The organism is Streptomyces sp. 7N604, from assembly GCF_052245475.1.
Classification (GTDB): domain Bacteria; phylum Actinomycetota; class Actinomycetes; order Streptomycetales; family Streptomycetaceae; genus Streptomyces.
On record NZ_JBQQBX010000020.1, the window covers coordinates 111,725 to 167,832 of the forward strand.

The following is a 56,108-nucleotide window of genomic DNA, read 5'->3' on the forward strand; positions in this document are numbered from 1 at the left end:
TCGCACCAGGAACAGCAGCGGGACGAGAGCGCCCACGCCACGGCGGCCGCCGAGCCGCTGGACGGCCTTCTGCCGGTCACCAAGGAGACATCGGGTCGGCTCGCCACCGCGACCGGTCGCTACGACGACGAGCAACTTCTCGTCCCGGACCGCGAGTTGGACGACACGCGCGGCTTCTACGTCCTCACTCTGCTCCACACGGAGGGCGGCAAGGCGCTGCCCGTCGTACGCGGCTGGCTGCCCGGGGACGCCGATGTCGCGGCGGACCGCGCCCGCGTGCCCGCTCCGCCTCGCGGCGAGGTCACCGTGACCGGTGCCCTCCAGGCATCGGAGAACCAGGGCACCGATGGGGCCCACGCGGGTGGCGGCCTCCCCCAGGGCCAGGTCGGTCTGATCAGCGCCGCCTCCCTCGTCAACCTCGTGCCGTACCCCGTGCACGACGCCTGGGTCACCCTCCCCGAAGGCGAGACACCGGGTGCGCTGCGCGCGGTGCCCCCGGTCGCCGCCCAGGGCAGCGGCCTTGACCTCAAGGCCTTCCAGAACCTCGGCTACACCGGCGAGTGGTTCGTCTTCGCGGGCTTCGTCGTCTTCATGTGGTTCCGCCTCGTCCGCCGCGAGGCGGAGGCCCAGCGCGATATCGCCCTCGGCCTGCCGGCCGATGGCGAGGCCACGCCCCCGGACGATCCGGCGTCGACCCACTCCCCGGCGAAGCGCCCATCGGAGAGCAACCAACTCGCCTGAAGACAGGCGCTGCCCGCAAACGCCCCAGGCCCGCAGGGCCACACAGCGACCCGGCGGCAGGCCGCCCCGCGGCGGCAGACCTGGGCCGGTTCACGACGCAGGCCCGAAGCACACACGACGCGGGCCCGGCGGTTCACGACGCCTGCGTTGTTCACGTCGGCCCGGCCGGTTCGGGCGCAGGCATGGGCCGGTTCGCGATGCAGGTCGGGGGTGGCTCACGACGCGGGCCCGGCGGCTCACGACGCCTGGGCCGGTTCGCGACGCGGGCCCGGGCCGGTTCGCGTCCTGGGCCAGGCCGGTTCGCGACGCAGCCCGGGCGGTTCACGTCGCAAGCCCGAGCCGGGTTCGCGGTGCAGGCCGATGGCTCACGACGCCCCGGCGGTTCACGTTGCGTGCCGGGGCCGCTCACGTCGCAGGCACGTGGCGGTTCGCGACGCGGGCCCCGAGCGGCGCGCGACGCGGGCGCGGCCGCCGCGCGGGGACGCGGCATCGGCCGCGCCCGGCGCGGGGCCGACGCCGCTTCCCCTACCGCGCCGGAGGCGAGAGGTGGCGCTCGGCGAAGTCGATCTCCAGTCGCAGCTGCTTGATGCGCTCCTCCACCACCAGCGACCCGTGCCCCGCGTCGTACCGGTACACCTCGTGCGGCACTCCCCTCTCCTCCAGCCTCCGGACGTAGTTCTCCACCTGGCGTATCGGGCAGCGCGGGTCGTTCACGCCCGCGGATATGTAGACCGGGGCCCGCACCTTGTCCACGTACGTCAGCGGCGACGACGCTTCGAACCGCTCCGGCACCTCCTCCGGCGTGCCGCCCAGAAGCGTGCGGTCCATCGCCTTCAGCGCTTCCATCTCGTCCTGGTACGCGGTGACGTAGTCCGCGACCGGTACGGCTGCCAGGCCCAGCGCCCAGGCGTCCGGCTGCATGCCGAGCCCGAGCAGCGTCAGATAACCGCCCCACGAACCGCCCGCCAGCACCAGCCGCGCCGGGTCCGCGAGCCCCGACCCGACCGCCCACGCGCGCACCGCCGCGATGTCCTCGAGCTCGATGAGCCCGACCCGGTGCTTCAGCGCGTCCGTCCACTCCCGGCCGTACCCGGTCGAGCCGCGGTAGTTGACCCGTATGACCGCGAAGCCGTGGTCCACCCAGGCCGCGGGACCGGCGGCGAAGGCGTCGCTGTCGTGCCAGGTCGGTCCGCCGTGGATGTCGAACACCGTGGGGAAGGGCCCCTCGCCCTCCGGCTTCTGCACGAGCGCGTGCACCCGGCCGCCCGGTCCCTCCACCCACGCGTCCGTGACCGGCACGGACCCAGGGGCCTTCAAGCCGGGAGGGTCCAGGACCGTCCGGCCCGTCGTCGACCGGACGGCCGGAGGAAGTGCCGCCGAGGACCACAGGTACTCCACCGACCCGTCGGGGCGCGCCGCGGCGCCAGACACCGTCCCCGCCGGGGTCTCCAGCCGTATTAGCTCGGCGGTGGCGAGCTGATACCGCCACAGCTCGCTGCGCGCCTGGTGGCTGTGCTCGATCAGCAGCGCCGAGCCGTCCGGGTACCAGTTCGCGCCGACATCGCCCGGCAGGTCGATGGCCAGGGCGGTCTCCTCGCCCGTCACCGGGTCCCAGAGCATCGGCTCCCAGCGGCCGCCGCGCTGGTGCCCGACCAGCATCCGCGAGTCCCCGTCGACGGGCGCGAAGCCGAGGCAGGACAGCCCCAGCTCCTCGATGCCGCCCTTGGTGTCGTCCAGCTCGGCGACCGCCGTTCCGTCGAGCCGGACGACCCGCAGGGCCGAGTGCATGGCGTCGCCGTGCTCGGTGTGCTCGATCGCGATCAGCGCGGAGTCGTACGAGAGATCGCCCACCCCGGCCGACTGCCGGTGCCGGTAGATCTCCACCGGCCCGCCGCCACCTGGCCGTATGACGTGGATCGTCGAACCTTCCTCGTCCGTGGACCTGCCGACGACCGCCGTGCCGTCCCGGCCGAGCGCAAGACCCGCCGGGTACGAGGGCTCGAGCCCGGGAGTGGCGGGCTCGTCCTTCCCGCCCTCGAAGGGCTGCCTCAGCCACACCCCGAACTCGTCACCGTCCGTGTCGCTGAACCACCAGATCCACGCGCCGTCCGGAGACAGCACGCCGTCAGTCGTGCCGTTCGGCCGGTCCGTCGCCTGTCGCTGCGCGCCCGTGGCGCGGTTCCACGCGTACAGCTCGTAGGTCCCCGTCGCATTCGACACGAACAGCGACCGGTCGGGTGCGTCCTCCGCCCAGTCCGGCAGCCCCACCCGCGGTGCCCTGAAGCGCTTCTCCCAGTCCGGCATGGATCGCGTGGATCCCGTGGACCCCGCGGGCCCCGTGGTCTCGTCAGTCATGGATCCATTCTGCGGGGCCCGGCCGACAACGCGGTGGCGAGGCCCCCAGCCTGTGGATAACCTCCCGTCCCATGCACAGACCCGACGGCCCCGGCGCCGCCGACCACCCGAACACCCCAGACGGCCTCGACGCCTCCGACGCCTCCGACGCCTCCGACACCCCCGGTGCCCCTGGCACCCCCGGCAGCCCCGTCACCCTCGACGACTGGCGCGATGCGAACCGCGCGATGTGGGACGAGCGGGTTCCCATACACGCGGCGAGCGACTTCTCCGACCTGGACGGCTTCCGCAAGGGCAGGGACACCATCCGCGACTTCGAGGCGGCCGAGGTCGGTGACGTCACCGGCAAGTCCCTCCTCCACCTCCAGTGCCACATCGGCCTGGACACCCTCTCCTGGGCGCGCCGGGGCGCCGGCCCGGTCGTCGGCCTCGACTTCTCCGAGCCGGCCGTCGACACCGCCCGCGAGCTCGCCGCCGACCTCGGCCTGTCACCGGACCGCGCCGCCTTCGTCGCCGCCGACGTCTACGACGCGGCCGAGGCCGCCCCCGACCCCTCGTACGACATCGTCTACACGGGCGTGGGAGCGCTGTGCCGGCTGCCCGACATCCCCCGCTGGGCCGAGGTCGCCGCCTCCCTCGTCGCCCCCGGCGGCTTCGTCTACCTCGCCGAGTTCCATCCGCTCACGGACGCCCTCGACGACGAGACCGGCTCGCGCATCGCCTACGACTACTTCAGCCGTGACCCGTGGGTCGACGAGACCCCCGGCACGTACACCGACTTCGGCGCGCCGACCGTGAACAACCGCAGCGTCGAGTGGCAGCACCCGGTCGGCGAGGTCGTCTCGGCTCTCGCCGCGGCCGGGCTGCGCATCGAGTTCCTGCACGAGCACGACGTGACGCTGTTCCAGCGCTTTCCCGCCTTGCGGCGCGGCGAGGACGGCCTCTTCCGTCTCCCGCAGGACCGCCCGCGCATCCCCCTGATGTACTCCCTGCGCGCGACCCGCGCCTGAGGGGCCTGCGGCCCGCCCTGCCAGGCGCTGTGCGGCAGCGGCTTGACTCCATACGGTCACCTTCGCACGCGCCGAGGACCTCTCCAGGTGAGAACCTGAAACCAGGGGACTCGTCCGCCGGGGAGTGAGCCCGATGGGAACCAGCATGCACGTGGTCTGGAGCAAGAAGGAGCCCGGACAGGTCGTCTACGAGACGTACAAGATCGTGGCGACGGAGAAGGAGGACGGCCCTGAGCCAACGGTCAGGAGCCGCAGACACGAGGTGCCCGTGCGCAGCCGGGCGCACGCGGCCGAGATCGCTGCGGAGAAGGGCTACGAGCTGTTCGGAGAGGGTGAGGCATGGGAGAGCCTGCCCGAGAAATAGCCCTCACAGCTCCCTGACAGCCCCTTCCCAGTCACCCGATGGGCGACGCACAAACTCCTGGCAACGCCTTGACAGAGCCTGCACGGTTCCCGCACAGGGTGCTTGGCCGAAAACGGGCACACAAAAGACACACGAGGTACGGCTGGCTGACGCTTTTCGGCACCTAGGGTGGCGGCCGTTTACGCCCGAAGCCCCGCCCCGCCACCCGAGGACAGCACCTATGACGGCAACCCTCGCCAGTGCAGAGCAACAGCGCCCCCGCCAGTTCAACGACGTCAAGGGGTGGTTCCCCAGCCTCGACCAAGTGCTCTTCGCCTCGCTCCTTTCGCGCCAGGAGCGCAGGGGCGAGCGCGGCGACCTCCTGGAGATGGGCGTCTATCTGGGCAAGAGCGCCATCTTCACCGGGAGCTTCGTACGCGAGGGCGAGCGCTTCACGGTCTGTGACCTCTTCGACGGCCCCGCGCCGGACGAGAACAACGCGGCCGAGTCCAGGAAGTCGTACTCCACCCTCACGCGCGTGGCCTTCGAGCAGAACTACCTGGCCTTCCACGACGAGCTGCCCGAGGTCATCCAGGGCCCCACCTCCGTGCTGACCGAGCGGATCGACGAGGACAGCTGCCGCTTCGTGCACATCGACGCCTCGCACCTGTATGAGCACGTGGCCGGGGACGTCGCCGTGGCCCGGCAGGCGCTCGTGCCGGGGGGCCTGGTCGTGATGGACGACTTCCGCTCCGAGCACACCCCGGGCGTGGCCGCCGCCACCTGGGAGGCCGTCTTCAACCGCGGACTGCGGCCCATCTGCCTCAGCACGCAGAAGCTGTACGGCACGTGGGACGACCCGGAGCCGGTGCAGGACGAGCTGCTCGCGGAGGCGCGCAGGCGCGGCGACATCAGCATCAGCATCCAGGAGATCGCCGGGCAGCGGATCCTGCGCTTCTCGGGCCGCCCCAAGGCTCCGGCCGTCCCGCGGTCCCGGTTCGCCGACGATCCCGCGCCCGCGTCCACGCGCGCGTCCAACGGCGCCCCCGCGCCGACGGGCACCGCATCCGCTCCTGCGGCGGCCTCCTCGGGAACGCCGGCGCGCCGCCGCTCCCTCGCCCGCCGCGTGGCCGCCGACGTTCTGCCTCCGGTCGTCACGCGCGCCATACGGCGTAGCCGAAGGGGCTGAGGAGCCGGGGTCCTGCCCTGGGAGTCCGTTCCGTCGAAACCCCTGTCAGCCCCCGTCAGAGCTCCCCGGCAGGGGCGGGCGTGAGTGCGAGCTCGAGCAGGGCGCGGTCGCTGCCGCGCCCTGCTACCGCACACAGGCCCACGGGCAGCCCGTCGACCCACATCAGGGGCAGGGCAATGGACGGCAGACCCGCGAGGGAGGCCAGGGAGGTCAGCCGTACGGTCGCCGCGCGGGTGGCTGCCTTCCGCGCGCTGTCGGCCTCGGGCAGTGGGGCGGGCCCACTCGCGGCGGGCAGGAGCAGCGCGGTGCCGGGCGGTACGGCGTCGCGCAGGACGCGGGCGGCGTCGCGCAGGACTTCCTCGGCTGCGGCCCGGGCCTGCGGGGTGATCCCGGCGGCCCGCTCGAAACGCTGCGCCACCCCGGGGCCGAGCGCGCCCGGGTGGCTGCTGACCCAGGCCCCGTCGCACTCCCACGCCTGCGCGCCCTGAACCGTGGTGAACGCCGCGGCCCAGTCCCGCCGCTCGCCGGCCGGCGGGCCACCCACCGAGTCGTTCAGCGAGGGCGTCTCCTCGAGCCGCAGCCCCGCGCGGTCGGCGAGCGCTGCGACCGCCGGGCGGAAGGCGTCGCGTACGGCCTCGTCGGCGGGTCCGACCAGGTCCGTCGCCACGCGCGCGTGGCGGAGCGGGCGAAGGTCCGGCGGAGCGGGCGGCAGGAGCACGTCGCCGAGCCGGGCAAGCGTCACGGCGTCCCGCGCCAGCCAGCCGACGGTGTCGAAGCGCGGGGCCAGCGGCAGCATGCCGGTGACGGGCACCGCGCCGTGGGTCGGCCGCATCCCGTACAGGCCGCAGTAGGAGGCGGGCACGCGGATGGATCCGGCGGTGTCGCTGCCGAGACCGGCGTCCGCCTGCCCGAGCGCGACCGCGCTCGCGGGGCCGCTGGAGGAGCCGCCGGGCACCCGGCCCGGGGCCGCGGGGTTGGGAGGCGTGCCGTAGTGCGCGTTCGTGCCGCCGAGGCTGTACGCGAACTCGTCGGTCTGCGCGATACCGGCGATGTCGGCGCCCGCCTCGAGCAGGGTCCGTACGGCCCAGGCGTGCTCGGTCGCCGGGGACGCCTCGGCCAGCCACGCGGGATTTCCCGCGCCCACCCGGTGACCGGCCACGGCGTACAAATCCTTGACCGCCACGCGTACGCCACGCAGCGGCCCGCCCGGTGCCCCGCCCACGAGGGGCCGGCCCCGCACTCGCCAGACCGCGTCCTGATCACCGGGATTCATGGGCTCACCCACCATGGCTCGCTCCCTCCGCCCGAGCGCCTGCTCATCACAGCATTCTGGCCAGGGCCGAGGCGGGCCCCGGCCGCTGTGAGGATCTCGCCGAAATGGGGCTGGGCAGGCATTGACTCTCGGCAAATCGGGAGGAAAATGGCAATACACCAGAAAACCGGAGCGAGCCGCACCGTCGGCGGAGACGTCCGTTGGCGCGCGAGTGACCCACTTCTCGGCTCTGGCTAGGCCCCCGGCAGATCCACTCGATCTCATAGCCCTCAGCGACGGCTGGGACCCATGAAATCGGGAAGGACTACCGGGGACTGCATGTCTGCACGCAGACGAGATGCAGGACGAGATCCGGAAGCCCGACGGCAGCACGGCGCCGTCGGGCTCTTGCATGTCCGCCCGGGCATGGCGCCCGTGATCGCCTACCACGCGAACGAGGCCCGTGGTGCCCGGCTGCGTCCGTCGTCCCGGGGGTCACAACCGCCCGCCTCCGCGTGCACCCGTACGCCCTCCGAACGGACGACGGCGCGAGCGCCCCTGAGCAGTCAGGCAGGGAAACACTCATATGAACCCAGGAGTGCACCATGGACATGCTCAAAGGGAGTTCACCATGGACATGCTCGAGGGCAAGATCGCCGTCATCACCGGAGGTGCCTCCGGCATCGGGGCGGCAACCGCTCGGCGCGTGGCCGCCGAGGGAGCACAGACCGTGGTAGCCGACCTCAACCTCCGAGGCGCTGAGGACGTCGCCCGGTTCATCAGGGAAGCAGGAGGGGACGCGACGGCGCTCTATGCCGACTTAGGCGACATCGCTTCCGTACGCGCGATGGTGCAGACGACCGTTGACAGCTACGGAGGTCTGGACATCCTGCACAACAACGCCGCGGCCACCCGCCTCGCGGCCCGCAGTGACCTGCCCATCCTCAACGCCGATCCCCACGTGTGGGACCAGACCATGCGGATCAACCTCCGCGGAACCATGGTCGCCACTCAGGCCGCCATCCCGCACATGATCGCGCGCGGGGGCGGCTCCATCATCAACACCTCATCCGTCTCCGGCCTGGCCGGCGACCTGGGCAACCCCGCCTACGGCGCCTCCAAAGCCGCCGTCATCAGCCTGACCCAGTCGACCGCGACCCAGTACGGCAAGCAGGGCGTACGCTGCAACGCCATCACGCCCGGCTATGTCTCAACCCCCGCCGTCGACACGGCGGTTCGGGGCGCCGTACGGGAGGTCATGCTCCGCCACAGCCTCACCCCCCGGCTCGGAACCCCGGAGGACATCGCGGCCGCCGTGGTCTTCCTCGCCTCCGACGAGGCGGCCAACATCACCGGCCAAGTCCTCGGCATAGACGGTGGCCTGCTGGCTCATCAGCCCTACGTCGCCGACCTGCGCACCTGACCCGAACCACCACGCCGTCACACGGCGGCCACGTCGGCACACCACCGCGGCGACGCTCCGCGCCGCCGCGGTGGTGTCTCGCGCTACTGGGGGCACACAGCCGAACCGGGGCCCGAGTGCTCCGGTGGTGAAATGAACGGCCCTCGATGCCGGAACCTGTCAGGATCCCCGCATGGAGATCCGTCGCATCTCTCACGTCGAGGCCGTCAAAGCCGCCGGGCACCTGTTTGACACCAGCCCCCGGCAGGAGGCGACCGAACGGTTCCTGGCGGACGAGCGCCACCACCTCCTGATCGGCTACGTGGACGATGTCCCGGCGGGGATGGTCACCGGTGTCGAGATGACGCATCCGGACAAGGGGACCGAGATGTTCCTTTATGAGCTGGGCGTAGACGAGTCGTTCCGCGGCCGCGGTGTCGGCCGGGCCTTGGTGTCGGCGCTTGCGGACCTGGCGCGCGAACGCGGCTGCTACGGCGTGTGGACGATCACGGGCGAGGACAATGCGGCGGCATTGGCGACCTACCGCCGCGCCGGGGGCGTACCGGAAGAGGAGCAAGTTGTGCTCGTCTGGACCTTCGATCAGCCGTAGATCGACGCGAACCCGTCAGGCAGGGGCCCGGATGGCGGGCGTCCTGCGTTCGCGGCTATGGGCGTTCCTCCAAGCCCGAGGGAGCGGCCGCATACCGGATGCTCGACCTGGTCGAGGACACCGTCGCCGTAGTGCATGCGCTCGGTGAGGAGACAGCGCCACGGCGCGATCATCGCCCAGCCGTCCCTGTTCCTCGGCGGTGCCCTGGACGCCTCAACTACCTGGCTGGCCGAGGCGATCCAGGCGTACCCCACCACCCTGCCCGGTCTGGTCTCCTCGCACATCCTCGACGGTTGCGGCCACTGGATTCAGCAGGAGCGCTCGCGGTGGCTGGGCGGTAGAGGGCGGGTAGAGGGCTGCAGCGATGTCGACCAGCGAGCGGATCAAGGGGCTGTGGTCGGTGGTGTTCCGAGCGATGACGAGGTGGCTGGGTGGCATGTCGGCCAGCGGGACGGTAACGAGGCCTTCGGGTAGGGCGTAGCCCAGAGGTGCCATGCCGACGGTGCCGTTCCACAGGACTGATTGCAGGCATTCGTGGACGGTACGCACGATCGGGCCGTCGCGGTGCGGGCCGCCGGTTGTGGTGCCGTTCCAGTAGGCACGCCAGAGGGGATCGGTGCCGTCCGGCAGCCGGAACCATGCGCGGCCGGCGAGATCATCCAGGCGCAGGATGTCGCGGTGGGCGAGTGGGTCGTCGGCGCGCAGGACGGCACCGACCGGGTCCGAGCGCAGGATGCGGGTCTGGATGCCGGTGGTGTCAAAAGGTGCCCGGGTGAGGGCCACGTCTGCCAGGCCGGCACGTAGCCCGGCGGTCGGGTCGGCGAGATCGGCCTCGCGGATGCGGATGCGGATGCCGGGGTGGTGTTCGCGGTAGGCGGCGGCGAGCCGGGTACCGGCTTGTTCGGCGCTGTCGGCGAGTGTGCCGATGGTGAGGGTGGCGGTCCCGGCTGCGGCGGTGACCCGATCGCGTACCTGGTCGGCCTGCGCGAGCAAGGTACGTGCCTCGTCATACAGGGCTGCCCCGGCGGCGGTGAGCGTCACGCCGATGGGTGAGCGGTGCAACAGCACGGCTGCGAGGTCGGTTTCCAGCTGTTTGATGGCTCTGCTCAGCGGCGGCTGGGTCATGTGCAGCCGTGCGGCGGCCCGGCCGAAATGCAGTTCCTCGGCGACCGCCACAAAGTATTGGAGCCTGCGCAGGTCCATCAGCGGCAACGATACCGGCTGGATATCGGAGCGACCGCATCGGTGTTGGACGGCCAGGTGCAGGCGCGATGAGGTGGGCAAGAGGACCTTTCCCCGACAGCCTGCCGAGCAGGAATGCCGCCGGACAGCCACTCGCCCATCTTGAGCCTTTAAGGAGTCCGCATGGCTGGGTACACGATGCCCGAGCCCGTGGTGCAAGCCACCGGGATACAGGAACTCGCCCGCGATCTGGTGGTCATTCCGGACCGGCGGGTGCAGCTCGTGCCGAACGTCGGCATCATCGGCGGTCAGCATTCCGTCCTGGTCGTCGAGACCGGTATGGGCCCGCGTAACGCCGAAACCGTGCTCAAATTCGCATCCGACTATGCCCAAGGGCGCAAGCTGTACCTGACCACGACCCATTTCCATCCCGAGCACGCCTTCGGTGCCCAAGTATTCGCCGGTGAGGCGACCTTCCTGATCAACCGGGACCAGGCAGAGGAGCTGAAGGTGAAGGGCCCGGGCTATATCGAGATGTTCAGAGGGCTCGGCGAACCGGTCGCACGTCAGCTTGCCGGTGTTGAGCTCGCGGCGCCGGATGTCGTCTACGACCAGGCGTACGAACTCGATCTGGGCGGCCGGGTGGTGGAGTTGCGGGCCACCGGCCGGGCACACAGCAAGGGCGATCAGATCGTCACGGTGCCTGACGCGGGGGTCATGTTCACCGGGGACCTGGTAGAGGCTGGGCAGTTCGCCATCTTCCCGTGGTTCCCCCCGCATGACACCGACGTGTCGGGTACGCGCTGGCTTGCCGTGATGCAGCGGCTGGTCGCCGAGAGCCCGCGGGTCGTGGTGCCCGGCCACGGTGACGTCGGCGGCCCGCAACTGCTGGCCGACGTCCGCGACTACCTTCAGCTGCTGCGCGACGAGACCTGGGTACGCCGGGACTCGGCGATGAGTGAGGAGACGATCGCCGCAGAGGTGTCGGCACTGATGATCGAACGGCACCCGGAATGGGCCGGGCAGGACTGGATCGAAAAAGGCGTCGGCTGTCTGTGTGCCGAACACGCCGACTGAACAGGCCCATTACTCGATGCCATTCGCCCTGCCCGGGCAGGCCCGTGATCCTGGGCCTGCCCGGACAGGGTGCAGGCCCCGCAGCGCGGCTTGCCGGGCTCACCCGGTCCGCGCTCGTCAACGGAGCACCGGAGCGGTCGCGATGGCTCGGATTGCGGCCAGGACTTCGCGGGCGGCCCGCTCGCCGGAGCGTACCGCCCCCTCGGTTGGCGCAACGGCCCGAACTCACGCCGTGGCGAACCGCGTCAGCACCGCCTCCGGGCGTACGTCCGGCAGCGCTCGCCGGAACGCCCGGTAGTAGGCCAGCTCCTCGGCCGTCCGCAGTTCCACCTCCGGTGCCTCCGCGCGGAGTTCGGCCTCGCTCACCGGCTCGTCCAGCCGCGGGGTCAGCACATCCTGCGCGCCGCTGCCCGTGCCGAACTGCTCCTTGCGGCGCCACAGCAGATGCTCCGGGAGCCAGCCGGCGAACGCCCGGCGCAGGTGGCCCTTCTCCATGCCGTCGGGCTCAAGTCCCTTCAGGTCGGGCGGCAGCGACATGGCGTGCGCGATGACCTGCGCGTCCAGGAACGGCACTCGCGCCTCGAGGCCGTGCGCCATCGTGACGCGGTCGCAGCGCTGGAGGTTCAGGCCGTGGAGGTCGCCGATGGTGCGCGCCAGCTCGGCGTCCAGTTCGGCGGGGTCGGCGTGCGCGCTGTGGTAGTAGTCGTACCCGGCGAACAGCTCGTCCGCGCCCTCACCGGTCAGGACGGCCTTGACGTGCCGGGAGGCCAGCTCCGAGAGGAACCAGTTGGGCACCGCGCTGCGGATGAGGCTGGCGTCGAAGGACTCGACGGACGCGACCACCTTGTCCAGTACGGCCGTTGCCTGTTCCGCATCGAAGACGGCCTCGTGGTGCTCGGTCCCGAGGAACGCCGCCGCCTCGCGGGCCGCGAGCAGATCGGGCGAGTCCTCGGTGCCCACGGCGAACGTCTTGAGCCGCTTGCCGGCCTTGGCGTACTCGCGGGCGGCGATGGCGGCCACGAGGCTGGAGTCCAGCCCGCCGGAGAGGAAGACGCCGACCTCGACGTCCGCCATGAGATGCCGGCGCACGGAGTCCACGAGAACCTCGTGGGTGGCCTTCTCGGCGATCTCGGGGACCAGGTCCTGCCAGCTCTCGACGGATTCGGCAGGACGCGTGACCGGCTCGGCGAACCGGACGACGCCGGTCTCCGGCGTCCAGTAGCAGCCGGGCGGGAACGCCTCGATCGCGGGCTGGACCTCACGCGGGAAGGCGCGCAGCTCGGACGCGAACCAGACGGTGCCGTCCTGGCGCGCCCAGTACAGGGGCTTGATGCCGATCCGGTCGCGGGCGGCGACGAAGCGGCCGTCGGGGGTCGCGGCGCACAGCGCCCACATGCCGTGGATGCGGTCCAGAGCGGACGGGCCGTGCAGCTTCAGCAGGCCCAGGGCCGACTCGCTGTCGGACGAGGTGGTGAAGAACGCCTCTCCGAGTTCGGCGCGGATGTCCGCGTGGTTGTAGATCTCGCCGTTGCAGACGAGCGCCCAGTCGCCGGGGGTGTCGGGGGTGCCGAGGGGCTGGCGTCCGCCGTCGAGGTCGACGATCGACAGACGCGTATGGCCGAGCCAGGCGGAACGCCCGATGGACCAGTGGTCACTGTCGTCAGGGCCGCGGTGCCTGATGCCGTCCAGCATCAATCGGCCCGCGGCGCTTGTATGGAGGGGATCGGAGTCCTTGGGGGACTGGTGATAAATCGCAGCGATGCCACACATGGGCATCGACCTTAAGCGGTGCAGGGCGCATACGACAACTCTTGTTGCGCTATACGCACGGCTGCGAGAAGGTGAGCCCATGAGCAACGACGGCCTCAGCAGCGTCCAGCGCGCCCTGGACGTCCTGCGCGCTCTCGGCCAGGGGCCGCTGCGCGTCCAGGAGGTGGCGAACGCGATCGGCAGGGAGAAGACGCAGGTCTCGCGCACCCTGAAGGTGCTGGCCGAGGAGGGCTTCGCCGTGCGCGACCCGCAGACGCTGGAGTATCGGCTGGGCTGGCAGTTCTTCGCCCTCGCTGCGGCGGCCGAGGACAACCCGCTGCGGCATGAGGCGCCCGGCGTGCTGCGCGCCCTCGTCCGTCAGCTCGGCGAGGCGGCGCACCTCACATCGCTGGCCGGGAACGCCGTGGTAACCGTGCTGTCGGAGCGCCCCGCCCGCACCCTCCAGGTCCACGAGCGCGTCGGCCAGACATCCCCGCTCAACTGCACCTCCTCCGGGCGCGCCCTGCTGATGGGCCTCTCGGACGACGAGGTGGCCGCCCTGCTCGGGACCGCGGGAGAAACCCTGCCCGGCAGTGAGCGCGCGCCCCGGACCGTCCCCGCCCTGCTGGAGCGTCTTCACGAGGAGCGTCGGGCCGGTTACGTGGTGTGCGCCGAGGAGCACGAGCCCGGCCTGACCGCGGTGGCGGCGCCGGTGCTGGACTTCCGCGGGACGCCCGTGGCCGCCGTCAACATCTCGGCGCCCACCGTCCGGCTGCCGCCCGAGGCGCTGCCGCCCGTGATCGACGCGGTGGTGGCGGCGGGCAAGCGGCTGTCGGGGACGCTGGGGTACGCGAATTCCTAGCTGAGGCCGATGTCCGGGCAGGCCGCGACCAGGGGGAAGGGTGCCGGGGCCGCTCCGCCGGACTTAGGGTTTTCGTGTGAAGGCCTTCGCACGGGAGGACCGGCGGCACGATCTGGCGGGTGTCGTGTACGTGCCGACGCCGCAGGACCCCGACCGGCTGGGAGCTGCGCTCCGCGCCGAGGAAGCGCTCGTCGCGCTGAAGGTGCGGTACGGCGGGTCCGATCCGGAGCGGGTGCCCTGGCTCGTTGCCGCGCGCCCTTTCCCGCTCGGCCCTGGTCTGACGCAGCGACTCGAACGGCTCGGTGCCGCCGTGTGCGCGCTCTGCGACACGGCGCGGGACTTGTACGCGGAGGGGGAGCCGCATGCCCGGGCCGTCCTGGACATCGGGGTCCCCGAGGATCTGCGCGGGCGCGACCTGGGCCGTCGCATCGAGCTGTTCCGGCTCGATGTCGTCCTGAGCCAGGGCAGCCCCCGGGTGACCGAGATCGAGGAGGCGTTCGGCAACGTCGGCAAGATGCACGCCTTCGAGCGGGCGTACGGCGTGGGTGCGAGCGACCTGTTCCGGGCCTTCCACCAGCGCGGTATCGAGCGGATCTGGATGGACGACCAGTACCCCATGTACCGGCCCGAGAACGAGCTCGCCGCCAGCCGCATGCGGGAGCAGTTCGGCCGCCCGATGGAGGTGGAGTTCTTCTCCTCGTTCCGTGACGACGGGCGCAGGGGCTGGCGGTTCTGCTACGTCAAGGAGCTGCGGCAGTACGAGACGCGGCTCCGTCGGCAGATCCTCGCGGCGGCCGAGCGCCTGATCAACCCGCTCTTCCACGGCTACGGCACCAAAGCACTGCTCTCGCTCCTCTGGGACGAGGCCCTGGAGTGCCGGATCGTCCAGCGGCTTGGTGCGCAGACCTTGGTCGTGCTCCGCACGAGCGTGCCGCATTCGCAGGTGCTGCCGGCCCGGCCCGACCCGGCATGGGTGGAGCAACTCAAGGCGTGCGGCCGCCAGAAGGTGCTGAAAGTGATCGACTCCGACGCCCCGGAGTTCACCTGGGGAAGCAGGGGAGTCTTCTTCGGCGATCACTCGGCGAGTCGCTGGCGCCGCGCCCTGGACGCGGCCGCGGCCGGCCGCGTCCCGGGGTGCCCCGAGGCGACGTCCGCTCGCTTCGTGATCAGCGACCTGGTGGAAAGCGATCGCTTCGACGTCGAGTTTCTCCACCCGGAGAGCAGGCAGCTGTGCCTGATGCCGAGGGCGCGGATCCGCCTGACCCCGATCTATGCCCGCGACGAGCACGGCAGCGAACTCCTCGGCGGTCACGCCACGTTCGTCAACACCAGCCGCAAGGTCCACCTGGGCCATCACGCCATCTGCACGCCCTTCGTCCCGTCCTTAGCCCGGGCCTGACTACTCCGTGCCAGAAGGCGGACGGCCTCGGCTCATGAGTGCGCGGGGCCCCGGAGTCCACCCCTGCCGCAGCGCCTCCCCGGCGCGGGGGTCTTTCGGCGGTACGGCGGAATGTCGTCTTCGAAAGGCCCGCACGTTGAGGCTTCAGGTGGCGGCGCTGTCACCTTCACGGCGGGACGGGGGGAGCAGCAGATCTCGCTCGGGGTGCTGTTCACCGGTGACGTTGCCCTGAACGCCGAGGTCCTCCCGAGCAGCTTCATGGAAGTCGTTGATCGCCCGGAACACCGCTCGGTTCCGCACGCGCCACTCTTCCAAGGTGCCTGCCAGCTTGCCCACTGCCTGCCAATCCACGTGGAGAGCAGCTGCGTTCAGCTCGTGTGCCGCCTCAACGACGTGGTCACCGGCCAGCAGCATGATCCGCTCGAACGCCCGCCCCCGCAGACGAGCAGCCTCCGCCATCTCCGCGAGCATCTCTGTCTCGGCCATCTCGCTCTCGCGGAGCCCCTCCCTGTGCTCGTAGAGCTGGACGGCCAGGAAGATGCCCGCTCTCACCTTGTCGACGTAGCCCTCGTAGGCATCGAGCTTCCGGTCATCCCACCGCGTCAGCAGCTCGTATCGCTTGCGATTCCTCTCCATCAAGTAGTTGGTCAGATGCGAGGTTAACGAACCCAGCAGTACAGCAGCGATCGTCAGGAGCTGCTCGGTGGCCCCCAAGTCACCCCCCAGGCAAGGAACTCACACAGATATCCAGAGGATCCTAGGAGCAACCGGCCGCCTACCTCGTCCAGGGGGTGCCCCCCTTGGCTCATATGCGGCTGTCCCGCTGCTCGCCGAGGGCGCACGGGAGCGCTGAAACGGGGGTTACGTAGGGCGGGCGAAGGGCCTTCGTTCAGGGCAGTGCTGCCGCACGCCGCCGACTGCGGGTCAGTGGCGAGGCGTGAGGAACCCGTCGACCACGCGGCGGACCTTGTTCACGGCGTCAGTGTCGCCGAGGCGCACCGCGGTGTTCGCGGCGGTGAGCACGGCGTCGATCTGGAAGGCCGTGAGGTCGATGTCCAGGTCGGCGATCTCCCCGTTGTCGACGGCGTGTCGCAGCTCGCCGGCGATGAGGGCGAGCCAGTCCTGATGGTGACGGAACAGCGCGTTACGGACCTTCCCGGGTCGGCTGTCGAAGTCGGGGAGGTTCGCCCCCCAGAAGCAGCCACCGGCGAACACCGGTGTCTCGACATAGGAGATCCAGCGTTCTATCAGCGCGCGCAGTCGGGCAGCGCCATGAGGCACGGCCCGTACGGGGTGGACGACCGCTTCGGTGAACTGCTCACCCGCCGACTCCACGGCGGCGAGCTGCAAGTTCTCCTTCGTTCCGAAGAGAGTCTGGATGCCGCTTTTGCTCAGCCCGAGGTCCGTGGCCAGCCGGCCGATGCTGAGCCCGTTGAGCCCCTCCAGCGACGCGACGTCGACGGCATGGCGGGCGATGGTCCGCCTGGCCCGCGCACCACGCAAGAGGCGCTGGTCGGATACCGCCGTATCCGTGCGCTCGGGCGATCGGATGCCCGCATCCGAACCCGCTTGCTGCACTTGCTCGTTCATTGACTCCATCCTGCCACACCCTTGCCTAAACATACGATCGGTCGTACGTTTAGTTCTCACCGGATCGCTCGCGTGCTCCCCGGGAGGCTCGGGCCTCCACGGTTCGGTGGAGTGCCCGGCTGGAGGAGGCGCGCATGAACGGCCATCGAATGTTCGAGCTGGCGCAAGCGCTGGCTGTTGCCAAGAGCCGGCAGGACGTGCCTGCGGCCATGAAGCTTTTCCACCAGGACATGTTGCTCGTGACCCCAGCCTTCGGGACGACGGCTCGAGGCCTGGCTCAGAACGAGAAGGCACTGACGCAGTTCTTCATTTCGTTTCCGGACTACAACGTCGTCCTGCAAGGTCACGCCGGCAACGGCGCCACCTTGATCTGCTGGGGGACGGTGCAGATGACCATGACGGGCGATCGGTTCGGCGTGGTCCCGAACGGCAGGCGCGCCGAGCTGCCGGTGTTCATTCAGTTTGCTTTCAAGGACGACCTGATTGCCGGCGAGCGGTTCTTCTTCGACCTGTCGGCGCTCTGCGCTCAATCGGGCGTCTCGACGGACGCGGTTCGGCGAAAATTGTTCGGAGACGCCGCGGGTCTGCGCAACCGATAGGCAGGCGTTCATGAAACGCGGCGCTTTCCTGTGCCCCCTCTCCTATCAACCGAAGGCGATGACACATGGCGTCAGACTCACGGGTGAAGGCCGTCGGCGAGATCAGGACGGCGCATCTCTTCGACATGATCGTCGATTTGAATCCGCGGTTGAGCATGGGCAGTGGCCCGTTCGGTCAGCGGATTCTTTTCGGGGCTGCCGGAGGGTCGTTCGAAGGCCCGAGGCTACGCGGCGAAGTGCTACCGGGCGGTGGCGACTGGGCGCTGTTTCGTCCCGACGGAGCGATGGCGCTGGATGTCCGACTGACACTGCGCACGCACGACGCCGCCCTGGTACATATGACCTATGGCGGTCGCTGGATTACCCCACCCGACTTGCGATCCGACATGGCCGATCCCGTCAAGAGATATCAGATCGACCCTGCCCGCTACTACTTCCGGACGACCCCGCTCTTCGAAACAGGGGCGGAGCAATACGCATGGCTGAACGACATTGTCTGCGTAGGGTCCGGGTACCTGGTCGAAGGCGGGATTGCCTACAAAGTCTCTCGGGTTGTCTGAACCGGCTCACATTCGCTCTGGGCTCTACTGGCTCGTGGCAGTCCACGCCGTCGTCCCGAGCTCGCCCCTCGTCTTCGGACACTGGACCAGACAGAACGCTACCCAGCCATGAAGAGGCCCAAGGCGTTGTCCAGGGACCATGTCTGCCAGCTCATTCCGAAGAACCCAACCAGTGAGATCAGCGCCATCATCGAGTTCTGACCCTGCTCCGCCACGTCGTGGATCATCAGGATGACGTAGAGAAGGTTCAGCAGAAGCCCGCCGATGAGGGCGACCGGAGTGAGGAACCCGAAGATCAGGCCGAGGCCGAGGGCCAGCTCGGCGTACGCGACCACGTAGGCCATGACCTTCGGACGCGGCTCAACGAAGCCCTTGAAGCCGCTGCGTACGAAGCTCCACCGGTGCTTGCGCGCGATGTCCGCCGCCCAGGTGATGCCGGAGCCTGTGAACCAGGTCTTCTTGTCCTTGTGCCGCCAGCTCTCCAGCCACCACAGCCCGAGGCCGATGCGCAACACCGCAAGCCACTCGGCTCCATCGAGCCAGATCGATTGCATCTCGTGCACCCTTCGGAAGGTGAACTGACGGTACGTCAGTTCAGCCCACGTTGAGAGCTACGCGCAAGAGGTGCGCACCCCCTTCGCCATCAGGCAACCCCTTCAGTGCGCTTGTCGCCGGGCATCGCTCGCCATAGCATCGAGCTGACGGTTCGTCAGATAGCTCAGGCCGCGGGATCGGCAGGCACCAGGGAGGGCCGCATGGCTGGCACGAGGAACGGCACCGATCTGCCCCGGGTCATCAGCGTGGATGACCACGTGATCGAGCCTGCGCACCTCTTCAAGACATGGCTGCCAGGCAAGTACCAGAACAGGGGGCCGAAGCCGTTCACGGCCGGCATCGGCGAGTTGGAGTACATCGCCGGGAAGTACCGGTTCACGACCGATCCGGAGGGTCAGATCACCGACTGGTGGGAGTACGAGGGGGAGATCTTCCCGTACAAGCGGATCATTGCCGCCGTCGGATTCTCGCGGGACGAGATGACGCTTGACGGCATCACGCGAGAGCAGATGCGGCGGGGCTGCTGGGATCCGAAATCCCGGCTCGAGGACATGGACCTGAACCATGTGGAGGCCTCGCTCTGCTTCCCGACCTTCCCGCGCTTCTGCGGGCAGACGTTCGCGGAGGCCAAGGACAAGGAGGTCGGGCTCGCGTGTGTCCGCGCGTACAACGACTGGATGGTGGAGGAGTGGTGCGGCGACAGCGGCGGCCGGCTGATCCCGCTGTGCCTGATCCCGCTGTGGGACGTCGAACTCGCGGTGGCTGAGATCAAGCGAAACGCCGCTCGTGGCGTGCGGGCGGTGACCTTCAGCGAGATCCCCACCTATCTGGGGCTGCCGTCGATCCACTCCGGCTACTGGGACCCCTTCTTCGCGGCGTGCGAGGAGACGGGGACCGTGGTGAACATGCACATCGGGTCGTCGTCGCAGATGCCCGCGGCCTCACCGGACGCGCCGCCGGCTGTGCAGGCGTCGTTGAGCTTCAACAACGCGATGGCATCGATGATGGACTTCCTCTTCAGCGGAGTGCTGGTGAAGTTCCCGCGGCTGAAGCTGGCGTACAGCGAAGGGCAGATGGGCTGGATCCCGTACGCCCTGGAGCGCGCGGACGACGTGTGGGAGGAGCACCGGGCCTGGGGCGGGGTGCGCGATCTGATCCCCGAGCCCCCGTCCACGTACTACTACCGGCAGATCTTCTGCTGCTTCTTCCGCGACAAACACGGCATCGACTCGATCGAGACCGTGGGCGTGAACAACGCGACCTTCGAGACCGACTACCCGCACGTCGACTCGACATGGCCGCACACGAAGCAGGTAGCGGCCGATCATGTGGCCGGCCTCCCCGAGGATGTCGCGTACAAGCTGCTGCGCGGGAACGCCATCCGTATGCTCGGCCTGCCGCTTGACCAGGATCTGACCGATTCGCCCATTGTCTGAGGCCGAACGCCGACCGTGGTGGAGCACGGGGGGCCTCAGTGGCCCCGGTGTTACGGTTCGCATGGAACCTGCGGAGAGGCGGCGCATGAGGAGCCCCATGTCAGAGACCCTGGTCACCCTCTGCCGCTGGTACGTACGCCATGCTCCCGGCTCGCTCGGCAAAGCATCGCTGGCCGCGCACTACCTGAATCCCCGCCTGCGAGACCATCCCCGCCAGCGGGTCGCCGGGACCCGGTCCGGCACCAGGTTCGCCGTCGACACTCAGGACCTGATCCAGCGCTATCTCTACCTCTTCGGAGTGTGGGAACCGCACCTGACCCGCTGGCTGGAGCGCCGACTGCGGCCCGGCGACGTGTTCGTGGACGTCGGAGCCAACATGGGCTACTACAGCGTGCTGGCCTCGCGCCTTGTGGGCGCTGAGGGGCAGGTGGTGGCCGTTGAGGCATCACGGGCATTCCATGACAGGCTCGTCAGTAATGCCGGGATCAACGCCTGCGACAACGTCCGCGCGGTCAACACCGCCGTCTCCGACCGCGATGAGCTGCTGACGTTCATCCTTGTCAGCTCCCGCAATATGGGCGCCAACAGCATCGTGCCCTACGACGGGGCGGTCGAGTCCACCTTCGAAGCCGAAGCCCACCCCTTGCCCGAGGTCCTCACCGAGGACGAACTCACCCGGGCCCGGGTGATCAAAATTGACGTGGAGGGCGCGGAGGGCGCGGTTGTCCGGGGCCTTGCCCCGGCCCTTGACCGGCTCCGACCCGATGCCGAGCTGACGATAGAGGTCACTCCTCAGCGGATGGCCGACCTGGGAGACTCTGTCGATGAGCTCCTGGAAGCGCTGAGCAAGCACGGTTTCCACACGTACCGCCTGGCCAACGACTACGCCGCGGCGAGCTACCCGACCGCCTTGCGCCGCGCACCACAGGTACCGGTGCGCTGGCGGGGGCCGGTCGTCGAGGAGAGCGATTTGATCTTCTCCCGCATCGACGCTGAGACCCTCCCCTGATATGTACGGGGACGGACCGCTTCTACGATGCGGCCGTCACTGTCCATTGGGGGTCGGCTGAGGCGTGCGATGCAGGAGATTGCTCGATTACGGAGCCAGCTCATCGGTGACGGGAAGGCTCCATCCGAGCCCGGTCAGCGCCCGCGCCCTGGCCTCCACGACGGCCATGCGCGCCTCTCGTTCGTCCTTGTTGACGTGAGCGGCCTGGCTGGTGGCCTGTCCAGGCCACTTGCGGTAGAGGAGTCCGACCTCGCGGGTGAACCAACCACGGCTCACGGCGTTCAGCGCGAGCAAGAGACCGGTGTCCTCCGAGGCGGGCAGAGCCATCCACCCGCCGAGGGCGAGCAGCAGATCACGGCGTACGCAGAGAGTCGCTGGATGAACCTGCGCCCGGAAGTCGTGAGCTCGCCAGTGGTCGAGCACAGCCCCCCGCTCGATGGGCCCTTCGGACGGGTCCTGGTCGAACCCGACGGTGGAGCCGTCCGGCAGTGCATCCAGCACCCGCGAAGTCGTCCAGCCGAGGCTGGGATGTTTGGAGAAGACGGCCAGATCTCGCGCCAAGGCGCCCGGCGCCAGCATGTCGTCGGAGTCCAGCACCTTGACGAACTCACCGTCGGCCCGCGCAAGTCCGATGGTCCGGGCGACCCCCGGGCCTCCTCGCCGACCTTGCTCGAAACTCACTCGCGGATCGTCCGGCACGCAGGGACTGACCTTGTCGGTCTCCCCGTCCTCCTGGATCACCCACTGCCAGTCCCAACCATCGGGAAGCTGCTGCTCGTTGAGGGACCGGTAGGCGTCCGGTAGGTGGTGGGCGGCCGGCGCGTGGACAGCAGTAATGACGACGATGCGCTGGCGCACGGCAGTCACCACCTTTCCAGTTGAGTGGTGAAGAGCATTTCCGTGCGGTCACCGGGCAGGGCGACGTCGGAGAGCTCCACAACGCGGTTGTCGATGTCGAACGACCTCTTCCGAAGAATCAGGGCCGCTGTCCCGGGCGGTAGCTCCAGCTCCTCCGCCTCCTCCGCCGTGGGCGGGCGAGCGGTGACACGTTCTTCTATGCGGCCCAGCTCGATCCCCACCGTATAGAGCTGATTCTGCGTACCTCCTGGCCACGGTTCCTTCGAGTCGTCCAAGAGGTCGGGATTCCCCGCGACCATGTCGCGAACGAGGTAGGAACGCACGAGGGTGAACGGGGCAGTCTCGGCGCGATACCGCGTCCGGTAGGTGCGCTCCAGGAAGGCTGTCCCTTCGGGGACGCCGAATGCGGCTGCGAGCTCCTCATCGGCCTTGATCTCGCGGTACGCCGCGTAGAAGATGAGGTCGTCTATTTCCAGGCCGGTGTCGTGCTCGGTTGCCCCGGTCCGCGATCGCTGGACAAACGACTCCCGTGCGCGGTCCTTCTCCCACTGGTGCCGGTCATTGGTGCGCTGCACGAGCTTGCGGGGCCGGCGTACGAAGTTTCCGCGGCCGTGTCTCTTCAAGATCAGCCCTTCGGCCTCCAGAAGGCCGAGGGCTTGCCGGATCGTCGGCAGGCTCTTCCCGTAGCGCCTCGCGAGATCCGACTCGGCGGGCAGCCGGTCGCCAGGCTTGAGCTGACCTGCGCGGATGGGTCTGCGGAGGTCGTCAGCGATCCGCTCGTACGCCTTTGCCACTGGTGCTCCCGTCCCGTCGTCCACGGCACTGAGCATACGAGTCCTCTAGAGCTCTTGATGAGTGGAGGACGGCTCGATCATAGGCATTCATCCACGAAGCCTTCCTCAATCTCGCCTGCTGTCCGATCACGAACCGACAACTCAACTCATGGGGTTAGCCGTTGCTCATGCGGGCCACCTGCCCTGCCGTATCGAAAGGCACTTCGCAAGGAGATGCCAGGTCGTGGATGAGTCCACGGCAACCACCGGAGGGCCCGCAGGACATGGAAGCGCCCGACCGCTGGCGACGGGGGATGCACCAGCGATCGGGCTGCGACCAAGACTAACAAGGCTGTTTGTGCCGCGGGAGCCGACTGCGCAGCTGCAACGAGGAGTTGTGATCGGGATCACGCAACACTGTCCACAAGAGGTGGAAACAGAGAACCAAGAGTTGAGCCTGGGCTCCGTTACTTACCGCACGGCGGTGCGTAGGAGAGGCGGGGTAGATACTCGTGCCAATTTTCCGGCGTCAGAACGCCCCGAGTGGTCGAGCAAATGCGCCGAACGGCCTCGCCGACGTCCAGGTTCCACAGCCGGACGGTATCGGAGCCACTCGACACTCCAAGCATGTGGCTTTTGGGGCTGAACGACAGGAATTTGCCTGTCTTGGCGTTGGGGCTCATGGATTGACCGATGGGCGTGGCCTTGGATGGGAGGGTGACGTTCCAGAGCCGGACCATGTTGTCATTGCCGCCGCTCGCCAGGGTACGGCCGTCCTGGCTGAACGTCAGCGACACGATCGCGTCGGTGTGGCCAGTGAGGGGCGAGCCCAGCCGGGTTGCCCTGAGGGAGTCGGTGATGTTCCAGAGCCGGACCGTATTGTCGTCGCTGCCGCTGGCCAATGTACGGCCGTCCGGACTGTAGGCGAGCGCGTTGATGGGTCCGAGGTGCCCCGTGAGAGGCGCGCCGCGTCGGGCGGCATGACGTGGGTCGGCCACATTCCACAGCCGGATGGTGCCGTCCGCGCTGCCGCTGGCGAGAGTTCGGCCATTCGGGCTGAAGACGAGGGAGTTGACGTAGCCCTTGTGGCCGGTGAGCGGCGCGCCAAGCGGACGAAGGTGGGATGGGTCGCTGACGTTCCACAACTGAATGGTGCGGTCGTCATAGGCGGTTGCCAGCGTACGCCCGTCCGGGCTGAAGGCCAGCGCAGCCGCGAACCGTGTCCGCAGCGCGAGGGCCGGCCCGTAGGCGACAGGCCGAGTCGGGTCGGTGACGTTCCACAGCCGCAGCGCGCGACTTCCGGCATCGACGTCCGACAGGAGCACCGCGAGCATGTGGCCATCGGGAGAGAAAGCCGGAAACGCACGCACCTCACCCTCACCAGGCGTGAACGGTTCGCCCAGCGCCACGGGCCGGTTGGGAGTCTCCACGTTCCACAATCGGATCCTTCTGTCGCGCGCGGCCGTGGCGAGCACCCGCCCGTCCTGGCGGAACGCTCCGATGCGGCCGATCATGTCGGACGTCGGTATCGACCACAGGCGGACCGTGTTGTCGCCACTCCCGGTGGCGAGGGTCCGGCCGTCGGGGCTGAAGCCCAGGGCGTACATCTCGCCTTTGCTCCCTGCGAGAGGCTCGCCGACCTGCGACGGGTATGCCGGATCACTGACGTTCCACAGGCTCGCCGTGCTGTCTGCGCTGCCGGCGGCGAGCATGGTTCCGTCGGGGCTGAAGGCCACTGACCATACGGGGCCGGTGTGGCCGGTGAGCGGCGCGCCGAGCGGTGTCGCGTGGCGTTGGTCGGCCACGTTCCAGAGCCGGATGGTGTCGTCCGCGCTGCCGCTGGCGAGAGTGCGGCCATCGGGGCTGAAGGCCACGGAGTGCACCGTGCCCGCGTGGCCGGTCAGCTCCGCGTCGATCGGTATCGGATGACGCGGATCGGCCAGGCCCCACAGCCTGATCGTGTCATCATCGCCACCGGCTGCCAGCGTCCGTCCGTCGGGGCTGAACGCCACGGAGCGCACAGCGGCGGTGTGGCCGGTCAAAGCACCGAGCGGCCTCGGCCGACGTGGGTCGCCCACGTCCCACAGGCGAACGGTGCGATCTTCGCTGGCGGAGGCCAGAGTGTGTCCGTCCGGGCTGAAGGCAAGCAGGTAGATCGTGCCGTCATGGCCGGTCAAGGGCGCACCGAGCGGGCGCGGGTGTCTGGCATCCCGCACGTTCCACAGCCGAATCGTGCCGTCGTCCCCAGCGCTGGCGAGCGTACGGCCGTCCGGACTGAAGACCGCACTGCTCACCCAACTCTTGTGGCCGGTGAGGGGCTTGCCCAAGGGTTTGGGGCGAGTCGGGTCCGTCACGTCCCACAGTCGGATGGTCCGGTCGTAGCTGGCGGTGGCCAGGATCCGCCCGCTCGGGCTGAACGAGGTGAGGTAGACGGCACCGGTGTGGCCGAGAAGCGGCGTGGCCAGCGGCGCGTTCACTATCGAGATCAACCGATTGCTCGCGCCATCGTCGTCTGGGCGCAAGCGGTGTGCCACCAGGTCGAGTTGAGCGGACAACGACGGATCCGTGTGCTGGACGCGATCGGCTTCGGCGAGCACCTGCTCGAACACGGCATCGTCCCGCTGCTGCCACGCGACCACGGCCGAACCGACAGCCAGCATCGCCAGGACGACCAGAGCCGACACCGCGCTGCGGCTGATCCAGACGGTGCGCTTGCGCAGCCTGACCGAAGCAGCCAGGAATTCCACCGCGCTCCGGGTCAGAAAGGTGTCACCGGCGCACTTTGCCCAGTTGTGGGCCTGTTCCAGACGGGAACCCCGGTAGAGCAGTGACGAGTCACGGTTCGAGCCCTCCCAGGCCCTGCCGTCCTCCTCCAGCCGCTGACGCAGCAGGTTGCCGTTCCTGTCCTCGTCGATCCAGTCGCGCAGGCGTGGCCAGGCGTGGAGCAGCGCTTCATGGGTGATCTCCACGGTCTCCGCGTCGAGTGTCACCAATCGGGCGCGAACCAGTGCTTCGAGCGATTCCTCCGTCTTGTTGGGGTCCGTTGACTCCTTTGCCAGTTGGCGCCGCGTCCCCCGCCTACGGGTGGCCTGGGTGTCTTCGCCCAGCCGGACCAGCCTGAGGAGGAGCAGTCTGGCGGCCGTACGTGCTGCCGGGTCGAGGCCGGACCAGGCCCGCTCCGCGGTCGCCGCCACCGCTCCCTGGATTCCGCCCGCCGCGCGGTAGCCGGCCAGCGTCAGCCTTCGCGCCTTTCGTCGCTGCCAGGTGGCGAGCAGGGCATGGGAGAGCAGCGGCAGCACCCCCGCGTCGTGTGCCCCGCGGGGGCCGTCAGCGCTCACTTCCCGGACGATCAGCTCCGCCAGCCCCGGTTCGAGTTCCAGGCCCACGGCCTTGGCCGGGCCGGTCACCGCTTCGCGCAGCTCCGTGGTGGTCAGCGGCCCGAGCACCATGTGCCGGTGTTGCAGCGCGTCAGCCAGTTCGGGATACCCGAGGCATTGCTCGTAGAAGTCGGCGCGTATGCCGAGGACTACGAGCACGGGGGCCGGGTCACCCGGGTCGGCGGGAGTGCACGCAGCGTGGAGGATCTGGATGAAAGTGCGTCTGTCCGCCTCGTTGGAGCAGAGGGTGAACGTCTCCTCGAACTGATCCACGATGACGACCGGACGGGCGGGGGCGGCGCGTTGCGCCCATGCCGTGACGGCCTCCCTCACCACGTGCGCGAATTGCGGACTACCGGGCTCCTTCGCCGCCGGTTCCTCCGCGGCAGAGACGACGTGTGCAAGATCGGGGATCCGGCGGGTCAGCTCCACGAGAGGATCGCCCCCCGGCACGAACTGGACCACCTCCCTCGCCCGGCTGTCCTCGTCGCTCAGTGCGCAGTTCTCCAATGTGGGCACCAAGCCGGCGTTCAGCAGGGAGGATTTTCCCGCCCCTGAGGCGCCCACGAGCATGACCAAGCCACCCGCCTTCTCCGCTGCGAGGAGCTGAGCGATGAGGGCATCCGTGCTCCGCTCCCGGCCGAAGAACCACCGGGCGTCTTGCTGACGGTACGGAGCCAGCCCCCGGTATGGGCACACACCACCCGGGACGGTCAGGGCTTCGGCCGGGGGTCGTTCGTTCTCTTCCGCGGATGACGTGGGGCGGTCGCCGACCGGGTCGGCCACCGCGCGCTCCCACAGGCGCTGCCACTGAGTCAGGTCGTACAGGCCCGTGGACACCGGCGCGGGCATCGAGCGCCGCGCTTCGGGGATCAGGATGTGCAGCACTGCTGCGAGGGCGGCGAACTGGGCAGGCACGTTCTTGGCCCGTCGCCAGTCGCTGATCCGTTGAGCGGACACCCGCACGGGCCGCCCGCGTTCGTCGACCCGCCGAAGCCGGACGACTGCCTCGGCCACGCGCTGGAGGGGAGGGTTACCGGCCTCCTTGTACAGCAGCGCGAGACGTTCCGCGAAGGCTGTGCGTGCCCCTGAGTCGGAACTCAAGGTCTCCACCCCTTACTTCCCCCGCGTCTGGACATCCGGACCGGAAAACTCACTCTATCTGGCTGACCTGCGGCTACGTCATCCGCCCGGTGCCGGAACCCCCTCGGCGGGAGCCACAGCTGGCAGGATCATGGAGCGCGCATCAACCGCGCGTCGCCTCACGAGGCCACAAGCTCAGCGCACGGAGAGACAACCGATGGCACAGCACGTTCTCGGTCAGCTTCCGCCGGAGTTACGAGACGGTGGCGACGGTCTCGTCGCGTGAGCTTGAGAGATCCGTGGAGCCGGTCCCATTCGGACTGCTGTCGCGTCGACCACGGGTCCGGCCTTTCTTCGGTCCGCGCCGGTGCGGCGCGGACCGACGCCGCCCCCACCGTTCGGCACCGGTCCCCACGAGGGGAGGGACCGGCGCCGGACGACGCGGCGTGTGGTGACCTGATCGCTCCGCCTCTCATGCCCTTCTCATTCCTGCGCCACTTGGCGGGGAGTGAGATGTCCATGATCCACTCCCCCGCTCACTCCCGAGGCGGCCCAGATTACGCATCAGGCCCGGCTTCCGTTTCCGGAAGCCGGGCCTGATCTGGTGTCAGTCGGGGTGGCGGGATTTGAACCAGTCTCTCCACGCCGCCCGCGTGGTCACGCGCTCGTCTGCGCTCCATCGGTCAGAGCTCAGAGGGCCACAGCAAGCTCATCAGGGGCGGTGGAGAGGACGAACGAGGTGTGGGTTGTCGGGTGGTGGGGGCCAGGGATGCTGGGCAAGGTGGCGTTGCAGATCGAGGTGCCGGAACTGGTACACCGCCCCGACCTGCCGCAGTACACCGCGGTGCTCGTGCGCATCCTGGAGGAACGTCATCAGATCCCACGGGACTTTGCGCCGCATCGCCAGGTAGGCCCTGGCTACCACCCAGCCTCCCCATGCCGTCTCCACGAGCCCGCTCTCGAGGCCGGCCAGGGGCCCGAACATGAGCACACCCACGAGCACACCCGTGAGTCCGACCCCGAGCCCGTCCGCGAACCCGCCCAGGAGCCCGTCCAGGAGCCCGCCCGCGAGGCCGAACATGAGCCCGGCTATGAGCCATGACCTGAGCCCGACCGCGAAGAAGCTGCGGCGGTCCTGGGTAAGCAGTGCCGCGGGTCCGACCATGGTAGTGAGGTCAGGTTTCTCTGCCTCGATCCCGCCCACGAACCCGAACACGAGCACGCCCGCGACCCCGATCCCGAGCCCGACGCTGAGCCCATACGTAAGCCCGTACGCGAGCCCGCCCGCGAGCCCCAAGGCGAGCGCGAACGCGAATCTGAACGTGAGCAAGTCAGCTGACCAGCGCAGTTGTGCACTTGAGGTACTCACGGGTTGGGCGGTCACCCACTCGAACGTCCGGCGGCGGACAGACGCGGGGATGGCGTGGTGGAGTTCCCACCAGGCCAGGTCGGGACTGCTGTCGCGGTTGGTCTCCAGGTGTCGGGCGAGGAAGATGAAGGTGCGGTGGGCTTGGGTTGCGGGCCAGCGGGGCGGGCGGGGGTGGCGGGGGGTGTAGGCGGCGGGGATGAACTCCTTGAACAGGTGGGTATTCAGGGCGGTGCGGGTGGGGAAGGTGGTGATGTCGCAGAGTTCGTCCGGGTGGGGGACGGGACCGGGTGCGGCCGGGGTATGCGGGCGGGGGTTGTAGATGGTGCGGGCCAGGAACAGGCCCAGCGGGGTGCTCAGCGCCTGCCCGACGGGGGTATCGGTGCCCAGGTGGGTGGCCACGGTGTTCCAGCGGTCGGCGGCGGGGGTGCGCTCACCGCCCGCGTCACGGCGCAGGTAGGCGGCCGCCTCGTCGGCGGTGAGCGGCAGCAGGTGGATACCGGCGGCGCCGTTGAGTCGCACCACTGTGGCGTCCGGCCGGGTGAGAGCGTCCCGGTAGGCGGCGGCGCGGCTGGCCACCACCAGGGGCTGCTTCGCGGGCAAGGCACGATTAAGGGCATCCAGGGCCATCGCGTGCAAGGCAGCGGGGAGTTCGTCGAAACCGTCGAGGATCGGCAGGATCCGCCGACCCTCCAGTATGGCCTGGGCCAAGTCGACCGGGTCCGCCTCGGGCGCGGTCGGCGGGGCTAGCGCGCGCAGGCCAGGATGGCTGCGGCGTAGCTGCTCGGCCAGCCACCCCGTCAAACACTCGTGAGTGGGATTCCAGGAAGCCAGGGAGAACAGCACCGGCACCAAGCCGCCGTCCGACCGCTGTTCGATCAGGCCTTGAAGCAGCCGGATGAGCAGCATCGTCTTGCCAGAGCCAGGTTCCCCCAGCACGACCAGGCGGCGGGTAGGCACTCGCTGGGTGAACACCTCACCGATCTGTCCATCAGCGCCCGCCAACCCCGCAGTATCTCCAGGCCAATCGGCAGGATCACCCGGCGGGCCGCCGGGCCACGCCCGGGCCACATCGGTCAGCAGCTCCCAGGGCTCGACCAGGTCCGCGTCAGCGGGGCGCCAGGCGACCGGTAGCGGGTACGGGTCGTTTACCCGGCGGATCGCGGCCTCAGCGTCCCACTGCCTCTTCACCGCTTCCGCCAACTGACCGGCCGCTGTCTCCAGGTCCACGGCAGCGGCTTCGACCCGATCGTGGTAGAAGGCCTTCCACGCCAGGTAGGCGATTGGCAAACCGAGTAACCACGTGGCCGCTGTCTCGGTCATCCCGAAGTACCGGACCAGCACCAGCGCCGCGACAGCCGTCAGCACCAGCCACAGCAAAAACCAGAGACCCACGCGCTTCGGCCCCCGGCGGTATCCCCCACGTCTCACGGTGAGTCATCATGCCGTGACTCATCCCCGCCCGGGGCGCTGTTCGCAGCGAAAGCCAGCAGCCCGAACAGCGAGTCGGAAGACGCCGTGCCCTTCCGTGCCCGAAGCGGCGGTCAGCAGCGGGGAATAACGGGGCAGGCGGGCACTGGGTCGACGACGGCCCCAGACGTTGCGATTGGCGCGCACGGTGTGTACGCCGCGCAGCAGCAACTGGCGTTGGTGGCCCGACAGCAGGTCGTCGACACGGCTGGCCGGGCCACTCTCACGGTGCTCGATTTCCATGACGTAGTGGTTGCAGGACACGACGCGAACTCGGTGGAGTACGTCCAGGCGCGGCGGGCCGCTCGTGAGGCCCGCCATGCGTTGATTGACGAGATGCGAACCGCTTTGAGGCGATCTTGAGAAGCAAGGTCAGCAATGGCGGGGGTTGACCCCACCACCGCTTCGTCCCAATAAGGTCCGGAGTCGATCTACACCTCGGATGAGTGGCGTACATGCAGGTCAGGACGTTGGTATGGATGGGTTCTGCCCTGTGTAGTGCGGCCGTCGGGAGAAGATCTTCCCCCAGATTTCTCCCAGCGTCCGGGCCACAGGGGCACGCGGCGGATCGAAGACGTGCGTACGAGCCCCCACGACAAAGGTCCCGATCGGATGGATCGGGCGACCTTCCGCTTTTCAGGCTCGGCCCGGGGTGGTTGGGGGCCGGGCGGGGATGCGGGTCTTGTGTCGGGCGGCGGCGATGAGGGCAGGGTAGTCGGCCACGGAGATGTCCTCGGGGACGGCCTGGTCCTGGACATCCGGAAGCGACTAGCCATTCCGGGACTGCCAACCCGTCAGTAACATGAGGGCTGCCCGAGGTTGGAGGTCGCGTGCGAGTATGCGACCGACATGCTCCCCGGGGCGCTGTGTTCCGCTTGATGGAGGGCTCACCCGATCTTGACTCCCGCACCCGCGCTGCCAGGCGCCGCTCTGCGCGTGCTGCGCATGGCGGCGCGGTGGCGTGGGCTGCGGGTCGCCGTGTTCCTCGGGGCCCTGGTGACGCTCGGCTTCGCCTTCGCGGAGCACGCGGAGGCGGTCGAGGTGCCGACGCCGCCGACGGCAAGCCAGTTGCCCGGCAGCCCGCTCTCGCCAGTCGTCGGCATCGGGCAGCCGAGCCCGAAAGAGTTCGCAGGCGGGTCCGCTGATTCCGTGCTCCGGTCGGCAACTTCGGCGAGTGAGTCGGAGGGCCGGTCCGCGGTGGCTGAGCCGGGCGCCGGTGCCTCGGCAACCGCCGCCACCGCCACCCACGGGGTTGAGCACGCCAGACCCGCGGTGAAGCCGCTGACCGGGGCCGTGCAGGCAGCCGTGGATGCGGTGCCGCGCGCGGATGAGGGAGCGGGCGCCGCGGCGGGCACCGGGCAGTCTGTCATCGGCATGACCGGGGATGTCGGGCGGCCGTGGTTCGGGCTCGTCGAGGACCTCTTCGGTGCCCTTCCTCCGGTTGCCGCACCGGACCTGATGCCGCCGCACCAGAGCGACGGCTCCGTGCCGGACGCCGCTGACTGCCGCACACAGAATCGCCCTTCGGTGCACCGCACGGCGCTCCAAGGCCTGAACTTCCAGCAGCCGCTCAGGACGGAAAACCACTCGCCGTTCAGGCCGATGAGCCTGCCGGGCCCGCCCGGCGAGCACAGCCACGGACGCTCGCTCGGCATCCCTGCCGAAGACGGTCCCCTCCGGTCGCCCACGGATCCGCCTGACATCCCCGGTTGGAAGACGACGGCCGAGGGCACCGGCGACCAGCACGCCCACGCGATCCTGCACAGCACGTCGTGCGGATTCCCGCCGGGTGCCTCCGGCCTCTTGGCCACTACGGCGCCGCTTTGCGACGGTTGCCGCGACATCATCGAATTCCCCGGTTAGGGCAGCCAGTTCCCCCTCTGTGACCTGCCGCGCGGGGGCGGAACAGGTCTGCCCAAGCCGGAGATCGCCGATCGATCGAAGTAGATCTCCGATCCATCGAATTCGAAGGACCCGACACCAGCATGAATCAGGCAATTCGCCGTTCCATATACGTGGCTGCCACGGCCACCGGTATGTGGGCTCTCGGCACTGCCGCGGCCAGCGCCGCCGAGCTTCCCTCACACACCCTGACGACCCCGGACGTCGACGCAGCCGACGCCGTGAAGGACAAGGCATCCGACACGAATAACGCGGTGCAGGACAAGACGGCCGCCACCACTCGCACGGCCAAGTCCAAGGCCGTTGGCCCCACCCGTACGGCCAACGCCAAGGCAGCCGACGCCAGTCGCACCGCCAAGGCCAAGGCAGCCGACGCCAGTCGCACCGCCAAGGCCAAGGCAGCCGGCGCCAGTCGCACCGCCAAGGCCAAGGCAGCCGGCGCCAGTCGCACCGCCAACGGCGAGGCGCAGGACGCCCGGAGCAAGGCCACCCGCACGGCCGGAGCCGCACAGCACACCGATGCCGCCCGGACGGTGACGAAGTCCGCCGCGGGCGCTCAGGCCAACGCCGGTCGGCAGGCCCGTGCCGCGCAGGGTGCTCCGGCGACCGCCCAGGAGACCCGCCGCGACGCCCAGAGCAACCTGCCCTCTCGCGACGTGCCGCCCTCCCCGCAGGAGGAAATCGACTACCTCTTCGGTCCCCTGTCCGCCTTCGCACCGCACCTCGAGCCTGCCCAGGACCAGGTGGAGGCCTTCCCGGGTCAGGCCCAGTCCCAGGCCAAGGCCTACGCCGGCCAGGCTCACGGCTCCGCAGGCGAGGCCGCCGACGATGTCCAGGCGCGCGTGGGGCAGCTGCCCGGTACGGCCCAGCGCACCGCGACCGCGGTTGACCCCATCGTCGATGAAACGGCGCAGGAGGTGCTGCCGCCCATCGCCGCCAAGGCCGTGAGCGCGGCCCTCCCGGTCGCCGGGCAGGCCGTCGGCGATGCGGGAGTCCTCGGCCAGGGCGTGGTCGGCGATGTGCAGCCCTTCGCCACTGGCCTGGTGGGCGACGTGCAGCCGTTCGCCACCAGCGTGGTCGGCGAGGTCCCGCCGACCGCCACCGGCGTGGTCGGCGATGTGCAGCCCTTCGCCACGGGTGTGGTGAGCGACGTTCAGCCGTTCGCCACCGGTGTGGTCGGCGAGGTCCAGCCCCTCGCCGGCGGCGTCGTCAGCACGGTCACGCCGTTCGCGCAGGCCGTGCTCGGACAGGTCCAGCCGTTCGCCGAGAACGTCGTGGCGGGCGGGCAGCCGGTCGCCCACGGCGTGGTCGCGGATGTCCAGCCGGTCGCCCAGGAGCTCGGCAGCAGCGGCACGCACCTCGCCCAGGGTGTCGCGGGGTACACGCAGCCGTTCGCCGGTGGGGTAGCCAGCGACGTGCAGCCGTTCGCGCAGGACGTGGCGGCCACCGCGGCGGAAGACGGCCTCCCGCTCGCCTCGAACGCCGCCGCCGGCGTCCAGAATGCGGCTTGGACGGTCACCCCGGCGTATGTGCGCGAGGTGATCTAACCGAGGCGGATTGATCAGTGCGGGCGGTCCTCACGTTGGGGAGTGAGGGCCGCCCGCGATCGTGGGCGGCGCCCGGCTCCGTCTCCACTCAGCGCACGCACCACCAGGCCCCAATATGTTGGCGGGCAGCAGCTACGCAGTGCCCGACGCCCGTCACAGGCTGACCCAGAAGTCGTTCCCCTCACCGTCAGGGACGGCCAGGTCGGCCAGAAGCGTCAGGAGGTGGCCGGTGGCTTCGTATCCCGTGGACCGGACGGAGGCGATGCCCGCGATGTCGGCGAGGCGTTCCACATCGAGACCGCCCGCCTCGTAGTCCCGAATAAGGTCCGGGCAAGATCCGCACCTGATATGTGGGACGTCAGTCCAGCCGCCGCCTCGTGGAGGACCACGTCCCTCACATTCTTGCGGCGCCCGCCCCAACTGCTTCGACTCGAAGTCGACCGCGTGACCGACCCTGCGGATCACGGCGATTGTCCCGACGAAGGCATCCCCGAACGCCTCCGGGTCGTCGACGAGCTCCTCCAGGAGCTCCGGTATTTCTCCGCCAGCGTGAGCGCCTTCCGGCTCTTCTCCAGTCTCATGGGTACAGTCCAGCTCGCCTTCAGGGCAGATCGTTGGTCGCGCGCCGACCACTGCCCCATGTTTCAGTCAACGGAAGTCCCGCTTACCGGAAGCCAGATGTGCTTCCGAGCCCCGAAGAGTTTCACAGTTATGCCCGGTAACAGTGACAAGCGCACAGTCAACGCCGACCCGCCGAGACTGGCTGGTGTGGGAACTTGAGCGCCTCGGCTGCCCCGATGACGCTGCCCGCTTGGCCCGGCTCGTGGACACGCACGGCGAAACACGGGCCCAATGCGGCTCGACCTCGCCGGTTCTCGTCCGTGAGGTCATTCACCCGAACAGCCCAACCAGGCGCCCCGCCCACCGGGAAACGGCAGACACGAACATCGGAAGCTACCAGCGGGTTACTTGTTCCCTTAGTCCGAGCTAGGGCTACAGGGCCCCTACGCGCGTGCGAGTGAGGGAGCACCGCACGGCCGCCGAGCGGGTCACCCATTGAAGCGCACGATCACGTCGTGTCGGGCATGCCGCTACTCGGCCCACCATGCATCGATGCCGTCCATCCGGAAGCGAACGTGACGCTTCTGCCTGTCGTTGATGTCCGGCCCTTTGTCCGCGAGCAGGTGCAGATACTCGCTGGCGTCCCGGTGGGCTGCGCCTGCCCCGTACGCGGAAGTCAGCTCTTCCGTCCTCAGCATCTCCTCCAGGAAGGCATCCGGGTGGACCACGTGGCCCCGGAACTCGACGCCTCCGACCACGACGGCGATCTTGTATCCGGCGGTGCTGGGCTTCGTGCTCGATGCGTCCTGCGCGAGGAACTGGAGCAGGGGGTCGTTGTTGCTCATGAGGGAAGTCTGCGACCGCACGATGGCGTCCGCACGCGCGGAGGTGCCGCGCGGGGGAGCGAGGCGGGCCGCCATGGATCCCGGATGACCTGAGATATCCGGAATCCATGCCGCAGCCCGTCGCCCCCCATTCAGCAGGCCACCGACTCAGGCTCGCCTCCAGTTCTGGAGATGGGTCCCACGTCACCGGTGGCCGTCCTTAACGATCTCCTACAGGAGCGTCTACAGCGGGCTCGATAGGCCAGGTCTGGGAGTGGGATTCCAAGATCTTCTCCCAGATTTCTCCCAGGATGGCTCCCCGCAACGAGTCAGGGCCACCTCACGAGTTCGTGAGGTGGCCCTGACCTGTTACTTCTAGACACTCACCACGTTGTGCTGTGCGGCCCCTAGCAGATCGGCGTGCTCAGGGTGTTGAGCAGGCTGATACGCGAGTTCCAGAGCGCAAGCAGCACGATCAAGCTTGTCAAGATCTCCTGAAGCTGGGCGATGGGCACTACCGCGATCACGATGATGATCGCGATAGCCAGGATCGCTTGCCAGGGTCGCAGACTTGACAAGCGCATCGTTCGGACAGCCAAACTCATCATTACGCCTCCTATGGCGTTCGAACGCCCGTCCTGGCCTCGCATGCTTCCCGGCTGAGTGGCTGGGACGGGCGTGTCTGTGTGACAGGCCTACCTTGGTGGAGCGTCTTTGATCAGTTCAAATCCTCGCGCGAAAAAAACCGAGTTACTGAGGGCATTCTTTGCACTCAACTCACTCAACGATGGTGCCTGACGGTCTGTCAGGTTCAGCGGAAGCTCGGTGGAGTCTCCATGGCCGAGTCAAGTCATCGTCTGCTCCGTGCGCAGCCTCGGTGCGAACCACCGGCGGGGTGGTCGCTGAGGTCTGCTGAGCTGGCCATCCAGCTACTTAGGTGCTCTGTTGGTCGGCTGCGGTCGCCGTGGTTGCTGTACTGCGCTGCTGTACAGCAACACCGCTCACCACCGCTGGCCGGCACGAACCTTCGCTGTGGCCTACCGATGCGGGGGTCGCTGGCATCTGGTCGGCTGCTCAGTCGGACATATTGACAGAGGGACTTCTGTGACGTCCCAGCGCCCGACAGCAACCGCCGTTCGCGGCTCGGCGTCGCCTTGTCGGTACCGGACAACGCGGGCGCCGGGTCCGGCTTCAGGGCTTCATTGGTCGTCCCCTACCCCCCGTGTGAAGGGCCACGTCAACTTCTGCGCACTGTACTGTCAGCAATGTGAATCTTGTTCAGCATTCCTCCTTGGCGTAGAGCACTACCTGAGCGCCCCGCACCACCTGCCGTGAACACTCCTGGTAGTACTTGCGCAGTACCTGTCTCTTGATTCGTTCCTGCGGCGTCTGATCGAGGGGTTGCCCTGCTGGATCCGTCAGAGCGACAATGCGTTGTTTCGAGAGGATGTCCCGTCTGATGCTTGCTGGGCCGCGCTCCAGTCCTTGCAAAGTCCCGGACGACTGGGGCGAGTGAGCCAGCGCAATATCGTCGACCAGCCGATAGGTGGTGGGCCATGACAGCATCCACTCTCTGCGACGTGACGGCATGAAGAGCACTCCGTCTCCTTGCTGGGCGACGTCGCGTACGGCTGCGGCAATGGCTACGGTGTCGTCCTTCCGGCTCTCCGGAGACCTAATGAGCAACGACCAGGGCACCAAGACTGCGACGCCTGCGGCAATTGCCAACGATGCCAGCCCGTAGCGGCGGGCGATCGCCCTCGGGCGGGCACGGCCCATACCCATCCAGACGTGGTGAATCGAAGATCCCATGAGCAGAGCGAATCCACTCATGGAGTAGACGACGTACCGTTCGAGATACCAGGGCTTGATGAGCGATACGACCATGAGGAAGGCCGGTGGCACCGCGAGCGTCGTGAACGCAAGCTGGGCAAGCCCAACGGGGTCCTGCGCGTCCTGACTGCGCAGGTAGCGCAGGTAGCGCAGGCACGCCCAGCCGACGGCCGTGATCGCCGCGAACTGGAGCCACACCGCCGCGCTGGGACGTCCCAGCCAGCTCAGCTGTTGTTGAGCCTGAGCCTGAGAGAACAAGGCAAGCGGTGCTACAGCGACACCCACGATGGCGAAGGAGATGACAGCGGCTCGAAGCATCGGGCGTACAGCTGGTCTCACGAAGGTGACCAGAGCATGCGGCAAGATGATCAGTGCGGCGAACTCATGCAGCCATGAGGCGATGACGAGAGTTGCCGCGTAGGCAATCCATGACGTCCACGCGCCTATCTGAAGGGCGCGCACGAAGAAGTAGCTCGCCCATACAACTCCTGCCGTCACCAGGGCATATGAACGGCCCTCCTGCCCGTACTGCTGTATCACCGGGAGCACGGCGAAGACCGATGCGGACAGCGCTCCTGTCCGCGCACCCTCGAGACGAAAGCCGATGGCTGCGACTCCGGCAGTAGCAGTAGCTATCCCCACGACTGAGGGGAGACGCAAGGTGGTCAGACCATCGCCCCCACCCAGAAACACCACATGCATGATTGCGTAGTAGAGGCCGTGCACGGCGTCGATGTTCTGGAGCAAGTCCAAGGTCTCGTGCCACGAGCGGTGAGCCACCTGATAGGTCACCGATTCATCGCGCCACATGCTGTCTTGACGCGTTATCCCCCAGAACCCAAGGACGAGTGACAAGAGCACCGGCGCTCCCATCACCGCCAGGCCACGGGAGGTCCACTGCGGTGAGACAGTTACAGGCCGCCCAGCTGAGGATCTGCGATCCATCGACAAGCGAGATACCGAGGCGATGACGCTCGCCGCCTTTCCGTTCCGTTGTGATCAGAAGCAACCGTGGAGGGGAACGTCAGCACTGCCCCGAACGGCCGTACACGGTCACACGCGCCTTCCCGACTTTCTGAGTGCTACAGACAGCGAAACTGCGCAACGCAGCCTGCTTCACCTGGTCTTGCCTTCTCCACTCAATCTTGCTGCGGCCTGGTTCACTCACGACCACCAGCCGCTTCATCCTGTCCACCCGCTCGACGGTGGCAGCAGGGGAGAGCTCCGTACCGTACAAGGAGTTCGAGCTTCGCGGACTGCGAGCCAGGGCCACATCAACAAGCCCCTCGCGTGTCAAAACAGGCGCGGGTACCCAGACACGGCGACTCGACGGAAGAAACAGAACTCCATCGCCGCGGTTGCCCGCATCAGCAACAGCCGCACCCAGCGCGACAACATCATCGCTCCGGCTCGCCGGCGTCCGCAGTTGCACCGCAGTTACCGGAGCGACCACGAGTCCAACTACTGCCCCAACCGCCACAAGTAGACGCCACTTCGCGATACCCGCAGCCCCTACAGCGGCAGCAGCCACCAGAATGCTGACTCCCGCCATCGTGTAGAGCACATAGCGGTCGACATACAGAGGCTTCACCAGTGACACGCCCAGCAGGGTCCCACCCGGCAGCAATACCAAAGGCAAAAGAACGATGCCCAACAGTCCCGGACGGGGAGCCCCCGCAATCCTGCAGACCACGCCCCAACTCACCAGGGACAAGACAGACAACAGCAGATACCCAGACAGAGCTGAGGCCGTCAAAGAGATCCAACTCACCTGCGCATCCTGGCCGACACTGATGCACACAATCGGCATGACAGCCAGCAGAGGAAGTCCTGCCCCTCGGACCCACCTAGCCAGCAGAGCACGGCGCTGCGGCAGCATCGCCACTGAGACACCGTGGGCCAATCCGGCCAACACCGCGAACTCATGCAGAACACAAGCGGTGGTCAACAAGACGCTGTACCAGAGCACGCTGCCTGCCCCGTCAATCAGCCGGACGAAGAACCACGTCGCCCAGATCACACAAGCAGCTACCAAGGCATAGGAACGGCCCTCTTGCGAATAGCGCTGCACGATCGGCAGCACGCAAAAGATGTAGCCGGCGCAGATCCCCGTGCGCCGATTCACCAGACGCCACCCTAGAGCCGTAACGCCGGCAGTTGCTGCGGCCGCCGCTGCCACGGACGGCAACCGAAGCATCACGAGCCCGCCGTCCCAAAGCTCGAACGTCAGCTTCATCAGTGCGTAGTAGGCACCATGTACGACGTCAACGTTCTGCAGCGTGGCCCACAGATTGGTCCACGAACGGTGAGCCATATCCGTCGTGACGAACTCGTCCTGCCATAGCGAACCTTGGCGCGTGATACCCCAACATCCCAGTATTACGGCCAGCACTGTGGGCAGCGCTGTCGACGCCCACGCGCCACACCTGGATGGGATGGTGCGATGCCGCCGCTCTGCATGGCGAGGCGTGGACAGAGCATCAGGTGACGTGAAGGTTGGCGCAGTTGCGAGCATGCCTCAAGCCCAACGTGAAGATCGTTGATAGTCAGCCCTCCAGAGGCGCCTATCAACGTCGCTGCGGCCACTGCCTCGTCGCGGCGCCCGGGGTTGCGTACTGCTTGACCCCAACGTGGGTGCGAGTCAGATATGTCGGTCTTGGCGTAAACGGAGCATCAAGATCCGTATAAAAAGTTTCTCGATGGGCTCACAGGTTCCACTTGCGTCAACCTGCGATTGATCGCCACCCGGAGCGAAGCCCAGCCGCTGCGCCTGGCAGCGTCCAGAGGCACGGTCTCAACACCGGTCTGGACCATTCCGGATGACCTTGCTGCGAGCCAGACCACCAACCAAGTGCGTTGACACGCAGGGTGTCCACTCGTTCGAATGAGGCGACCCCGAGCGACACAGGCGTCACAGACGGTGACCACTAGCTCGGACTTATCGGGAGGGGAACACCATGAAGCGCATGCTCTTCGCTGCCCTCGGCTCCGCCGCTCTGCTCGGCGCCGCCGCCTTCGCAGCGCCGGCTGCGGCTGCCGACGCTGGCGTGCAGGCCACCTACTTCACCATCTACCAGCACGACAACTACGGCGGCGGCTGGTGCAACTTCACCGGCGACGACAGCAGCCTCGCCAACAACTACTGGACAAACTCGTCCGGTGCCTGCAACGACGGTGCCAGCTCCATGAAGAACCGCACCAGCCACGACGTCGTGCTCTACCAGACGAGCGGCTACGCCGGCGACAACTACTTCGCCAGGAAGAACTCCTCTGACGGCGACTTCTCCAACAACAACTTCGACAACAAGGCCAGCTCAGTCGACTTCCGCTAAAACGGAGTGACCAAGTAGCCAGCGTGTGGATGCCGACCCTGTCGGCATCCACACGCTTTGGCGTATGAGGAGAAGAATGAAAAAGCGTATCTTCGCAGGAATCGCGTCTGCGACCCTGCTCACGGGATGTGGAACCGAGCACGAGCAGGCCGCCCCCACGGAGCCGCCTGAGCCCACCAAGCTAGTCGAATCACTACGGCTCCCATTCGACAAGTATGAGCTCTCTCAGAGCCAATACAACGCCTCACAGAACGCTACAGACATCCTCATAAAGAAATGCATGCAGAAGAAGGGTCTGGACTGGCAGGAAATAGAGAGGCCAACGCGCGTCACAGATCTCACGAACAGGAGACGTTACGGAGTAATGGAGATCAAAGTGGCGCAGGCATACGGATATCACGCGCCAATAGAACTGCGAGACCCCAACGGAACAAAGCGAGCAGACGAACAAAGACTCAGCAAGCTCTCCATAGAACAACAGAAGGCTGCACTCGGACGGGACGGAGAGAAAGAAACGTGCAACGCCCAAGCTGCAAGGGAGCTCAAGGAACCCAGGGTGGACTACACTCTGCTCAATGAATTGAGCTCCAACCTCCTGAAAGAATCCCAGAATGTTGGCGAAGTAAAGGAGGCCATGACTAAATGGTCGAAGTGCATGAAAGAAAGAGGAAGAAATTACACTACGCCATACGGCGCCATGAACGACAAAAAGTGGTGGAAGGACGAAAAAATCCAAATTGGCGAGGAGGGGGAAATAAAAACAGCCACCAGTGATGTGAAGTGCAAGGAGGAAAGCAACCTCGTCAACACATGGTTTGCGGCGGAGAGAAGACTAGAAGGGCAAGGCGTGAGAGAAAACAAGGAATACTTTCAAAGCCTTGCCGAAGCAAAAGAACGCCACATGAGTGCCGTCAAGGAGGTCCTCTCGCAGTAAAATAACGAATGATAGAGCGGGTGAAGCAACGAGGGAGATCGCCATGGGCCGAAACGAACGAACTATCGACCCATCAGCCGACGCGATTCAACTATTCGCACACGATCTACGCGAACTTCGCCGCAGCGCCGGCAGTCCCACCTACAGAGATCTTGCGCGTCGATGCGGATACTCGGCACCGACACTCTCCGAGGCCGCCGCGGGCCGCAAACTCCCTAGCCTCAAAGTCACGCTCGCCTACGTACGCGAATGTGGAGGAGATGCGAACGCCTGGGAGCAACGCTGGCTGCAGCTCACAGAGGACACCACGCACCAGCCTGCCGTTCCCTGCCCCTATCCTGGTCTAGCGCAGTTCAGAAGCGAAGACAAAGACCTCTACTTCGGCAGGGAAGACGTAGCTGAGGAACTCACAAACCTTGTGCTGGAGCGGCCAATCGTGGGACTGGTCGGAGCATCAGGAAGCGGAAAATCTTCCCTGCTGCGTGCGGGGCTACTCCCTCGTATCAGGGAAAACGTCTCAGAGCAGACAGAAATCCGAATTGTCACGCCCGGGCCTGATCCACTGGACCTGCTTACCGCACTTCAGCCGCGCGGCCATGAAAAATTGATCGTGGCAATTGATCAATTCGAGGAACTCTATACTCTCAACATCCCCCCAGAAACTACATCGGACATCCTGGCGGAAATACTGAAAGCCCAGAACGTCGGCGCTCAACTCAAGTTGATCCTCTCTCTACGAGCTGACTGCCTGCCACAGTGCATCGAAAATCCTCAGATCGCTGCAGCACTCAGTCAATCGACCATCATGATGTCCACAATGTCCCGAGAACAAATTCGTCGAGCAGTTGTGGCACCAGCAACAGCGCGCGGATACACGGTAGAAAAGGAGCTCACCGAACGAATCGTGACTGAAGCCTCCCGACAGGGCGGCTCCCTTCCTTTGATGTCACATGCCCTACGCGAGGTGTGGCAGCGCGCCAGGGGAAAGGCGCTGACGATGGCCCAGTACGATGCGGTAGGAGGTATCGGCGGAGCCATCGAGCAGACTGCTGAAAACTTCTACCAGAGTCTCTCAAACAGAGAGAAGGAGGAGATCGAGAGAATCCTTCTCAGGCTTATCATTGCGGAACCGGGAAGACCGCATACGCGGCGCCCGGCACTAGCGTCAGAACTCAGCTCCTTGCAGGGCAGTCTTGAACGGTTGATTAAAACACGGCTGGTAGTGCGCGACGGAGAATACGTGGAACTGGCTCACGAGGCGGTAGCGGTGGCTTGGCCCCGGCTTGCTCGATGGGTCGAGGACGCCAGCGAGCGGATGAAGACCGTCAGACGCATTAGCGAGGCAGCAAGCACGTGGGATGAGCTATCCCGTGACGGCGGCGCCCTCTATCGGGGGGCACTTTTGGAGAGTGTTCTGGCATCATTGGGCCCAGATCACGAAGATCTCAGCGCGACTGAAATATCTTTCATCGAAGCCAGTACGAGGCAAGCAAAAATAGAGAGGGATCGGCAGCAAAAACTGGATAGCAGGAAAAAGAAGGCTGCTCTAGCGGCATACATTCTCCCCATAGCGACCCTTGTTTTCTGGATAATTTGGTTCATCAACCGCCCTCACCCGTAATTCCGAGCCGAGGAAGCACGGAAGGGGACCCTTCGTCGATCGACCTGTCCAGTCGCACCCTGCCTGGCCGGGCAACTCGCCTCCCGCAGGCGCGAGATCGGCACACGGTGGCGTCGTCTGACCGTTGGCCGTCAGGCCCTCCTCGCTCTGGCTCACCTGAGGTGCGGCGACACCTACCCCCCAGCTCGCCGCCGGGTCGGCATCGACATCGCGACCGTGTACCGCTAAATACGCGAAGCAGTCGAGGTCCTGACCGATCCTCGGACGCCTGCTGTGGGCCTCGCTGCCGCAACTGCCCGGCGTCACTCACGACCTGACCGCCGCCCGCGCTCACGGCATCATCGACGCCGGGCGCCGAGACTCCGTGATCCTCCTCGTCCACCGCCTTCATGATGATCTCGGCCACGGCCTCGGTGGTGACCAGATGGACGGCTTCCTCTCGCTCGACGTTCGCCTGCCCTGCCATGACCCGACGCAGTGAGCCGCGACGCCCTGCACCGACGTCGGCTCCACTTCGACGCGCGGGTCAGCGGCACGGCGCTCGACCGCGCCACAAGGATCTTGAACGGGAGCGTGTCCATCAGCTCGCCACGGCAGCCACCCTGGAAGGAAGGGTTGAAGCGTCTCTACAGAACCTGTGCGTCAGGGACGGAAAAGGCCAGATCAGACGGGGCCTGACCTGGCCTCTCAAAGAGCCGCCTTCGGGATTCGAACCCGAGACCTACGCATTACGAGGGCTGGCATGATCGTGACGGGCATGATCGTGACGGGCGGTGCCGACCGAGCATGCTGATTCCCGCCTTGCCTGGTCAGAAGCATGTCCGCACGTCATCTGGTGACGCGTGATCCAACGGATGCTGGTCCATCCGCTCACGCATCGCTCAGGCAGTCTCGGTCGCTTCAACAGCTTGCGCTTGCCCTGCGGGCTCGGATCGACTGTCGCTGCGGCCACGCTCTCAGAAGCGGAACCCGAAGAGCCCTCCGTCCTCGTACTCGTCGTACAACCGCACCTGCAGCATCTTCTCTGACGGGCATGCCTTCCCGCTCTATGACCTCCGCCGCCAATTCCAGGGCGTCGCGGAGTTGCCGGTCGTCGATGCCGTCGAATAGGTGGCTGTCGTGGACGAGGAAGTCAGGGCCGCGCCCGTGCCGGTGGGCGACGACCGCCACGGTGAGATCGAAGCAGAAGATCACCATGATGCCGATGCCGCGGCTGTCGTCGCTGTCGACGTGAGGAACGATCCGCAGGCTGCTGGGGCCGGCATCGAATTCTAGATATGCCTGGCATCCGGAGCCATACAGGCGCTGGGCGAACCCGGAGACGAGGACTGTAGCCTCGCTGGTCTGCCGGGCTCGTTCGTCCAGGTCGTCCTTGAGGGCGCGCTGGAGGTCGAGACGCTTGGCCTTGATCTCTAAGGCGCTGGCTTCCAGTGTCTGCGCTGCTTCGTACCGGTGGCGCAGTGCCTCGACCGACGCTTGCTTCTGTGCGAGGGCCTGCTGAAGGGCGGTGAGAGCTTCCAGGGCGCCGCCCTCGTCGAGAGTGCGCAGGACCTGCTGTAGTTCCGCGCCCAGTCTTTCGCGCTGTGTCGCGCGGTCTGCGAGCTGGGTCTCGACGGATTCGACCTCTTCGGCGAGGTAGCGCTGACGGTTGCGGACGATCGGCCTGTGGAAGTCCTTCAGTCGTCGAAGCGCCGCTTGACCTGGTCACCGAGCAGGATGCCCCGCTCCCCGGAGACGGGTTCCAGGTACTTTACGTCTCCGTCGGTGGTGTCTCGTACCGCAGTTCGCAGGTCCGACAGGTTCCGCCGGTCGATCGCGTCCTTGGAGTTGAGGTTTCGGATATCGCGGTCAATCTCGTCAGCACGTCGCTTCAGCTCTTCGTACCGCGGTATGACGCGAAACGCCTTGATCTGCTCCTCAAGCCGTCGCACCTCCTCCTCGGCGATGGTGATCTGGCCTCTGAGCTCCGCTGTGCTGCCCACGATCCGTCCCACACCGGGTCGTTGACGGCTTGGCGCAGCTGGCGGTGGGTCGCCTCACTAGCAGTCAGGCGACCACAGAGGCGGTCTACCGCAAGCAGCTCCGACCGGTGATCACGGAGGGGGCCGAAGCGATGGACGATATCTTCGCCGATGATCGGGAGGTGGACGCCCTCGGGGCTTGATCAGTTTCGTTTGGCCCCCCGGACGCGTCAGAGGCCCATGCGCGATCAAGCGGATGGGCCTCTGACCTGTGTCGGGGTGGCGGGATTTGAACCCACGACCTCTTCGTCCCGAACGAAGCGCGCTGCCAAGCTGCGCTACACCCCGAAGCAACGAGGACTACTGTAGCCGACCCGTCCCCGCACGCGAAATCGGTTATCGGGACGCTCGCGCAGGCCGAAGCCGCCCCTAAGCGGTGGCCGGAGCGGGGCCCGGAGCGGCGGATCCAGCCGCGGTCGACCCCGGCCGGGGCGGTCCGTGGGGGCAGCGGTCGGACGGGGTCAGTCGCGTGCCGTCAGTGTCAGCAGCGTCGCCTCCGGGGGGCAGGCGAAGCGGACCGGGGTGTAGCGGTTCGTGCCGCAGCCCGCCGAGACGTGGAGGTACGAGGTGTGGCCGCCCGCCGTGTGCGTCGACAGGCCCTTCACGCGCCGGGTGTCCAGGTCGCAGTTCGTGACCAGAGCCCCGTAGAAGGGGACGCAGAGCTGCCCGCCGTGCGTGTGGCCCGCGAGGATCAAGGGGTAGCCGTCGGCGGTGAAGGCGTCGAGGACCCGCAGGTACGGGGCGTGGACGAGAGCCAGGGAGAGGTCCGCGCCGTCCTCCGGGCCGCCCGCCACCCGGGCGTACCGGTCCCGTTTGATATGCGGGTCGTCGAGTCCCGTGAGCGCGATCTCGGTGCCGTCGCTCAGCTTGAGGCGGCCCCGGGTGTTGCTGAGTCCGACCCAGCCCGCCGCGTCGAAGGCGTCCCGCATGCCCTCCCAGGGGTTGCGCTCGACGCCGATCGCGGGGTCGTTCTTGCCGTTGAGGCCGTGCTCGCCGCGGACCCTCTCCAGCAGGTAGCGGCCGGGGTTGCGGAGCTTGGGCGCGTAGTAGTCGTTCGAGCCGAAGACGTAGGCCCCCGGGAACTCGAGCAGCGGACCGAGCGCGTCCAGGACCTCCGGCACGGCGTTCTTGTCGGAGAGGTTGTCGCCCGTGTTCACGACGAAGTCGGGGCGCAGGCCCGCGAGGGACTGCAGCCAGCGCCGTTTCTTGCGCTGCCCGCCGACCATGTGGACGTCGGAGATCTGGAGGACGCGCAGCGGCCGCATGCCGGCGGGCAGCACCGGCACCGTGACCCGGCGGATCCGGAAGGAGCGGACCTCGAAGCCGGCCGCGTAGCCGATCCCGGCCGCGCCGACTGCCGTGATTCCCAGCGGTACTGCGTATCGCGCGCGCATGGCATCCATCGTGGCAGAACCGGCCGCGGGGCCGTTAACCGCGGCCCTTCACCACGATCTTTTATTGCGCGGCGACCAGGGCGCGCAGGTGCGAAAATCAACGGCATGACCACCCTCAAGGACAGGCTTCAGGACGACCTCACCGCCGCGATCAAGGCGCGCGACGAGCTGCGTGCCTCCACGCTCCGGCTCACCCTCTCCGCGATCACCACGGAGGAGGTCGCGGGCAAGTCGGCGCGGCAGCTCTCCGACGACGAGGTGCAGAAGGTGATCGCCCGCGAGGCGAAGAAGCGCCGGGAGGCGGCGGAGGCCTTCGCGCAGGGAGGCCGGGCGGACCAGGCGGAGCGGGAGCGCGCCGAGGGCGAGGTACTCGCCGGGTACCTGCCGAAGCCGCTGACCGACGAGGAGCTGAGCGCGATCGTCGCGGAGGCTGTGAAGGAGGCCGCGGCCGGCGGCGCGGAGGGGCCGCGGGCGATGGGGACGGTCATGAAGATCGTCAACCCGAAGATCGCGGGGCGGGCGGAGGGCGGCCGCGTCGCCGCCGAGGTCAAGCGCCTGCTCGCGGGCTGACGCGGCGCTCCCACCTACGGCCCGCTCCGTTCCGTACGACACGCTGACCGCACGAGGTGCTCACCGTGACCGTACGAGGTGGCTCACCGTGACGGTCGCGGTAGCTAACCGTGACCGTACGAGGTGCCGAGCCCGCATACGCGAGGAGGCGGCCGCAGATCCCGCCCGGACCGCCTCCTTCGCCTCTTTCGCCTGCACCGCCTCCATGCCGTTCAGGCCAGGCGGCTGTCCATTCCTCTGCTGCGTCCTCTGCCCGCTCCGCTATCAGTTCTTCTTCCGGCCCGCGCCGCCGTTCCCGTTCCCGCCGTCGCTGTCCCAGCCCCCGTCCAGGCCGCCGATGAGATCCGGCGGGAGCGAGATGTCCGGCCACGGGTTGCCGCCGTTCCCCTGGCCGCCGTTGCGCCCGTGGTCGTCGTCCGGCCGGTCCGGCTTCGAGTCCGCGACCGGCGCCGTCGGCAGGCTGGGCGCCGGCTTGCCCGCGAGCGCTCCGGCCATCGCGTCACGCCAGATCGGCCCGGGGACACCGCCGCCGAAGACCTTGTCGTGGTACCGGCCGCCGATGGTGATGTTCTCCATCGGCACCTTCGTGGTCGGGCTGCCGACCCACACCGCACCGGCCATGTTGGGCGTGTAACCGACGAACCAGGCCGCGACCCGGTTGTCCGTCGTACCCGTCTTGCCCGCGCTGTCCCGGCCCTGGAGCCCGGCCTGCTTGCCCGTACCGTCCTCCACCACGCCCCGCAGCAGGGTGTTCATCGTGTCGGCGGTCTTCTCCGACATGACCTTCCTGCACCTGGTCTCCGGGACGGCGAGGTCCTTGCCGTCGGCGTCCGTGACCGAGTCGATGGCGATCGGCGTGCAGTACGTGCCGCGGTTGGCGAAGGTCGCGTACGCGTTGGCCATGTTCAGGGGCGCGATCGTGGCGGCGCCGAGGGTGACGGCGGGGCCCTGCGGGAGCTTGCCACCATTGCCCATCAGCACGCCCATGTTCTGGGCCAGGTCGGTCACTGGGCAGACTCCGATGTCACTGATCATCGCGACGAAGTAGGTGTTGATCGACTTCGCGGTCGCCTCCTTGAGGCTGTACGGGCCGACCTCGTCGCGCTTCTCGTTCTGGACGGTGGCGCCCTCGGTATTCGTCCACGTGCCGTCGCAGGTCTGCACCGGGCTCGGGTACGGCATCTTGTACGGCGACGGGTAGGCCTTGGAGGTCGGAGTCCCCTGCTCCAGGGCCGCCGCCGCGGTGAACGGCTTGAACGTGGAGCCGACCTGGAAGCCGTAGTTCGAGCCGCCCATCCGCTTCTCGACCGAGAGGTTGATCTGCGTCTCGTTGTCGCCGAAGCCGTACGGGCGCGACTGGCCCATCCCGCGGATCTTGCCCGAGCCCGGCTCGACGAGCGTCACGGCGGTCGCGACCTTGTCGTCCTGGTCGACGTGGTCGCTGATCGAGTCCTGCACCGACTCCTGCGCCTGCGGGTCGAGCGTCGTACGGATCGTCAGGCCGCCCTGGTTCCAGCGCTTGGCCCGGACCTCCTCGGTCTTGCCGAAGACCTCGTCCTGGAGGAAGACCTCTCTGACGTAGTCACAGAAGAAGCCGGCGCCGCTGGTGGCGGTGATGCAGCCGTTCCTGGGCTTGCTGATGTCCAGGCCCAGCGGCTTCGCCTTCGCCTTGTCGGCCTGCGCCTGCGTGATGTCGCCGAGGTCGGCCATCCGCTGCAGCACGGTGTTGCGGCGCCGGGTCGCCTCCTGCTCGTCGTTGACCGGGTCGTAGCGGCTCGGCGACTGGACGACGCCGGCCAACAGCGCCGCCTCCTCGACCTTCAGGTCCTTGGCGGACTTGCTGAAGTAGCGCTGGGCCGCGGCCTCGACGCCGTAGGCCTGCTGCCCGAAGAAGGTGATGTTGAGGTAGTTCTCGAGGATCGTCTTCTTCCCGAGCTCCTCCTCCACCTGGATCGCGTGCTTCAGCTCCCTGATCTTGCGGCCGAGGGTCTGCTGGGTGGCCTGCGCGACCTTGTCGGGGTCGTTGCCCGCCTCCTCGACGAAGACGTTCTTCACGTACTGCTGGGTCAGGGTCGAGGCGCCCTCGGAGACACCGCCGTCCTGGGCGTTCTTGTTGAGCGCGCGCAGGATGCCCTTGAGGTCGATCGCGCCATGCTCGTAGAAGCGGGCGTCCTCGATGGCGACGATCGCCTTCCGCATGTACGGCGAGACGTCCTTGAGCGGGACGACGGTGCGGTCGCGCGAGTAGACGGAGGCGATCACTTCGCCCTCGGCGTCCAGGATGGTGGTCTTCTGGCTCAGCGGCGGCCGCTTGAGGTTGGCCGGGATCTCGTCGAAGCCCTCGACAGAACCCTTCGCCGCGAGGCCGAGCGCTCCGGCCGCGGGCAGCGCGATGCCTGCCATCACCGCGCCTGCGAGCACGCTGACGCCGAGGAACTTGGCGGCCTGTTGTGGTGTGGTCAGGCCACCGCCGGTGCCGGCACCGGCGCCACTGCCCGAGCGCTTCTTAGCCATGGGGGCAGCCTACGTTCTCATTCGCCGGACAGACATACATCCCTTGGCCTAAGCTGTCTCCGGCTGTTACGGCGATGCGCAGCCGCCCCACAGCAGCTCCTCTCCCTATCTCCCCCCGGCGCGGAGTTGTGCCCGGATCGTCATCTCGTGCCGCATGAGATCCGTCGCGGCGTCAGACAACCGTCCCGATCTGTCCGCATACATCTCGTATGCCCTCACCTCACTCCGTTGGGTGATCTGCCGCGTACGCATAGTCCGTTCGGGCCATTCAAGATTGGGCCCGCAGGGGGTGGTGCGCCCTGCCCGGCTTCCGTAGCGTCCTCAACTGGCAACGGTGAATATGCCGCTTGCCGCCGTGGGGGAGCCTCGATTCGGGAGAGGACGGCGCCAGCATGAGCTGGGTAACCGACTGGAGTACACAGGCAGCCTGCCGCACGACGGATCCGGACGAACTCTTCGTTCAGGGTGCGGCACAGAACAGGGCCAAAGCGGTCTGCACCGGCTGCCCGGTGCGGACCGAGTGCCTTGCCGACGCCCTGGACAACCGGGTCGAGTTCGGCGTTTGGGGTGGTATGACGGAGCGGGAGCGGAGGGCCTTGCTGCGCCGCCGCCCCACAGTGACCTCGTGGCGCAGGCTCCTGGAGACCGCGCGCACGGAGTACGAGCGGAGTACGGGCATCCTGCCCGTGGAGGTAACCGACGCGGACTACGCGGCGGCGGGTTAGGTCTCGTACGCCCCGATTCCCCCCTCACGCCTCACGCTCGCTCACGCTCAGCGGCTCGCTCGGCATGCCCAGGAGCAGCCTGTCCAGGGGCAGCATGTCCAGGATCTCGGCATGCGCCATCTCGGCATGCCCAGGACCTCAGGGCAGGAGTTCAGCGGAGCTCAAGCCGCTCCGCTCGGCCTGCCGTTCGCGAGCCGCTCACCGATGGTCCGTAGCCCTTCGAGGTCGTGCACATCACCGGGCAGCGCGGCCACTTCGGCCACGGGCACCTCAGGGTGCAGCGCGGTGAAGCGGTCCCGCGTGCGCTGCTCGCGGGCGATCACCTGCATGCGCTCGGCGTGCAGCCGTAGCAGCCCGGCAGCGAGCAGCTCGGCCGGATCCGGATCTTCGTCGTCGTGGTCGCCCTCTGCCCTGGGGGAGCCGTCTTCGGGCGTACGAGTGCCAGCTTGCCCGCGGATCTGATCCACAATGCGGCCGTCGTCAAGATTTTCTGCGGCCGCGAGCGCGCGCTCCGCGCTGAGCTGAGCCGCCCCGCTGCCGTGCACCCGGTTCAGTACGAGCCCGGCCAGCGGCATGTCCTCGGCCGCGAGCCGCTCGACGAAGTACGCGGCCTCGCGCAGCGCGTCCCGCTCCGGGGCCGCCACCACCAGGAACGCGGTCCCCTGGGCCTGCAGCAGCCGGTACGTGGCGTCGGCGCGGGTGCGGAAGCCGCCGAACATGGTGTCCATCGCGGCCACGAACGTCTGCACGTCGCGCAGCAACTGGGCCCCCATCAGCTTGTTGAGCGTGCCGGTCATCATCGACATGCCCACGTTGAGGAACTTCATCCCCGCCCGGCCGCCGATCTTCGCCGGGGCCATCAGCATCTTGATGAACTTCCCGTCCAGGAAGGACCCGAGCCGCTTGGGCGCGTCCAGGAAGTCCAGCGCGGAGCGGCTCGGCGGGGTGTCGACGATGATCAGGTCCCACTCGTCGCGCGACCGCAACTGGCCCAGCTTCTCCATCGCCATGTACTCCTGCGTGCCCGCGAAACCGGCCGAGAGCGACTGGTAGAAGGGGTTCTCCAGGATCGCGCGGGCCCGCTCGGCGTCCGCGTGCGCCTCGACGATCTCGTCGAAGGTCCGCTTCATGTCGAGCATCATGGCGTGCAGTTCGCCGCCGGCCGACCCGTCGATGCCCGCGACCCGGCGCGGGATGTTGTCGAGCGAGGCGATGCCCATCGACTGGGCCAGCCGACGGGCCGGGTCGATGGTGAGGACGACCACCTTGCGGCCGCGCTCCGCGGCCCGTACGCCCAGCGCCGCGGCCGTCGTCGTCTTCCCCACGCCGCCCGAGCCGCAGCACACGACGATGCGCGTGCGCCGGTCGTCCAGCAGCGGGTCGGTCTCCAGCAGAGGGGCCGGTTCCAGGGCGCTCACCGTGCTCATGACTCCTCGCCCGCGCTCACGACGCCCCCTCGGCGCTCATGCCGCCCCTCCGCGCTCACGACGCCCCTCTCCGGGCTCACGACGCCTCCTCCGCCACACCCTGCTTCCGCAGGTCTGCCGCCAGCCGGTAGAGCCCGGAAAGATCCGCCCCGTCGCCGAGGAACTCCAGCTCGTACGTGGGCAGTCCCAGGCCCGCGATGGCCGCGCGCTCCTCCCGCTCCAGGCGGAGGCGCTCGGCGTGCTCCCCGGCCTGCTCCAGCAGGGGGCCGACGAGCCGCTCCGCGAGGCCGCCGCGGCGCGCTCCTCCGAGCCCGGCCTGGGAGAGCGCCCTGGCGACCGCTGCACGGCCCGAACCCTCGCCGGACCGTACGGCCTCCCCGTCGAGGAACCGCGGCCGCACCATGTTGATGACGACCCCGCCCACCGGCAGCCCCGCCTCGCGCAGCTCGGCGACGCCGTCCATCGTCTCCTGGACCGGCATCTCCTCCAGCAGCGTCACCATGTGCACGGCCGTCTCGGCGGACTTCAGGACCCGCATGACCGCCTGGGCCTGATTGTGTATCGGGCCGATCCTGGCCAGCCCGGCCACTTCGTCGTTGACGTTCAGGAAGCGGGTGATACGGCCCGTGGGCGGGGCGTCCATGACCACGGAGTCGTAGACGGGCCGCCCGTCCTTGCCCTTGCGGCGCACCGCCTCGCACGCCTTGCCGGTCAGCAGGACGTCGCGGAGCCCTGGGGCGATGGTGGTGGCGAAGTCGATGGCGCCGAGCTTCTTCAGCGCCCGTCCCGCGGTGCCCAGTTTGTAGAACATCTGGAGGTAGTCCAGGAGGGCGCGTTCGGCGTCGATCGCGAGCGCGTACACCTCGCCATGGCCGCCGGGGGCGACGGCGATCTTCCGCTCCTCGTACGGCAGCGCCTCGGTCTCGAAGAGCTGGGCGATGCCTTGCCGCCCCTCGACCTCCACCAGCAGGGTGCGCCTGCCCTCGGCTGCGAGGGCGAGCGCGAGGGCGGCGGCGACCGTGGTCTTGCCGGTGCCGCCCTTGCCGCTGACGACATGGAGCCTGCTCATGCCGGGAGCCTAACCAGTCGGCGCGCGGGCTACGCACGAGGCCGCCGGGCACAGGCATTACAGTCGGGGCCATGACCAAGTGGGAATACGCGACCGTGCCGCTGCCCGTGCACATCACCAAGCAGATCCTCGACACCTGGGGCGAGGACGGCTGGGAGCTCGTCCAGGTCGTGCCGGGACCGAATCCGGAGCAGCTTGTGGCCTACCTCAAGCGGGAGAAGGCCTGATGGGCGCGGTCGAGGAGAAGATCGCCGAGCAAGGGCTGAAGCTGCCGGAGGTCGTGCCGCCCCTCGCCTCGTACGTCCCGGCGGTGCGCTCGGGCTCGTACGTCTACACCTCGGGGCAGCTGCCGATGGTGGAGGGCAGCCTTCAGGCCACGGGCAAGGTGGGCGCCGAGGTGACCCCGGAGCGGGCCGCGCAGCTGGCGGAGACCTGCGCGCTGAACGCGCTGGCCGCGGTCAAGTCGGCCGTCGGGGACCTGGACCGGATCGTGCGGGTCGTGAAGGTCGTGGGATTCGTCGCCTCGGCACCGGGCTTCACCGGGCAGCCGGGTGTCGTCAACGGCGCGAGCGAGCTGCTGGGCCGGGTGCTGGGCGACAAGGGCGTGCACGCGCGGAGCGCGGTCGGCGTGGCCGTACTGCCGCTGGACGCGCCGGTCGAGGTCGAGATCCAGGTCGAGATCGCGGACTGACCCCGCGGACTGACGCTTCGGGCTGGTCCCGCCGACGGCTCCCCCTCGAACATCTTCGCGGGAGCGCATAGCATCCGCCCCATGACATCGGGGAATGGCCAGTGGTATCCGGCGGAGTGGCCGGAGCGGATCCGTGCCCTCGCGAACGGCGAGCTGACGCCGGTGGGCCCGCGCCGGGCCGCCACCGTCCTGCTGCTCCGCGACGGTCCTGGAGGTCCCGCTGTCCATATGCTGCGCAGACGCGCCTCCATGGCCTTCGCCGGGGGCGCGTACGCGTATCCGGGCGGCTCCGTGGACCCGCGCGACGAACGGCCGGTCGGGTGGGCGGGCCCATCGCTCGCGGACTGGACCCGCCGGCTCGGCACGGCTGACGAGGCGTCGGCGCAGGCCCTCGTGTGCGCGGCCGTCCGCGAGACCTTCGAGGAGGCGGGCGTGCTGCTGGCCGGTCCTTCCGCGGAGACGGTCGTCGCGGACACCACGGGCGACGACTGGGAGGCGGACCGGGCGGCCCTCGTCGCCCGCGAGCTGCCCTTCGCCGACTTCCTGGCCCGTCGGGGCCTCGTCCTGCGCAGCGATCTGCTGCACGGCTGGGCGCGCTGGATCACCCCGGAGTTCGAGTCACGCCGCTTCGACACATGGTTCTTCGCGGCCGCGCTGCCGCAGGGGCAGCGCACCCGTAACGCGTCGACGGAGGCGGACCGCACCGTGTGGATCCGCCCCGAGGACGCGGCCGCGGGCTACGACCGGGGCGAGTTGCTGATGATGCCGCCGACGATCACCATGCTGCGGGAGCTGCGGGCGTACGGATCGGCCGCCGAGGCGCTGGCGTCCGCGGGCGAGCGGGACCTGACGCCCGTACTGGCGCGGGCGGAGCTGCGGGGCGGGGAGATCGTCCTCAGCTGGCCGGGACACGACGAGTTCACGAAGCACATCCCGACGGGCGGCGCCGGGGCCGTGGGAGGCGACTCATGACGTACGCGGCATCCCTGCCCGGACAGCCGCGCGGCGGCGCGATCGGCGGCTCGGCCACCGCGCGGGCGGTGTGCGTCCTGGCGCCCAATCCGTCCCCGATGACCCTGGACGGCACCAACACCTGGATCGTCTCGGAGCCGGACTCGGACCTGGCGGTCGTCATCGACCCGGGGCCGCTCGACGAGGCGCATCTGACCGGTGTGATAGCCGCGGCCGAGCGGGCGGGCAAGCGGATCGCGCTCACGCTGCTGACGCACGGCCACGCGGACCACGCGGAGGGCGCCGCCCGCTTCGCGGAGCTGACCCGTGCGTCCGTACGGGCTCTGGACCCGGGGCTGCGGCTCGGCGGCGAGGGCCTGGGCGCGGGCGATGTGATCACCACGGGCGGCCTGGAGCTCCGCGTCGTCCCGACCCCCGGCCACACCTCCGACTCGCTCTGCTTCCACCTCCCGGCCGACGCCGCGGTCCTGACGGGCGACACGGTCCTCGGCCGGGGCACGACGGTGGTCGCCCACCCGGACGGGCGGCTCGGCGACTACCTCGACTCGCTGCGGCGGCTGCGCTCGCTGGCGGTCGACGACGGCGTGAGCACGATCCTGCCGGGCCACGGCCCCGTCCTGAACGACGCCTGCGGCGCCGTCGAGTACTACCTCGCCCACCGCGCGAACCGCCTGGCCCAGGTGGAGACGGCCGTGGAGGCCGGCCACCGCACGGCGGCGGACATCGTGGCCCACGTCTACGCGGACGTCGACCGGTCCTTGTGGCCTGCGGCGGAGCTGTCGGTGCGGGCCCAGCTGGACTACCTGGGCGAGCACGGCCTGATCTGACGTCAGAGGCCGCGGGAGTCCAGTCCCTTCTCGTCCACAGGTGTTCCTCAGCCCCGGCCCTTGCCGGGCTTGTCCGGGCCGCCTGGCAGGAAGGGGGCTGCCACCTGGAGGAAGAGCGCGCGCCGGTCCTCGGGGACGCCGAGGAGTTCGGCCGCCTCCTCCAGGGTGATGCTGCGGGTTCCCGCCCTGCCGCGCCGAGCGGGTGCGGCGGGTGCGGCGGGCGCGGGCAGGTCGTCCTCGGTCAGCTTCCCCGACCGGATGAGGACATCCCGTACGGGCACGCCGAGGGCGCGCGCGAGCCCGCGCATGGTCGCCAGGTCGGGCATGCTCTGCCGCTGCAGCAGCCGGGTGACCGCCGCGCGGTGCACGCCCGCGTCGTCGGCGACCCTGGACCGGCCGCCGCCGCGCGGGTGGTCGATGTCGTAGCCCCGGGACCTCATCAGGTCCTCCATCCAGGCCGCGAACTCCTCCAGGAAGTTCCTCGCCATGGGCTCGCTCCCTCCATCCGGGCGCAACAGAGTAATGCGCGTGCGCGAGCGAACTATTGCCGGGGAGAGCGGGCTGACACCGTGCGACGAGGGGGGCACGGAAGGGTTGTGAAGAAGTGAAGCGTTGCGTGCGAACGCGCAATGATCGCGATCGTGGCCAACGCAAAGGTTTCCCAAGGGAATTGATTGCACGCAAGCCCTTGTTGCGCTCTCGCGCGAGCGAGTAGTTTGCCTCCTAGTCGCGGCACGGCCCTGGCCTTCCCCCGTGGGCTCATGCGTGTCCGTGCCGCGACGCGGAGGGGGCTCGGGGTGGCCGTGCCGGAGCAGCCGAAGGGGCCCCGCCGCCCGGCGGGACCCCTTCAGTCGTTGCAGTCGCGTACGCGTTCGCGTACGGGCCGGAGACGGCCGTGCGTCAGCGCGAGCGCTTGGCGAGGCGCTCCACGTCCAGCAGGATCACGGCCCGCGCCTCCAGGCGCAGCCAGCCGCGCCCCGCGAAGTCCGCGAGTGCCTTGTTGACCGTCTCGCGGGAGGCGCCGACGAGCTGGGCGAGCTCCTCCTGGGTCAGGTCGTGGACGACATGGATGCCCTCCTCCGACTGCACCCCGAAGCGGCGGGAGAGGTCGAGCAGGGCCTTCGCGACGCGCCCCGGCACGTCGGAGAAGACCAGGTCGGACATGGAGTCGTTGGTCCTGCGCAGGCGGCGGGCCACGGCGCGCAGCAGCGCGGTGGCCACCTCGGGCCTGGCGTTGAGCCAGGGCTGGAGGTCGCCGTGCCCGAGGCCGAGGAGCTTCACCTCGGTGAGGGCGGTGGCGGTGGCGGTACGCGGGCCCGGGTCGAAGAGGGAGAGCTCGCCGATGAGCTCGCCGGGACCGAGGACCGCCAGCATGTTCTCGCGGCCATCGGGGGAGGTGCGGTGCAGCTTCACCTTGCCCTCGGTGACCACGTACAGGCGGTCGCCCGGGTCACCTTCGTGGAACAGGGCATCGCCCCGCGCGAGGGTGGCCTCGCT

Annotated in this window: 50 protein-coding genes, 1 tRNA gene and 1 pseudogene (2 of these 52 running past the window's edge); 26 read left to right on the top strand and 26 right to left on the bottom strand. The window is 68.3% G+C overall.

From position 1 onward, the window contains the following. A protein-coding gene (locus tag ACTWP8_RS22600) for an SURF1 family protein (RefSeq protein WP_443323968.1) crosses the window boundary here: on the top strand, positions 1-741 show its 3' portion. Its footprint begins 120 nt before the window's first position; 741 of the gene's 861 nt are visible here — the last part of the coding sequence; its start codon lies off the left edge, out of view; it ends in the stop codon at positions 739-741. Positions 742-1,266: 525 nt separating this feature from the next. Here ACTWP8_RS22600 and ACTWP8_RS22605 read toward each other — a convergent pair. After that, complete coding sequence (locus ACTWP8_RS22605; protein ID WP_443323969.1) at positions 1,267-3,096, bottom strand: prolyl oligopeptidase family serine peptidase; 1,830 nt, start codon at positions 3,094-3,096, stop codon at positions 1,267-1,269. A gap of 227 nt (positions 3,097-3,323) precedes the next feature. Here ACTWP8_RS22605 and ACTWP8_RS22610 point away from each other — a divergent pair, with 227 nt between their 5' ends. From ACTWP8_RS22610 to ACTWP8_RS22620, 3 genes are all read left to right on the top strand, one after another. After that, complete coding sequence (locus ACTWP8_RS22610) at positions 3,324-4,106, top strand: class I SAM-dependent methyltransferase (protein WP_443324022.1); 783 nt, start codon at positions 3,324-3,326, stop codon at positions 4,104-4,106. Between the two features lie 133 nt (positions 4,107-4,239). Continuing rightward, a complete protein-coding gene (locus ACTWP8_RS22615) occupies positions 4,240-4,470 on the top strand; it encodes a hypothetical protein (protein WP_443316353.1) in 231 nt (76 codons plus the stop codon). A 220-nt stretch (positions 4,471-4,690) separates the two neighbouring features. Then, a complete protein-coding gene (locus tag ACTWP8_RS22620) occupies positions 4,691-5,638 on the top strand; it encodes a class I SAM-dependent methyltransferase (protein WP_443323970.1) in 948 nt (315 codons plus the stop codon). 55 nt (positions 5,639-5,693) lie between these two features. Here ACTWP8_RS22620 and ACTWP8_RS22625 read toward each other — a convergent pair whose 3' ends face one another. Next, positions 5,694-6,926: an amidase gene (locus ACTWP8_RS22625; protein ID WP_443323971.1), complete on the bottom strand. Its 1,233-nt coding sequence runs from the start codon at positions 6,924-6,926 to the stop codon at positions 5,694-5,696. A 595-nt stretch (positions 6,927-7,521) separates the two neighbouring features. Here ACTWP8_RS22625 and ACTWP8_RS22630 point away from each other — a divergent pair. Then, positions 7,522-8,313, top strand: coding sequence for an SDR family NAD(P)-dependent oxidoreductase (locus tag ACTWP8_RS22630; protein WP_443323972.1), 792 nt, complete (start codon positions 7,522-7,524; stop codon positions 8,311-8,313). A gap of 172 nt (positions 8,314-8,485) precedes the next feature. Continuing rightward, a complete protein-coding gene (locus ACTWP8_RS22635; RefSeq protein ID WP_443323973.1) occupies positions 8,486-8,902 on the top strand; it encodes a GNAT family N-acetyltransferase in 417 nt (138 codons plus the stop codon). A gap of 213 nt (positions 8,903-9,115) precedes the next feature. Here the strand turns inward: ACTWP8_RS22635 and ACTWP8_RS22640 are convergent, their stop codons facing one another. Next, positions 9,116-10,105, bottom strand: a complete 990-nt coding sequence (locus ACTWP8_RS22640) for a LysR family transcriptional regulator (protein ID WP_443323974.1) — start codon at positions 10,103-10,105, stop codon at positions 9,116-9,118. A 162-nt stretch (positions 10,106-10,267) separates the two neighbouring features. Between ACTWP8_RS22640 and ACTWP8_RS22645 the strand changes: the two genes are divergently transcribed. Then, positions 10,268-11,161 (top strand): MBL fold metallo-hydrolase, encoded by an 894-nt coding sequence (locus ACTWP8_RS22645; protein WP_443323975.1) that lies wholly within the window; start codon positions 10,268-10,270, stop codon positions 11,159-11,161. A 225-nt stretch (positions 11,162-11,386) separates the two neighbouring features. Here ACTWP8_RS22645 and asnB read toward each other — a convergent pair whose 3' ends face one another. After that, positions 11,387-12,931: an asparagine synthase (glutamine-hydrolyzing) gene (asnB, locus tag ACTWP8_RS22650; protein ID WP_443323976.1), complete on the bottom strand. Its 1,545-nt coding sequence runs from the start codon at positions 12,929-12,931 to the stop codon at positions 11,387-11,389. A gap of 79 nt (positions 12,932-13,010) precedes the next feature. On the opposite strand from asnB, the gene ACTWP8_RS22655 reads away from it, so the two are divergent. After that, positions 13,011-13,772, top strand: coding sequence for an IclR family transcriptional regulator (locus ACTWP8_RS22655; RefSeq protein ID WP_443323977.1), 762 nt, complete (start codon positions 13,011-13,013; stop codon positions 13,770-13,772). Positions 13,773-13,848: 76 nt separating this feature from the next. Continuing rightward, positions 13,849-15,171 carry a hypothetical protein gene (locus tag ACTWP8_RS22660; RefSeq protein ID WP_443323978.1) on the top strand — a complete coding sequence of 441 codons (1,323 nt, stop codon included), beginning with the start codon at positions 13,849-13,851 and terminating at the stop codon, positions 15,169-15,171. A gap of 144 nt (positions 15,172-15,315) precedes the next feature. Here ACTWP8_RS22660 and ACTWP8_RS22665 read toward each other — a convergent pair whose 3' ends face one another. Continuing rightward, the gene (locus ACTWP8_RS22665) at positions 15,316-15,885 is read right to left on the bottom strand and encodes a hypothetical protein (protein ID WP_443323979.1); all 570 of its coding nucleotides are present in this window, start codon (positions 15,883-15,885) and stop codon (positions 15,316-15,318) included. 210 nt (positions 15,886-16,095) lie between these two features. Continuing rightward, positions 16,096-16,761, bottom strand: coding sequence for a TetR/AcrR family transcriptional regulator (locus ACTWP8_RS22670; RefSeq protein ID WP_443323980.1), 666 nt, complete (start codon positions 16,759-16,761; stop codon positions 16,096-16,098). Between the two features lie 134 nt (positions 16,762-16,895). Between ACTWP8_RS22670 and ACTWP8_RS22675 the strand changes: the two genes are divergently transcribed. Together ACTWP8_RS22675 and ACTWP8_RS22680 are read left to right on the top strand one after the other, a co-directional pair. Continuing rightward, complete coding sequence (locus ACTWP8_RS22675) at positions 16,896-17,360, top strand: ester cyclase (protein ID WP_443323981.1); 465 nt, start codon at positions 16,896-16,898, stop codon at positions 17,358-17,360. Positions 17,361-17,425: 65 nt separating this feature from the next. Further along, entirely contained in the window at positions 17,426-17,920 is a 495-nt protein-coding gene (locus tag ACTWP8_RS22680) for a DUF3237 domain-containing protein (protein WP_443323982.1), read from the top strand. Positions 17,921-18,018: 98 nt separating this feature from the next. Here the strand turns inward: ACTWP8_RS22680 and ACTWP8_RS22685 are convergent, their stop codons facing one another. Continuing rightward, positions 18,019-18,474: a DoxX family membrane protein gene (locus tag ACTWP8_RS22685; protein ID WP_443324023.1), complete on the bottom strand. Its 456-nt coding sequence runs from the start codon at positions 18,472-18,474 to the stop codon at positions 18,019-18,021. A 201-nt stretch (positions 18,475-18,675) separates the two neighbouring features. On the opposite strand from ACTWP8_RS22685, the gene ACTWP8_RS22690 reads away from it, so the two are divergent. Further along, on the top strand, positions 18,676-19,911 hold the full coding sequence (locus ACTWP8_RS22690) for an amidohydrolase family protein (protein WP_443323983.1): 1,236 nt from the start codon (positions 18,676-18,678) through the stop codon (positions 19,909-19,911). 97 nt (positions 19,912-20,008) lie between these two features. Beyond that, positions 20,009-20,920, top strand: a complete 912-nt coding sequence (locus ACTWP8_RS22695) for an FkbM family methyltransferase (RefSeq protein WP_443323984.1) — start codon at positions 20,009-20,011, stop codon at positions 20,918-20,920. 87 nt (positions 20,921-21,007) lie between these two features. Here ACTWP8_RS22695 and ACTWP8_RS22700 read toward each other — a convergent pair whose 3' ends face one another. From ACTWP8_RS22700 to ACTWP8_RS22720, 5 genes are all read right to left on the bottom strand, one after another. Next, positions 21,008-21,787, bottom strand: coding sequence for a glycosyltransferase family 2 protein (locus tag ACTWP8_RS22700; RefSeq protein ID WP_443323985.1), 780 nt, complete (start codon positions 21,785-21,787; stop codon positions 21,008-21,010). Next, positions 21,784-22,572, bottom strand: a complete 789-nt coding sequence (locus tag ACTWP8_RS22705) for a GntR family transcriptional regulator (protein ID WP_443324024.1) — start codon at positions 22,570-22,572, stop codon at positions 21,784-21,786. The genes ACTWP8_RS22700 and ACTWP8_RS22705 overlap by 4 nt, the downstream gene beginning before the upstream one ends. Positions 22,573-23,018: 446 nt before the next feature. Next, positions 23,019-27,041, bottom strand: coding sequence for an nSTAND1 domain-containing NTPase (locus ACTWP8_RS22710; protein ID WP_443323986.1), 4,023 nt, complete (start codon positions 27,039-27,041; stop codon positions 23,019-23,021). Between the two features lie 682 nt (positions 27,042-27,723). Beyond that, a complete protein-coding gene (locus ACTWP8_RS22715) occupies positions 27,724-29,808 on the bottom strand; it encodes an NACHT domain-containing protein (protein ID WP_443323987.1) in 2,085 nt (694 codons plus the stop codon). A gap of 21 nt (positions 29,809-29,829) precedes the next feature. Continuing rightward, positions 29,830-30,090 (bottom strand): hypothetical protein, encoded by a 261-nt coding sequence (locus ACTWP8_RS22720; RefSeq protein ID WP_443323988.1) that lies wholly within the window; start codon positions 30,088-30,090, stop codon positions 29,830-29,832. 654 nt (positions 30,091-30,744) lie between these two features. On the opposite strand from ACTWP8_RS22720, the gene ACTWP8_RS22725 reads away from it, so the two are divergent. Next, the gene (locus ACTWP8_RS22725; protein WP_443323989.1) at positions 30,745-31,710 is read left to right on the top strand and encodes a hypothetical protein; all 966 of its coding nucleotides are present in this window, start codon (positions 30,745-30,747) and stop codon (positions 31,708-31,710) included. A gap of 122 nt (positions 31,711-31,832) precedes the next feature. Then, a complete protein-coding gene (locus tag ACTWP8_RS22730; protein ID WP_443323990.1) occupies positions 31,833-33,296 on the top strand; it encodes a hypothetical protein in 1,464 nt (487 codons plus the stop codon). A gap of 153 nt (positions 33,297-33,449) precedes the next feature. On the opposite strand, the gene ACTWP8_RS22735 is transcribed toward ACTWP8_RS22730, so the two are convergent. Beyond that, positions 33,450-33,587: a hypothetical protein gene (locus tag ACTWP8_RS22735; protein WP_443323991.1), complete on the bottom strand. Its 138-nt coding sequence runs from the start codon at positions 33,585-33,587 to the stop codon at positions 33,450-33,452. A gap of 153 nt (positions 33,588-33,740) precedes the next feature. On the opposite strand from ACTWP8_RS22735, the gene ACTWP8_RS22740 reads away from it, so the two are divergent. Further along, complete coding sequence (locus tag ACTWP8_RS22740; RefSeq protein WP_443323992.1) at positions 33,741-34,076, top strand: hypothetical protein; 336 nt, start codon at positions 33,741-33,743, stop codon at positions 34,074-34,076. A 311-nt stretch (positions 34,077-34,387) separates the two neighbouring features. Here the strand turns inward: ACTWP8_RS22740 and ACTWP8_RS22745 are convergent, their stop codons facing one another. From ACTWP8_RS22745 to ACTWP8_RS22760, 4 genes are all read right to left on the bottom strand, one after another. Beyond that, positions 34,388-34,702: a hypothetical protein gene (locus ACTWP8_RS22745; protein ID WP_443323993.1), complete on the bottom strand. Its 315-nt coding sequence runs from the start codon at positions 34,700-34,702 to the stop codon at positions 34,388-34,390. Between the two features lie 386 nt (positions 34,703-35,088). Then, positions 35,089-35,286: a hypothetical protein gene (locus tag ACTWP8_RS22750; protein ID WP_443323994.1), complete on the bottom strand. Its 198-nt coding sequence runs from the start codon at positions 35,284-35,286 to the stop codon at positions 35,089-35,091. A 673-nt stretch (positions 35,287-35,959) separates the two neighbouring features. Further along, positions 35,960-37,306 (bottom strand): glycosyltransferase family 39 protein, encoded by a 1,347-nt coding sequence (locus tag ACTWP8_RS22755; protein WP_443323995.1) that lies wholly within the window; start codon positions 37,304-37,306, stop codon positions 35,960-35,962. A 232-nt stretch (positions 37,307-37,538) separates the two neighbouring features. Beyond that, a complete protein-coding gene (locus ACTWP8_RS22760; RefSeq protein WP_443323996.1) occupies positions 37,539-38,750 on the bottom strand; it encodes a glycosyltransferase family 39 protein in 1,212 nt (403 codons plus the stop codon). Between the two features lie 721 nt (positions 38,751-39,471). On the opposite strand from ACTWP8_RS22760, the gene ACTWP8_RS22765 reads away from it, so the two are divergent. The 4 genes and pseudogenes from ACTWP8_RS22765 to ACTWP8_RS22780 form a co-directional block, all read left to right on the top strand. Beyond that, on the top strand, positions 39,472-39,846 hold the full coding sequence (locus ACTWP8_RS22765; protein WP_443323997.1) for a peptidase inhibitor family I36 protein: 375 nt from the start codon (positions 39,472-39,474) through the stop codon (positions 39,844-39,846). Between the two features lie 25 nt (positions 39,847-39,871). Further along, positions 39,872-40,780 (top strand): hypothetical protein, encoded by a 909-nt coding sequence (locus tag ACTWP8_RS22770; protein WP_443323998.1) that lies wholly within the window; start codon positions 39,872-39,874, stop codon positions 40,778-40,780. A 43-nt stretch (positions 40,781-40,823) separates the two neighbouring features. Beyond that, a complete protein-coding gene (locus tag ACTWP8_RS22775) occupies positions 40,824-42,401 on the top strand; it encodes an nSTAND1 domain-containing NTPase (RefSeq protein WP_443323999.1) in 1,578 nt (525 codons plus the stop codon). A gap of 38 nt (positions 42,402-42,439) precedes the next feature. Further along, positions 42,440-42,750 (top strand): annotated as a pseudogene (locus tag ACTWP8_RS22780) (IS5/IS1182 family transposase); the annotation flags it as partial. A 551-nt stretch (positions 42,751-43,301) separates the two neighbouring features. On the opposite strand, the gene ACTWP8_RS22785 reads toward ACTWP8_RS22780, so the two are convergent. The 4 genes from ACTWP8_RS22785 to ACTWP8_RS22800 all read right to left on the bottom strand — a co-directional run bounded on the left by ACTWP8_RS22785 (position 43,302) and on the right by ACTWP8_RS22800 (position 45,816). After that, positions 43,302-44,081: an ABC-three component system protein gene (locus ACTWP8_RS22785; RefSeq protein ID WP_443324025.1), complete on the bottom strand. Its 780-nt coding sequence runs from the start codon at positions 44,079-44,081 to the stop codon at positions 43,302-43,304. Then, positions 44,078-44,383, bottom strand: coding sequence for a hypothetical protein (locus tag ACTWP8_RS22790; RefSeq protein WP_443324000.1), 306 nt, complete (start codon positions 44,381-44,383; stop codon positions 44,078-44,080). The genes ACTWP8_RS22785 and ACTWP8_RS22790 overlap by 4 nt, the downstream gene beginning before the upstream one ends. A gap of 253 nt (positions 44,384-44,636) precedes the next feature. Further along, positions 44,637-44,710: transfer RNA gene (locus ACTWP8_RS22795), tRNA-Pro, on the bottom strand. Between the two features lie 173 nt (positions 44,711-44,883). Further along, positions 44,884-45,816: a metallophosphoesterase gene (locus tag ACTWP8_RS22800; RefSeq protein WP_443324001.1), complete on the bottom strand. Its 933-nt coding sequence runs from the start codon at positions 45,814-45,816 to the stop codon at positions 44,884-44,886. A 105-nt stretch (positions 45,817-45,921) separates the two neighbouring features. Between ACTWP8_RS22800 and ACTWP8_RS22805 the strand changes: the two genes are divergently transcribed. After that, positions 45,922-46,386, top strand: a complete 465-nt coding sequence (locus ACTWP8_RS22805; RefSeq protein WP_443324002.1) for a GatB/YqeY domain-containing protein — start codon at positions 45,922-45,924, stop codon at positions 46,384-46,386. Between the two features lie 264 nt (positions 46,387-46,650). Here ACTWP8_RS22805 and ACTWP8_RS22810 read toward each other — a convergent pair whose 3' ends face one another. Beyond that, positions 46,651-48,900: a transglycosylase domain-containing protein gene (locus tag ACTWP8_RS22810; protein WP_443324003.1), complete on the bottom strand. Its 2,250-nt coding sequence runs from the start codon at positions 48,898-48,900 to the stop codon at positions 46,651-46,653. A gap of 392 nt (positions 48,901-49,292) precedes the next feature. Here ACTWP8_RS22810 and ACTWP8_RS22815 point away from each other — a divergent pair, with 392 nt between their 5' ends. Beyond that, the gene (locus ACTWP8_RS22815; protein WP_443316387.1) at positions 49,293-49,625 is read left to right on the top strand and encodes a WhiB family transcriptional regulator; all 333 of its coding nucleotides are present in this window, start codon (positions 49,293-49,295) and stop codon (positions 49,623-49,625) included. A 161-nt stretch (positions 49,626-49,786) separates the two neighbouring features. On the opposite strand, the gene ACTWP8_RS22820 is transcribed toward ACTWP8_RS22815, so the two are convergent. Together ACTWP8_RS22820 and ACTWP8_RS22825 are read right to left on the bottom strand one after the other, a co-directional pair. Then, on the bottom strand, positions 49,787-51,052 hold the full coding sequence (locus ACTWP8_RS22820) for an ArsA family ATPase (RefSeq protein WP_443324004.1): 1,266 nt from the start codon (positions 51,050-51,052) through the stop codon (positions 49,787-49,789). Between the two features lie 76 nt (positions 51,053-51,128). Further along, on the bottom strand, positions 51,129-52,121 hold the full coding sequence (locus ACTWP8_RS22825) for an ArsA family ATPase (protein ID WP_443324005.1): 993 nt from the start codon (positions 52,119-52,121) through the stop codon (positions 51,129-51,131). 71 nt (positions 52,122-52,192) lie between these two features. On the opposite strand from ACTWP8_RS22825, the gene ACTWP8_RS22830 reads away from it, so the two are divergent. From ACTWP8_RS22830 to ACTWP8_RS22845, 4 genes are all read left to right on the top strand, one after another. After that, complete coding sequence (locus ACTWP8_RS22830) at positions 52,193-52,348, top strand: DUF4177 domain-containing protein (protein WP_443316390.1); 156 nt, start codon at positions 52,193-52,195, stop codon at positions 52,346-52,348. Beyond that, positions 52,348-52,812, top strand: a complete 465-nt coding sequence (locus ACTWP8_RS22835; protein WP_443324006.1) for a RidA family protein — start codon at positions 52,348-52,350, stop codon at positions 52,810-52,812. The genes ACTWP8_RS22830 and ACTWP8_RS22835 overlap by 1 nt, the downstream gene beginning before the upstream one ends. An 81-nt stretch (positions 52,813-52,893) precedes the next feature. Continuing rightward, the gene (locus ACTWP8_RS22840; protein ID WP_443324007.1) at positions 52,894-53,784 is read left to right on the top strand and encodes an NUDIX hydrolase; all 891 of its coding nucleotides are present in this window, start codon (positions 52,894-52,896) and stop codon (positions 53,782-53,784) included. Next, positions 53,781-54,611 carry an MBL fold metallo-hydrolase gene (locus tag ACTWP8_RS22845; RefSeq protein ID WP_443324008.1) on the top strand — a complete coding sequence of 277 codons (831 nt, stop codon included), beginning with the start codon at positions 53,781-53,783 and terminating at the stop codon, positions 54,609-54,611. Before ACTWP8_RS22840 ends, ACTWP8_RS22845 begins: the two co-directional genes overlap by 4 nt. Positions 54,612-54,658: 47 nt before the next feature. Here the strand turns inward: ACTWP8_RS22845 and ACTWP8_RS22850 are convergent, their stop codons facing one another. Together ACTWP8_RS22850 and ACTWP8_RS22855 are read right to left on the bottom strand one after the other, a co-directional pair. Beyond that, the gene (locus ACTWP8_RS22850) at positions 54,659-55,099 is read right to left on the bottom strand and encodes a helix-turn-helix domain-containing protein (protein ID WP_443324009.1); all 441 of its coding nucleotides are present in this window, start codon (positions 55,097-55,099) and stop codon (positions 54,659-54,661) included. A 412-nt stretch (positions 55,100-55,511) separates the two neighbouring features. Further along, on the bottom strand, positions 55,512-56,108 hold the 3' portion of the coding sequence (locus ACTWP8_RS22855; protein WP_443316395.1) for a Crp/Fnr family transcriptional regulator. The gene runs 78 nt beyond the window's last position; only the last 597 of its 675 coding nucleotides appear in the window; its start codon lies off the right edge, out of view; its stop codon occupies positions 55,512-55,514.

Excerpts from the sequence above, each read along its gene's own strand:
- ACTWP8_RS22605 (WP_443323969.1), bottom strand. The coding sequence starts at position 3,096 with ATGACTGACGAGACCACGGGGCCCGCGGGGTCCACGGGATCCACGCGA.
- ACTWP8_RS22610 (WP_443324022.1), top strand. The coding sequence starts at position 3,324 with ATGTGGGACGAGCGGGTTCCCATACACGCGGCGAGCGACTTCTCCGAC.
- ACTWP8_RS22615 (WP_443316353.1), top strand. The coding sequence starts at position 4,240 with ATGGGAACCAGCATGCACGTGGTCTGGAGCAAGAAGGAGCCCGGACAG.
- ACTWP8_RS22620 (WP_443323970.1), top strand. The coding sequence starts at position 4,691 with ATGACGGCAACCCTCGCCAGTGCAGAGCAACAGCGCCCCCGCCAGTTC.
- ACTWP8_RS22625 (WP_443323971.1), bottom strand. The coding sequence starts at position 6,926 with ATGGTGGGTGAGCCCATGAATCCCGGTGATCAGGACGCGGTCTGGCGA.
- ACTWP8_RS22630 (WP_443323972.1), top strand. The coding sequence starts at position 7,522 with ATGGACATGCTCGAGGGCAAGATCGCCGTCATCACCGGAGGTGCCTCC.
- ACTWP8_RS22635 (WP_443323973.1), top strand. The coding sequence starts at position 8,486 with ATGGAGATCCGTCGCATCTCTCACGTCGAGGCCGTCAAAGCCGCCGGG.
- ACTWP8_RS22640 (WP_443323974.1), bottom strand. The coding sequence starts at position 10,105 with ATGGACCTGCGCAGGCTCCAATACTTTGTGGCGGTCGCCGAGGAACTG.
- ACTWP8_RS22645 (WP_443323975.1), top strand. The coding sequence starts at position 10,268 with ATGGCTGGGTACACGATGCCCGAGCCCGTGGTGCAAGCCACCGGGATA.
- asnB (WP_443323976.1), bottom strand. The coding sequence starts at position 12,931 with ATGTGTGGCATCGCTGCGATTTATCACCAGTCCCCCAAGGACTCCGAT.
- ACTWP8_RS22655 (WP_443323977.1), top strand. The coding sequence starts at position 13,011 with ATGAGCAACGACGGCCTCAGCAGCGTCCAGCGCGCCCTGGACGTCCTG.
- ACTWP8_RS22670 (WP_443323980.1), bottom strand. The coding sequence starts at position 16,761 with ATGAACGAGCAAGTGCAGCAAGCGGGTTCGGATGCGGGCATCCGATCG.
- ACTWP8_RS22675 (WP_443323981.1), top strand. The coding sequence starts at position 16,896 with ATGAACGGCCATCGAATGTTCGAGCTGGCGCAAGCGCTGGCTGTTGCC.
- ACTWP8_RS22680 (WP_443323982.1), top strand. The coding sequence starts at position 17,426 with ATGGCGTCAGACTCACGGGTGAAGGCCGTCGGCGAGATCAGGACGGCG.
- ACTWP8_RS22685 (WP_443324023.1), bottom strand. The coding sequence starts at position 18,474 with ATGCAATCGATCTGGCTCGATGGAGCCGAGTGGCTTGCGGTGTTGCGC.
- ACTWP8_RS22690 (WP_443323983.1), top strand. The coding sequence starts at position 18,676 with ATGGCTGGCACGAGGAACGGCACCGATCTGCCCCGGGTCATCAGCGTG.
- ACTWP8_RS22695 (WP_443323984.1), top strand. The coding sequence starts at position 20,009 with ATGTCAGAGACCCTGGTCACCCTCTGCCGCTGGTACGTACGCCATGCT.
- ACTWP8_RS22720 (WP_443323988.1), bottom strand. The coding sequence starts at position 30,090 with ATGGAAATCGAGCACCGTGAGAGTGGCCCGGCCAGCCGTGTCGACGAC.
- ACTWP8_RS22730 (WP_443323990.1), top strand. The coding sequence starts at position 31,833 with ATGAATCAGGCAATTCGCCGTTCCATATACGTGGCTGCCACGGCCACC.
- ACTWP8_RS22745 (WP_443323993.1), bottom strand. The coding sequence starts at position 34,702 with ATGAGCAACAACGACCCCCTGCTCCAGTTCCTCGCGCAGGACGCATCG.
- ACTWP8_RS22750 (WP_443323994.1), bottom strand. The coding sequence starts at position 35,286 with ATGAGTTTGGCTGTCCGAACGATGCGCTTGTCAAGTCTGCGACCCTGG.
- ACTWP8_RS22760 (WP_443323996.1), bottom strand. The coding sequence starts at position 38,750 with ATGAAGCTGACGTTCGAGCTTTGGGACGGCGGGCTCGTGATGCTTCGG.
- ACTWP8_RS22765 (WP_443323997.1), top strand. The coding sequence starts at position 39,472 with ATGAAGCGCATGCTCTTCGCTGCCCTCGGCTCCGCCGCTCTGCTCGGC.
- ACTWP8_RS22775 (WP_443323999.1), top strand. The coding sequence starts at position 40,824 with ATGGGCCGAAACGAACGAACTATCGACCCATCAGCCGACGCGATTCAA.
- ACTWP8_RS22800 (WP_443324001.1), bottom strand. The coding sequence starts at position 45,816 with ATGCGCGCGCGATACGCAGTACCGCTGGGAATCACGGCAGTCGGCGCG.
- ACTWP8_RS22805 (WP_443324002.1), top strand. The coding sequence starts at position 45,922 with ATGACCACCCTCAAGGACAGGCTTCAGGACGACCTCACCGCCGCGATC.
- ACTWP8_RS22810 (WP_443324003.1), bottom strand. The coding sequence starts at position 48,900 with ATGGCTAAGAAGCGCTCGGGCAGTGGCGCCGGTGCCGGCACCGGCGGT.
- ACTWP8_RS22815 (WP_443316387.1), top strand. The coding sequence starts at position 49,293 with ATGAGCTGGGTAACCGACTGGAGTACACAGGCAGCCTGCCGCACGACG.
- ACTWP8_RS22820 (WP_443324004.1), bottom strand. The coding sequence starts at position 51,052 with ATGAGCACGGTGAGCGCCCTGGAACCGGCCCCTCTGCTGGAGACCGAC.
- ACTWP8_RS22825 (WP_443324005.1), bottom strand. The coding sequence starts at position 52,121 with ATGAGCAGGCTCCATGTCGTCAGCGGCAAGGGCGGCACCGGCAAGACC.
- ACTWP8_RS22830 (WP_443316390.1), top strand. The coding sequence starts at position 52,193 with ATGACCAAGTGGGAATACGCGACCGTGCCGCTGCCCGTGCACATCACC.
- ACTWP8_RS22835 (WP_443324006.1), top strand. The coding sequence starts at position 52,348 with ATGGGCGCGGTCGAGGAGAAGATCGCCGAGCAAGGGCTGAAGCTGCCG.
- ACTWP8_RS22840 (WP_443324007.1), top strand. The coding sequence starts at position 52,894 with ATGACATCGGGGAATGGCCAGTGGTATCCGGCGGAGTGGCCGGAGCGG.
- ACTWP8_RS22845 (WP_443324008.1), top strand. The coding sequence starts at position 53,781 with ATGACGTACGCGGCATCCCTGCCCGGACAGCCGCGCGGCGGCGCGATC.
- ACTWP8_RS22850 (WP_443324009.1), bottom strand. The coding sequence starts at position 55,099 with ATGGCGAGGAACTTCCTGGAGGAGTTCGCGGCCTGGATGGAGGACCTG.